Origin of the sequence: Coprococcus sp. AF38-1 (assembly GCF_003603945.1) — a bacterium.
In the GTDB taxonomy this organism is placed as follows: domain Bacteria; phylum Bacillota; class Clostridia; order Lachnospirales; family Lachnospiraceae; genus Coprococcus; species Coprococcus aceti.
Map to the genome: position 1 here is coordinate 1 of NZ_QVGO01000001.1, position 57,671 is coordinate 57,671.

Genomic DNA, 57,671 nt, shown 5'->3' on the forward strand with positions numbered 1-57,671 from the left:
AAGTACTAATAGGTCGAGGACTTATCCTTAGAGGTTTCTAAGAGATAAGCTTTGGAGATACGCAAGTGTGCATGATATCTGCAAGGTGCAGAATCTAAGGCATACACAGTAAAGAATAAAGTTTACTTTGAAACAGTCGTTGGTTGTTAGATGGGGTTAGGTTACTAGCTTTCTGTGTGAAATTCTGAAGGTACAAAATAAAAGTACCGAGAAAATTTAACGCTGCAACAGGTGTTAAATTTTTTCTGTATATAGGGGATTGGTCAAATGGTATGATAGGGGTCTCCAAAACCTTTGGTGGGAGTTCGATTCTCTCATCCCCTGCTAAAAAGCCTTGAAAACTCAGTGTTTCAAGGCTTTATTTATATTAGTGGGAAGAAAAATGGCAACCTATGAAAAAAGGAGAATGAACCACATTAATATAAAGGCAGTTCAATATATTTTATAGTGACTTTGGTGGAAAAATATGTAAAATATTATAATATAAAGTAAAGAGAAGAAGGGATTAATATGTATTACAATGATGTGCTTGATCTGATAGGGAATACTCCGCTTATGTGTCTGAAAAAGTCGACAGGATACAATATATTTGCCAAGGCGGAATTCCTTAATCCTGGTGGAAGTATTAAAGACAGGATCGCAAAAAACATGCTGGAGGTTGCAGAGAGTGAGGGAAAACTCAAGCCTGGAATGACTATTATAGAGCCTACGAGCGGTAATACCGGAATAGGGCTTGCACTCTGTGGTGTTCAGAAAGGTTATAAAGTGATAATTGTGATGCCAGAGAATATGAGTGAGGAGCGAAAGAAGGTTATCAGGGCATTTGGTGCTGAGCTGGTACTTACGGATCCGGTTCTAAGCATCGGTGGTGCTGTTGATAAGGCAAATGAGATAGCAGAATCTGATCCAGAGAAGTATTTCATGCCGCAGCAGTTTGTCAATCAGGCAAATCCAGATGCGCATTATCGCACAACAGCAGTTGAGATGTGTGAACAGCTTGGTCAGAAGATAGACATATATGTGTCTGGTGTTGGAAGTGGGGGTACTCTCCAAGGTATAGCTAAATATCTGTTGGAGAAAAATCCAGATACGAAGATTGTTGCCGTTGAGCCTAAGGGAGTGTCAGCGCTACATGGAGATGGCCCGGGAATCCATCAGATACAGGGAATAGGCGATGGATTTATACCGGATGTCCTGGATACATCACTGGTAACAGATGTGGTGGAAGTGGCGGATAATGATGCCATTGAGATGGCGAGACGACTTGCCAAAGAACAGGGACTTCTTGTAGGTACGTCATCCGGTGCAAATGTATGGGCGGCTATGAAGATGGCAGAAAAATATGGGAAAGATAAAATTATAGCCACTGTGATGGCGGACAGAGCTGAAAGATATTTCAGTGTAGGTTTATTATAAAATAGGAAATAAATTTATTTAGGGACATTTTCAAGAGATGCTATGTATGGTACAGTGGAAATGTCTCTATTTTATTGATTTAAATGTGTTATTTGAAAGAACGCAAAATATAAACCATGTAAGTATAAAGGAGAAAAAGAGATGGATATAAATGGGAAGATGACGGGAAAAAATGTGGTTAGCGAGGCACTTGCTGCATCGAGGGAATACGAAACTCAGAATGAAATAGATAAGAATGAGCGGCCGTTGTTTCATGTGACTCCGCCTGTCGGTTGGATGAATGATCCGAATGGATTTTCTGTGTATAATGGTAAGGTGCATTTGTTTTACCAGTATCATCCGTACAGTACGGAATGGGGACCTATGCATTGGGGGCATCAGGTCAGTGACGATTTGATAAGATGGGAGCAGCTTCCTGTGGCGATTGCACCTGATACGATATATGATGCCGAGGGCTGTTTCTCAGGTACGGCCATTGAAAAAGATGGAGAGCATGTCCTGATATATACCAGTGTTATGAAAAATCCCGACGGTGATGGGGTATTGCAGAACCAGAGCATAGCGGTTGGTGATGGCGTTACATATAAAAAAATACAGAATAACCCGGTGGTGACTGGAGATATGCTGCCGGAGGGATTGAGCAGAGTGGATTTCAGAGATCCGAAGGCATGGCTTGAGGATGGCAGATACTATATGGCTGCAGGCTGTGTGGATCAGGATAATAAGGGGCTTGTGGTATTACTTTCGAGCGCTGATATGGAAAGCTGGACATTTGAGAGTATCCTTGCACGGAATGAAGGTGATCTGGGCGGCGTATGGGAATGCCCTGATTTCTTCAAATTAGACGATCATCATGTACTTCTCGTATCGCCTACGGGAATGAAAGCAGAGGGATATGAATTCCACAATGGAAATAATTCTATCTATTTTGTTGGAGAATTTGATAAAGGTGAGAAGAAATTTGACGGTGGAGAGCCATTATCACTTGATTATGGAACAGATTTCTACGCGCCTCAGACTACACTTTTGCCGGATGGCAGAAGGATAATGATAGCGTGGATGCAGTCGTGGCATAATCTGTGGATACCCGGTGGACAGAAGTGGCAGGGAATGATGACGATTCCGAGGGAGATATCTCTGAAAAATGGACGCTTGATACAGAAGCCAGTGAGAGAGATAGAGAAGTATCATGCTAATATGGTCAGGTACTCAGATGAAGTAGTGAGTGGACGGCGTAGTCTGGAAGGTATAAGTGGAAGAAGTCTGGATGTGACATTTGTAATCACTGGAAACAAATACAGCAGATTTACCGTGAATCTGGCAAAGGGAAGCGGATATTATACTCGATTTATATATGACAGAGGAAATAATATAATAGAGATGGACAGGACATTTGCCGGATTTGAGAAAGATGTGGTGTGTATCAGAAGGGCCTGCGTGAAATCAGCAGAATGTTACGGGGATGTCAAGGAAAAGGTTGATGAACAGCAGGAGGCTCAAGATAGTATAAAGCTCAGATTTATACTGGACAGGAATTCGATAGAGCTGTTTGTAAATGATGGAGCTATGACAATGAGCACGGCGATATATACACCTATTGAAGCGGATGGAATAGAGCTGTTATGTGAGGGACAGGCAGTCGTGGATGTGGAGAAGTATGATATCATTTAACAAAAGATGATCTTGCTCAATTGTTTAGTTGTTGCACTGCCAGGCATCAGTCTGGCGGTTCTCCAGGTTTCAGGTGCCTCCGTTCCAACATTGAGATGACAAGGAAAGTTGTCAAAAGTTATTGACAACTTTCCTTGTCATTTGTTATACTCCATTGTAAAGAAAATGACAACTATAGTTGTCATTTTGCATATATAATATATATAGCTTGAATTTGGAATGGGATTTTAGTGGTAAGAATTAAAATGGAGTTATGAGGATATGAGGAAAAAGAATGATATGAATAAAGAAAGTGACGTGGATAAAGGTAATAATAAATCTTCCGGTGAAACACTAAAAGCTATGTTTGAAGGCAATAGCATTGGAGAACCAGCGGACAAATTAAAGACGCAGGTCAAGGGGTATTCCGTGACAATGATCACAGAGAGAATGTTAAAGAAGAACAAGCTGGGGGATGTTATTGCTGAGATCTGTGATATGACTGAGCTTGAGCGCGAAATCCGCCAAGGTCTGGAAAATGGACTCCCTGTGTATGGTTTCTTCAGAAACAAGCAGATGTGGAGCTGCTTTATCTTTGATAAAGAAGATATTGCCAGGAGTGAGTTGACGCCTGAACCTGAAAGTGGCAAGGATGTACTCAGTATATACAAGCTTAGAAAGTATTACATTCATCCTGAGGTGGAGGATCTGGCAGATGACATGATGGAGGTTGCCCACAGCAATGTGTATCAGAATGTGATAGATGTATTTGGAGATGGGAAGAGTGATGGATTCTTTTTGAGGGATAAAATATATGTGTGTAAGCGTGATAAATCCACTGGCGCACCGTTTGGAATTCTAATTGGTGTTGCACTTGGTATAGTGTATGGAATGCTGTTTGACAATTTGGCGCTTGGAATTTCCATTGGATTCTGTTTTGGAATAAGCTTTTCCATGATATGGGGGACATCCACACATAAGTATGCAGAGCATGGGCTGGCAGACAGAGCAGAAGCTGAAGATGCAGACAATGTAATAAAAGGATTGGGCTCTGATGGAGAGGACGGCATAAACAGATAATGGACCTGATTATGATGACAATACAGATTAACAAGCTGGAGGTGATATAGATGCCGCTGTACAACAGGCTGAAGGAATATCGGGCGAAGCTGGGAGTAAACCAGCAGGAGATGGGAGCGTTGGTGCAGACCTCGAGGCAGACGATAAGTCAGATAGAGAGGGGCGACTACAGCCCATCGGTGACACTGGCACTGAAGATCGCAAAGGTGTGTGGTGTCAGCGTGGAGGATATATTCCAATACGAGGATGATAAGGAATGATTCCTGACATATGGATAAGGTCGTGTTAATTCATAGAATGAAAAGAGGATATGAGATGAAGGATACTGATAAAAAAGTGAACAAGAAAAGTAATCTGAAGATATATATAATATTTGCGGTCATGATCCTGGCAAGTCTGCTGGGAGGTTTCCTGGCGGGAAGGCTTGCCGCGGTGAACAAGGACACATTGGATGGAATCAACTGGGATCATATATGGTGGATAACAGCTGATACGCTGCCTATAGTATATGGTGTGCTCATGCTGGCGACGTTTGTGGTGTCATTTGTCATGTATGGGAAGATAAAGAGGATGATCAGAGGCTGGGACGGAGAGAACGAGGATGTGATAGTGGATATAGAGAGTCGGATCACGACTGCCTCATATCTCCCGTGTGTCATCGTGTTCGTTGGACTTGTGTTGTTTCCGGTGTGTATATACGCTGTGGACAGGACGTACAGTGATGGGCGTGGCACATTCCTGACAGTGCTGTCTGAGCTCGTATTTCTGATATCTATGGCACTGTATTGTGTGGTTGAAAAGCTTGTTATCGATGAAGAGAAGAAGCTTAATCCGGAGAAAAGCGGAAATATATTCGATATGCATTTTCGCCGTGACTGGGAGAACACATCGGACGAGGCTGAGCTTATTATGATAGCCAAATCCTCCAAGAAGGGATTTATGACTGGAATTAAGGCAGGATTTGTCATGTGGATACTTACGTTTATGAGTATGTTTGCATTTGACACAGGCGTGATGCCAATAGTGGCTGTTGGACTTGTGTTGATTGTAATGTATGTGGCTTATTGCAGAGAGTTTGTGAGACTACAGAAATAAAATAAATATATGTGATATAATGGCGGATGGCTGTGTGACAATTGCAGGGCATTCGCCTTTTATTGTATGACACGGTCCTGAGATTTTTCATTGCCATACATATATATAAATGACCAGAAGGCAGAAAAATATAAAAAAATAGAGATGTAGGAATAGAGCTGTACTATTTTGGACAATAATATCTATGCGATGGGATGAATTTTAATCGAAAGGAGTATTGCTATGATATTAAAGGAAAAAGAGAGAACAGTTATCCAGGATCTTCAGACACAGGAGAAGTCCTGTGTGGAGAAATATGGAAGATATGCGGAGCAGGCGAAGGATCCTGAGCTTAAGAATCTGTTCCAGACTATACAGAAGGAAGAGCAGAAGCACTATGATTCACTTACCCAGGTGCTTGACGGACAGGTTCCACAGTGTGACTGCAATGACAGCGATGGAAAAGATTATGAGCCAAAGCAGACATACAAGATGATGGACGATTCCGAGGATAAGAAGAATGATGAGTTCCTTGCAACAGACTGCATCGGAACGGAGAAGCTTGTGTCAGGCGAGTACAATGGAGATATATTTGCATTTGGCGAGAGCGCGGTGAGAAAGCTTCTGGCGGATATACAGATCGAGGAGCAGAATCATGCGGAGATGCTCTACAAGTATAAGGTCGCAAATGGAATGGTGTAGGGAAAAGCTTACACAAGGGAGCATAAATTGTAAGGAGGATATGTATCACATGTGGTATATATCCTCTTTTTTGTTGCAATGATTCGTTAAAGCAGCTAGTGAAAACTCTTTGTTTTGAATTGAGGTTTTATGCGGGGATGTATTCACAAAACGGATGACAAAATGTAGAATGTTATTATACATTTTGGAAAAAAGATAGCTAAATTTTAATAGGATGTATATAGGCAGGGATAACATTTTCAGAGAGGAGAATGTGACGTGAAAAGAAAATTTTACAGTGTACTGTATGTAGCAATATTTGCATTGCTGATGTCCGGGTGCAGTATGTCAGAAATTGCGGATGGCAGCAGGTCCGCGGTAAAGGGATATGAGAAGGAGACTGTAGAAGATACCTCAGAATCAGAGAATACCACAGCTGCGGAGAAAAAAGATAACGCCGGCAACACGTCACCTGAAAGCAGTGCGGCAGCATCTGAGAATATTGCAGATCAGCAGGCTTCGAGCATGGAGATTGCTGATATTCCCATATATTCGGGAGAGGCATATTATGAGATAAATGGCAATGTGCCTTATTTCAGTGAGGATGAGATGGTGACGGAGGCATTTGAGAATTACAGCGATCTGGACTTTCTTGGAAGATGTGGAGTTGCCTATGCCAATATCTGTAAGGAGATTATGCCAACGGAGGAGCGCGGCGAGATAGGTATGATAAAGCCTTCAGGGTGGCATACAGTTAAATACAATGATCGTATAGACGGCAATTATCTGTATAATCGCTGCCATCTGATCGGATATCAGCTTGCCGGGGAGAATGCAAATGAAAAGAATCTGATAACTGGAACCAGATATCTGAATGTCACTGGCATGCTGCCATTTGAAAATGAGGTAGCTGATTATGTGGAAAGTACTGGAAATCATGTGCTTTATAGGGTTACACCTGTATACGATGGAGGCAATCTGGTTGCGTCCGGAGTGCAGATGGAGGCGGAGTCCGTGGAGGATAAAGGCGCAGGAGTAAGTTTCAATGTGTATGTGTACAATGTACAGCCAGGCGTGATAATCGACTATGCTACAGGGGACAGCGAAGCGGATCCGGATTATGTGGTACTGGGAGAGAATGCCAGCACTAAAGTATCAGAGGAAAAAGGAGATGATGACCAGACAGCAGAAGCTGGAATGATCGGAGAAACTCAGGATACGGAGTCAGATATTGGCAGTGATACATCGGAGATCCAGAAAGAGTCTGCGGATGAGGATACATACATAGTCAACACCAACACCGGTAAGTTTCATAAGCCATCATGCAAGAGTGTGAAACAGATGAAGGAAGCGAATAAATCTGAGAGAACGACCACAAGGGACGAGCTTATATCTGAGGGATATGAACCTTGTAAGAACTGCAATCCGTAGTTGGACTTTGCTTGGGATTCTGATACACTCAGAACAAATTAGGAGAGAGCTTCATCGGATAGTGACCGCAGTTAAGAAAGATGGAGAGGTAGGTCTTGAGTATATGAAGAGTGTGGAGATAGAGAAAAGAATAAGACAAGAGAGCAGAGAAGAAGAGATAAAAACTAATTAGACAATCACTTGATATCGTATTGTATATCAGGTGGTTGTTTTTTATAAGGGTAAAGCGCATATTTTATCAAAAATTTGATATGGCTGAAAAATTATCAAAACAGCACTTGACAACAGGGGGATTATATATAAAATATAACAGTGTAATATAACACTGTTATATTTGCGCGTGCCTGATGTTTGGTATGGCACTTGCATTTGGAATCTGTTTCGGTCAGAAGCGAGGCATATTAAACGGGAGAGGAGTCTTTATGACAGAAAAAGCAGAAAATACAAGACAAAACATACTGAATACGGCACTGAAGCATTTCCTTGAGTACGGATTTGCAGGGACATCGCTCAGAAGCATTGTGAAAGATGCCGGACTTACAACAGGTGCATTCTATAAATATTATCCTACAAAGGAGGCTCTTTTTGATGCGCTGATAGATCCGTATGTGGAGGAGCTATATGGGATATATGACAGCGTTCTTGAGGAGTTTCAGAGCCTGCCACCGGAGAAGCAGACTGAGAACATGGCAAGCGCATCTGGGAACGGAATGGATCAGATGGTGAATTACGTGTATGACCATTATGATAATTTCAAACTTTTACTGCGGTGCAGTGACAATGAGAAGTATGGAGATATGATACATAATCTGGTAGGCCGTGAGATGAGATCTTCAAAGCAGTATGTGGATGAGATGCACAGAGCCGGTATAAATGTGCCGGACATAAGCGACAGCCTTTGTCATATGATATATAGTGGTTTTTTTTCGGCGATATTCCAGATCATAGAACACGACATGGATCGCGAGACTGCGATAGAGAATGTGGGCAAGCTCAAGAAATTCTACACTGGAGGTTGGGAGAGACTATGGAAGGTGCAGTTTCCGGAGTAGTCAGTAGTTATGCGGCAAGGTAAAATACCGAACCGCATAATTTTAAACTATGAGGTTAGACGAAACTAATGCGAATAAGCGAAAACGAACAAGTTTTTGCTCAAGATATAAGGAGGAGAAAAAGTGGAAGAAAAAAAGAAATCAGCGGTGAGCTGGATCCTCACATGGGCGGGGCAGAAGAAGTCATCCTATGTGTGGAGCGTCATTTTGGCGGTTATCAATGTAGTATTCAAGATAGTTCCGTATTTCATCATTGCGGACGTGGTCAGGATGTTCCTTGACGGGGATAAGGATCTCAGGGAATATATGTTGAAGGCTCTTATCATAGCGGGCTCGTTTATACTTGCTGAGCTTTGCCATAGCGTATCAACGGCATGTTCCCACAAGGCAACATTCAACGTGCTTGCAAATATCAGAAAGTCATGCTGCGACAAGCTTGCAAGGGTGCCGCTTGGATACGTGAAGGATACGCCATCGGGTTCGTTCAAGAACATTATGGTGGAGAGAATAGACAGCATAGAGACGACTCTGGCACATGTTGTGCCTGAGTTTACATCCAACCTGCTGGCGCCTATCATTGTCATCGTGTATTTTTTCATGGTTGACTGGAGACTTGCGTTGTTCTCATTTATCCCGATAGTCGTTGGATTTGTAACGTACATGGGCATGATGATCGATTTCCAGGAGAACTACAGCAGGACAGTTGAGAAGACCAAGGCGCTGAACGACGCAGCAGTGGAGTACATAGATGGAATTGAGGTCATCAAGGCATTTGGCAAGACAGAGAGCTCATATGCCAAGTTCACAAAGGCGGCAAAGGAGAACGCAGACTCGTATATCAACTGGATGAAGAAGTGCTCATTCTTCCAAGCAGCCATGTTCGTCATCACACCGTACACACTTGCAACGGTCCTTCCGATAGGTGCGCACTATGTGTCAAATGGTTCGCTCACCACAGCGGATTTCGTTGTGTGTATCATCCTCTCACTTGGAATAGTCGGTCCGCTGCTCACAATCGGTTCATACACCGATGATCTGGGCAAGCTGTCGACAGTCATCGGAGAGGTTACAGGAATCCTGGAGCAGCCTGAACTCGTAAGACCTGAGCACACAAAGGCACAGCCGAAGGACAATGGAATAAAGGTTACAGATATCACATTTGGCTATCACGACAAGGAGATACTCCACGGCGTGAGCATGGATATAAAGGCGGGAACGGTAAATGCGATAGTCGGTCCGTCGGGAAGCGGAAAGTCTACAATAGCCAAGCTGATAGCTTCACTGTGGGATGTGAACAGCGGATGCATAGAGATCGGAGGCGTGGACATAAAGGATATCGCGCTGACGGATTTCAACGACAGGCTTGCGTATGTGTCACAGGATAATTACCTGTTCAACGAGACAGTCAGGGACAACATAAGACAGGGAAGACCGGATGCAACGGACGCCGAGGCCTTCGAGGTAGCCAGAAAGAGTGGTTGCTACGACTTCATCATGAACCTTGAGAACGGATTTGACACCGTGGTCGGCGGTGCAGGTGGACATTTGTCGGGCGGTGAGAGACAGAGGATATCCATCGCCAGGGCGATGCTGAAGGACGCGCCGATAGTTATACTGGACGAGGCAACAGCCTACACCGATCCGGAGAATGAGGCCATACTTCAGAGCTCTATCGCCAAGCTTGTGGCGGGTAAGACGCTGATAGTCATAGCCCACAGACTTTCCACCATCAAGGATGCGGATCAGATATTTGTGGTAAATGCAGGAAATGTGGAGGCTCATGGAACACATGAGGAGCTTCTTAGCAAATGCACACTTTACAGGGATATGTGGCAGGCGCACATCTCGGTCAAGGATACGGCAGGCGATGAAAAGGAGGGCGAGTAATATGTTTGGAGTATTAAAAAAGTTCTTCCTGTTCTCAGGTAAGGAAAACAGCCGCAAGTTCAAGCGTTCAATAGCGATAAGCCTGATAGACGCACTGGCATCGGCACTGAAGATCCCGGCTATAATGTGTGTCCTCATGGGCGTTATAGGAGGAAAAGACCTTGGAAAATATATACTTGGTTCAATAGCCATCATGGCGGTATCGATCGTAGTTGGAATACTGTGCAAGATGTCGTCGACCGTGCTGCAGACAGAGGGTGGCTACACCACAGCGGCATTCAAGCGTATAGAGATGGCGGAGCACCTCAGATATGTGCCGATGGGATATTTCAATTCCAACAGTATAGGCGAGATCGCATCCGTCACGACAAATACCATGGAGAATCTGGGAGATGTGGCTACGAGAGTTGTCATGCTCACGACCCAGGGACTCCTCGAGACATCCATGATCATACTCATGATCATGCTCTGCGACTGGAGGATCGCGCTGGTATCATTTGCAGGAGTTGCCATATTCCTTGTGATAAATACTGTGATGCAGAATGCCGGAAAGCAGGCATCTTCAGCCAAGGTTGACTGTGACACTGAACTCATAAATCAGATCATGGAGTACATACAGGGCATATCAGAGGTCAAGTCCTACAACCTCATCGGCAAGCAGACGAAGAGACTCAATGCGGCAAATGAAGCCTGCGTCAGGGCAAATGTAAAGATGGAGCTTGTCTATGTCCCATATCATTTTCTCCAAAGCATTGTGACAAAGCTTACAGGGGTAGCGATAATAGGACTTTCGGCTTACTTTTATATAAATGGCAGCATGAGCGTTCTGTATGCTGTGGGTATGTCGATCGCGGCATTCATGCTCTACGGGGGCCTTGAGACCATGGGAACATTTTCATCACTGATACATGTAGTCAGTGTGTGCGTAGACAAGGCAAATGTAGTGCTCGGACTTGACACAATGGATATAGATGGAAAGGAACTCAATCCTGAAAATCACGATATAGAGGTTAAGAATATAGAGTTCTCTTACGACAAGAGAAAGATAATAGACGGAATCTCACTCACCATACCGGAGAAGACAACGACGGCGATCGTCGGACCATCTGGCGGTGGAAAGACAACCCTGTGCAATCTGATCGCCAGATTCTGGGATGTGGATTCGGGTGAGATAACCTTGGGCGGAACAAATGTTAAGGATTACAGCATGAACAGTCTCATGAACAACTTCTCATTTGTATTCCAGAATGTATATCTCTTTGCTGATACCATAGAGAACAACATCAAGTTCGGAAGGCCGGAGGCAACCCATGAAGAGGTTGTGGAGGCTGCAAAGAAGGCGTGCTGCCATGACTTCATCAGCAAGCTTCCTGACGGTTACAACACTGTGATCGGTGAGGGCGGTGCAACCCTCTCAGGCGGTGAGAAGCAGAGAATATCCATAGCCCGCGCCATCATGAAGGATTCACCTATCATCATCCTTGACGAGGCGACTGCAAATGTCGATCCTGAGAACGAGAAGGAGCTTACTCTTGCAGTGGATGCCCTGACAAAGGAGAAGACGATCATCATGATCGCCCATAGACTCAAGACCGTAAGACATGCGGATCAGATAGTAGTGGTGGATCAGGGAAGAATAGCCCAGAAGGGAACCCACGAAGAACTCATGAAGCAGGACGGAATCTACAGGAGATTTGTGGATTCGAGAGAACTGGCAGTTAGCTGGAAGATATAAGTGAAATGTATCCTGTGAAACACAGAAGACAGGTGTCAGATAATCGACACCTGTCTTTTGCTTTGGGATATTAGTTATCAGTTCGCAGCCTACTCAAAATCGTCCTCATCATAATCGCAGTCGCAGTTACAGCCGCCATCGCTGCAGTTGCCGTTGTATGAGCCAAATGTCTGGCTCTTTCTAGGAGAGCAGAGCATTCCGAGCACAAGCCCTGTGAGGAATGTGCAGATAGCGAAAAGCACGGCCTCTCTTGTTGAGTAGTCTTTATCCTTTACGACAACAGTGAATTTGTTCCATCCGTCTTTGATAGTTTTCATTGGTTTCATTGAAATCCCTCCTGATCATATTATATTGATAAATCCTGAATCAGGGAAAATCCCCCATCTGTAATGAATTTCCCTGAACAGTTAATTACATGATACATCAACATCACACATCAGTCCACCCCTGGGCAGGAGACTTAAGAACAAAATGAGATTTGTGGAAGTCAATCAGCCCATCAGTCTTCATCCTGCCAAGTTCAGTAGACAGTCCACTGCGGTCCACGGACAAAAAGTCAGCGAGCTGCTGTCTGGAAAATGGTATATCAAATTCGTTGCTGCCATGTCTGTGCATCTCCGATGACAGGTAGGAGAGCAACTTATCCCTGGTTGTTTTCTGGCTCATGTGCTTTGATTTTTCGCCGAGCCTCAGGTTCTTGCCGGCGAGATCGCACAGGAGATTTCTTATCATCTGATTATGTCTGCCACATGTTACCGGGCAGGTGGTGAGCATTTTTTGAACATTCAGAAACAATACAGAACTTGCAGCTTCAGCATATACGCTGACGTCGAGTACGGAGCCAGGGGTACAGGCATATGATTCCGCAAACGTGTGTCCGGGCAGGATGGCAGACATGACGCTTTGACCACCCCAGTAATCCTCCTGGATGACTATCGCTTTGCCTGTAAGCAGCAATCCTATATATTCTGTTGTGTTGCCAGCCATGAGAATACACTCATTTTTTTGGTATTTTTTGATGATTGCACCCAGACAGTCCAGTACGGAGTCAACGTCATCAGCGGTGATACTGGAAAAAAGACTGGATTTCAATAATGTGTCCATGTATTTGTTCATATTACCTCTTAGTGGGGACGCTTCTTTTGTCACAAGGAATATCCCTGAAAAGTATAACATTTTTATGTTGAAAATTCAACATACACAAATGCTCTGACTGAATATAATGACGTTAAAAGCAGGAAAAAGATTGGAGGAAATATATATGATAAGAAGAGTTATACAGATAGACGAGGACAAGTGTAATGGATGTGGAGCCTGTGCAAATGCGTGCCATGAGGGTGCTATAGGCATGGTAAACGGCAAAGCAAAGCTGCTCAGAGACGATTATTGTGATGGACTTGGCGACTGCCTGCCGTCGTGTCCTACAGGAGCCATAACATTTGTGGAGAGAGAGGCGGCTGCGTATGATGAGGCGGCAGTCATGGCAAACAAACAGGCAAGATTCGATGCAGAAAAATCCAAAAATATGGTTGGCTCAGGAGTGATGCATGGAAAAAGTCCGGCACACTCCGGTTGCCCTGGTTCTATGGCGAGAAGCATATTCAGGAGACCGGCAGCAGCTTCAGGTGAAGCAGTACAGGCAAGCTCATATGAACAGGCAGCAGTAGAATGCGTACAGAGTACAACTGATAAAACAGTCAATCAGCAGGCGGGTGACATATATAATTATGAGCGCCCGAGCCAGCTCACACAGTGGCCGGTGCAGATCAAACTTGCCCCGGTAAATGCGCCATACTTTGATGGTGCAAAGTTGCTTATAGCGGCGGACTGTACAGCCTATGCCTATGCATCGTTCCACGAGAAATTCATAAAGGGACATGTGACTCTGATTGGCTGTCCGAAACTTGACAGTGTCGATTATTCAGAGAAACTTACAGAGATTATCAGGCGAAATGACATACAAAGTGTTACAATAGTCCGTATGGAGGTTCCTTGTTGTGGAGGACTGGAGATGTCTGCGAAGAAGGCACTTCAGGACAGCGGCAAGTTTATCCCATGGCAGGTTGCAACAATATCAATAGATGGAAGAATTCTTGACTGACATTCTCTTCACAGCACCATGAAAGGTAAAGACAATGGAAGATAAAATAAGAATTACAACTGAGACAGGCAGTCGTCTGGTCGGTGCTCTGATAGGGCTGGTGAGAGCCACTGATGGGATGATGCATGTGACTGATGATACAAATAACATAATAATAGAAGGTTTGCACATGTCTGATATTGCTCTTGGCATCTCTGATGCAGACATGAAGGCGATGATCGCAAGGGTGCATGCTGATAAGCATACAATTGTCCCTGACTGCAGTGTATGCGGTGCACCATGTGGCAGGACTGCAGATTATGATTGGGAGAGCGTGTACAGAGAAGAACGGACAGAGCACGAGGAAGGCAATAGTGATGGCAATGTGGCAGAGCCTTCTGTCATATCGGACGTGCGGATAGACATACTTTCCATACTTCAGAAGATATCCCACAGAGTGATCTCCGGGGAGATCAACGCAGATGGCGAGGTGAACTTCAGTGTGTGCAGGGCAGTATTTGCACTGGGGGAGAACTGGAGTGACGGCGAGCTTGAGAGAGTAGAGAGTGAGCTTGAAGATTTGTCAACCAACAACAGTATGTAACAATGGCACACAAAAATGTAATACTTGAAAATAACAAGGCTTGGCGCATCACAGATGGAATGAAAGTGGTGCGCTTGTTAAAATTAATAAGAAAATACTTCATACTACAGGTATAAAGCCATTGCAAATACAATTATTCGGGAGTACAATAGTCGGACGCATCAAATTAAATGATGAAAGAGATAATAACAGGAAAAGGTAACAAAAATGGGAAGTGCTGCTACGGGCTTTGTAAAAAATAATAAAAAGGTGACATGGAAAGAATTTGCCAGAATGCTTGCTGTGCTTGCTGTGCCTATTGCGATGCAGAATCTGCTGGCGACCACCGCCAGTATGGTTGATACCATCATGATAGGAAGTGAGGGCGAGATCGCCGTTGCGGCGGTTGGCGTGTGTGCACAGATAGGATCACTTTTGTTTTCAACATATTGGGGATTTGTCAGCTGCTCCCTTCTGTTCATGTCTCAATACTGGGGTGCCAAGGATCCGGAGGGAATGAACAAAGCATTTGGTCTGGCGATCATATGTGCGGGAATATTTGGAATAGCATTTGCGGTGGTGACTGTGGTTGCACCGGGGTGGATACTTGGAATATATACAGATAAAGTAGAGATCATAGCACTTGCGAAGCCATATATGAGAATAGTTGGATGGTCTTATCCGCTTCAGGTATTTGCCGCAATAATTACAGCACTCCTTAAGTCAACGGAGAGGGTGAAGGTGCCACTGGTGTGCTCGGTCATCTCACTTTTACTCAACTTTTGTATAAATTTTGTGTTGATCTACGGTAGATTTGGTGCTCCCAAGATGGGAGTTGCTGGTGCGGCTATAGGTACACTGGTGTCTGGTATCGTGAACATAGCGCTGCTCATTCTGTATCTTGCAAAGAGCAGGCATGAGATAAAGTTCAGTGCGCGAAAGGCATTTGATATTGATATGGGATTTGTGAAGTCCTATGCGTCCAAGGCATTCCCGATCGTATGCAACGAGATCCTCTATGGCGTGGGCCAGATGATAATCAACGTTGTCATGGGACATCAGAGTGATTCCGCCATAGCCGCCATGGCTGCATTCCGTGTATGTGAAGGGTTTGTATATGCATTCTTTGGTGGTCTGGCAAATGCGTCCAGCGTTGCCGTGGGAAATGAAGTTGGCGCGGGTAATCTGGACAGGGGACTTTCCTATGCCAAGAGAGCTGCACTGGTATGTCCTGCCATCACATTCACAATTGTGCTCATCACGATGCTGCTGCACAATCCGCTGTTCGGATTGTTTGGACTCGGGGCTGAGGCGATGATGTACACAAAGTATATGCTTATAATATATCTGTTCTTCGGAGCAGTCAGAACATGCTGCTATATACAGAACGAGTGCTTCCGTGCAGGCGGTGAGGCCATCGTTGGAACAGTTATGGAGATCAGTGGACTGATGTTGTTTTCGGTCCCGGCTACATGGGTAGCAGGAATGGTGCTCAAGCTGCCATTCCTCGCAGTGTTCTCATTTGTTTACACGGATGAACTTCTGAGATTTGTCATACTCACGCCGTATCTACTGAAGGGAAGGTGGATCAAACCTATGACGGGACCTGGTCGCGCGGCACTTGATGAGTTCAGGGGCAGGATGAAGCGAAATAAGCATAGAGCGCGATAATCTATGGGGACGGAGAGGTCAGGTACCTCCGTCCCCTGTTTTGAAAAAGGAGAAAATAATATGCTGCAAATAAAAAATCTCACAAAGAGATACGGAGATAAGTTGGCGGTGGACAATCTAAGCCTACATATAATGCCGGGGGAGATATATGGTTTCATCGGACACAACGGAGCAGGTAAGACAACCACTATAAAGGCGTGTACAGGGATCCTGAATTTTGAGGAGGGAGATATCCTTATAGATGGTGTGTCCATAAAGGAAAAACCGCTGGAATGCAAGAAACAGATGGCATATATTCCTGACAATCCAGATATGTATGATTTTATGACCGGAATCGGATATTTGAATTTTATAGCAGATATATTTGACGTGCCGGAGGAAGTCAGGGACGAGCTCATAGACAAATATGCTGACGCATTTGAGATAAAAGACAACCTCGGACAGCTGGTATCCGAGTATTCTCATGGTATGAAACAGAAACTGGCAATCATATCGGCATGGATACATGAGCCGAAACTTGTCATCATGGATGAACCGTTTGTCGGACTCGATCCAAAGGCTTCCCATATACTCAAGCAGATGATGAGAAAAATGTGTGATGACGGAGGGGCGATATTCTTCTCCACACATGTATTGGAAGTCGCAGAAAAGCTGTGCGATAAAGTGGCGATCATCAAATGCGGACGACTGGTGAAGGCGGGAATAATGGAGCAGGTGAAGGGAGACGAGTCACTTGAATCCGTGTTCCTTGATCTGGAGGGTGAGTCATGATAAGGATATTGATGAAGAAACAGCTTAAGATGCTGTTCAGTGGATTTTTCGTTGACCGGAAGACTGGAAAGTCCAGATCCAAAGGTGCTGTAGTTCTGGGTATCATCAGTTATGTGGCAGTGCTGCAGGGCTGTATGGGAGCCATGTTCGGAATGGAGGCATATTCGGTGTGTGAGCCACTTTGTTCTGCGGGGCTTGATTGGATGTACATGGCGATGATGTCTATGATGGCGTTGACCATCGGTATATTAGGAAGTGTGTTCAATACATATGCGAGCTTGTATCAGGCAAAAGACAATGACCTGATGCTGTCACTGCCCATCCCGGTCAGGGCTATATTATTTGCAAGACTGTCAGGGGTGTACATCATGGGTGCGATGTTCGCCGTGACCGCCATGGTTCCCGGTATCATAGTATATGGAATAGTAGCTCATCCCGGTGTGTGGCCGGTCGTGTCATCTATTATAGTGCTGGTTCTTCTGACATTTGTCATACTGGTGCTCTCATGTATACTTGGCTGGGTAGTGGGGAAGATAGGCAATAAGACCAGAAATAAGAGCTTTGTGACAGTTGTATTGTCACTGGCATTTATAGCCGCATATTATGCTGTATACATGAATGCAAATAAGCTGCTCTCAAAGATCCTGGCAAACAGCGGAGAATACAGTGCAAAGATAAAAGGTGCTGCATATCCGCTCTATTCAATTGGTCGTGCGGCTACAGGAGATGGACTGCAGCTGGCGTTGGTGGCAGCAGGCACATTGATCATCTCTCTTGCAGTGTGGCTGGTACTTGAGAGAACATTCATCGGAATCGTGACGACAAAAGCCGGACATACCAAAAGGAAGAATATAATAAAAGCTGCAAAGGCGCAGAGCCAGGATGCAGCACTTCTTCAGAAAGAGTTCAAAAGACTGGCAGCATCTGCCGTATATATGCTCAACTGTTCCCTGGGGACATTGATAATGATCGCTATGGCAGTGGTTTGTCTTGTTAAAGGACAGTATGTAGTAGATATGATTACGAAAACTCCCGGACTACCGGATGGTGTACTTATAATTGGGGCGTGTATAGCCGTATGTGCCGCCGCGTCGATGAATGATCTGACTGCACCATCGATATCTCTGGAGGGAAAGAATCTTTGGATCGTGCGTTCGCTTCCAGTCACATCGTGGCAGATACTCAGGGCAAAACTGAGGATGCATGTGATACTTACCCTGATTCCGGCGCTGATCCTTGATATAGTGATGCTTGTTTTTGTGACACCATCACTTGTAGATGGCGTGATGATGTTACTGATACCATGTCTTTATGTGTGCCTGACTGCATACATAGGGCTTGCAGTCAATCTCAAGATGCCAAAGCTTGACTGGACGTCGGAAGCATCAGTCGTGAAGCAGAGCATGGGTGTACTTGTTGCTATTTTATCGAATTTTGTATATATTATTGTACTTGTGGTGGGATATTTGTTATTCGGAGGTTTTACCGGAGCGACAATGTATCTAGCAATAAGCACTGCATTGACGGCAGCCGCTGCAGTTTTGTTTAGAATATGGCTGAAGAGACGTGGGGTGCAGGTGTTTGAGGCGCTCTAGTGGTCTGCGATGATGAATCCAGGGCTGTGCTCTGCATGGAAGCTGGAGACTGCGGTTGTAAGACAGTGTAGATTATAGATAGCAGAATAAATTATAGATAGAGTTATAGATAGAAAGAAGTTTCAGGATTAAATATGGCAGAAATAAAGAACTCGGAATTAGATATGAGTAGTCAGCAGAAAGCTGAACTGGACAAAGAGAAAAGAAAAGAAGAGAAGAAAGAGGCAAAAAGAGCAAAAAGGCAGCACTACAGGGAACTGAATGAGCCGCCAAAGCTCACCGTTCTCGAGGAGGTGGGAAATGCTGTTACCCACGGAATAGGAGCAGGGCTTGCCATAGCCGGACTTGTCCTTCTTCTCCTGAAGTCAGACACAGGACTCAAAGTGATGGCATCGTGTTTTTATGGAATATCACTGATATTGATGTTTCTCATGAGCTGTCTGTATCATTCATACAAATCCGGTCTGGCAGTCAAGCGGCTCTGGAGAAGATTTGACTATTCCTCGATATATCTGCTGATAGGCGGAACATTTGCTCCACTGTACCTTGTGTACTGGGGAAATGTGCTTGGAATAGTGTTGTTCTGTGTGCAGTGGGCACTTATTATAGCGGGGATCACCATCATATGTGTGTTCGGCCCGGGCAGGTTCAGACCGATACACTATACGCTGTACTTCGTCATCGGATGGAGCGCTATCATGTTCATTCCGGGCTGGTTCAGAAATGACAAGCCGCTTCTGGGATGGATCGTGGGCGGAGGTGTTGTCTATACGCTTGGCATGATTCCATTTGTGAAGGACACCAAGGGGGCGCACTTTATCTGGCATATCTTTGTGATGCTGGGGGCCGCGCTGCATTGGTTTGGGATGTACCTTTATGTGTATTGATGACGGACGCCATTTTCAAGCGTATAAGGCCATGATATATGCGTGCAATCACATTTGCCTAGCCTCACTTTACTTTGCTTCCATATGCACTCGGCTCTGACCGCAATAAGGGCGCTGCGGTCGCCACCTCGGCAGGAAGCAGTAAAGAGAGGCAGTCTGCATTATCGATTGCACACATAATATCATGGCCTTTTTATATCGCCTGAAAATGGCTGGTTATGAATCACGCTAATCTTCCTTCGTTTCAGCTTGCTTATATTTGCACTGCGCTCTGCGCACGATAAGGGCGTTTGTGTGCGCCGCTCCGGCAATAAGAGCTGAAGTTCAGTCGATTACGCTATCGATTCAGAATACAGGCACACGGCTTATTATAATATCTGGAGAGCAGTTTTTCTGTTACCGATAGAAGTTTATTGCTTATATTGGATTCGATTTACGAGTAATTATATTTGCGGTTGATTGCAGCCATAAAGAATGGTATCTTTTAGGCAGATATAAACATGATGAGTAAATATTATAATACGAGGAGGAAATTCTATGGACAGAGTAGAGAAAATGCTTGGCAGAATGAAAGCTGGTAAGTTATATAAATGTGTGGACTGGGATCCGGAGGGGAAGGCGAAGGATCTGGTTGATAAGTTCAACGGTGCTCCGAGGTCTGAGACAATGACAAGAACAGGCGAGTATCTTGGAAAATTATTCGCACACATGGGAAAGGAGTGTTACATAGAGCCGCCATTTTACTGCGACTATGGAACAAATATACATGTGGGAGACTATTTCTATGCAAATACAGGGCTGATAGTTCTGGATCAGTGTGACGTCATCATTGGAGATCATGCATTTCTGGGACCAAGGGTCAATATATACTGCGCATGTCATCCGATAGATGCGATGATCAGAAATGCCGGTGTGGAGCTTGGCAAGCCGGTCACAATAGGCGATAATGTATGGATCGGCGGAAATACGGTCATCAATCCGGGTGTGACCATAGGTTCAAATGTTGTCATAGGCTCAGGGGCGGTTGTCACAAAGGATATTCCGGATGGTGTGATAGCTGCTGGAAATCCATGTAAAGTCATGAGACCGATAACAGAAAAAGATAAGCAATATTGGCTTGAACAGGTAAAGGAATTTGAGACAGACACAGGCGAGCAGGTGCTGTAGTGGGGACGCTTCTTTTGTCACAAGGAGTGTCCCCTGGATTGGATTTATATGACAGAGGGACACTCCTTGTGACAAAAGAAGCGTCCCTGGAGAGGACATATGGTAAATTACAGATTTACTTTCAGCTATGATGGCACACGTTATCACGGCTGGGAGAGCAAGACAAATGCGGATACAGTGGAGGGGCGAATAGAGACGGTCCTAACCAGGATGGTCGATGCAAAGGTCGATATCCATGGTGCAGGCAGGACTGATGCGGGAGTACATGCCAGAGCCATGGTGGCGAACGGAAGGCTAGAAACAGATAAGACTCCGGAAGAGATAAAAGATTATCTGAACAGATATCTGCCTGCGGATATCTGCGCGCTTGATGTTGCTGTGGCCGGGGACAGGTTTCATGCAAGGCTGAATGCAACCGGTAAAGTCTACGAATACACGCTGTATGTAGGTGCTGAGAAACCTGTATTTGATAGAAATTATGTGTGGTGTGTGCCACAGGGCAGTATACTTGATGTGGATGTGATGAAAAAGGCTGCATCGTATTTTGTCGGAAAGCATGATTTCAGATCTTTTTGTGGCAACAATAAGATGAAGAAATCCACGGTCAGAACTATATACGATGTGGATATAGTCAAGGAGGGAGACTACGTCCACATGAGATTCCATGGAAATGGCTTTTTGCAGAACATGGTGAGGATACTGACCGGAACACTGGTAGATGTTGGATATGGGAATATGAGTGCGGAGCATATTCCTGAGATCATAGCCGGGATGGACAGGCAGCTGGCGGGGCCTACGGCGCCTCCACATGGACTTTGCCTGATGAAGGTGGAATATGACTGAGTACAATTAAGAAAATGGGGTTAAAACAGATGATAAAGAAGCTTGGAACAAAGTACAGGATAAAATGTATTATTGGAGCAGTGATATTTGCAGCAATCGGAATCTCCGGTGTTGCTGCAGCAATGGGGGTAGATGAAGGATCGATATGGATAGGGCTTGGATCCGCGATGTTCCTCGCATTTGCGGCATGGTTTGTATCCCTGGCAATAAGGCAGAGCAACATAAGAGACGTACTGGATTACTGCAAGAAGAAGCCAAATCCTGAATATGAGATGGAGAGGATAGAGCAGTTTTACAGATCAGGTGCTGCAGTGAATGGCCTCAGATTAAATAACGAGTTCTTCATGTATATCAAGGGTGACACGGTGAATTTTGCCGAGACCAGGGAGCTTATGTGGGTATATAAGCTCATAACCCAGAACAAAGTGTACGGAATCAAGGCGGGTAAGTCTTACCAGATCGAGGTCAGGCTGAATGATGGCAGCGGAATGGCGCTTCCGATGAGGAAGGAGAAGGACTGTGATGACATCCTTGCATACATAGAAAGCATGGTTCCATACATAATAATAGGATACAACGATGAGATAAATAAGATATATAACCACAATCAGAAGGAACTGGAGAAAATGGTGGATGAGAGAAGACACCAGTACTTCCAGCAGGTTCCAATGAGATAGATAATGGCATGAGGTATATCTGTACAAAAAGGATGGTGGCATATGGGTATGGCGGATATTGACAGGCACAGCGGAATGGAGAAGCTGCGGGATATGCCTCAGGGAAGTCCGGAGGATGTGAAAATGCTCGGCCTGTTCATGGATGTGGGAGCCATGATGATCCGGAATGGCTCGGAGGTGAAGAGAGTGGAGGATACACTCAGACGAATGGGAGCTGCTTATGGAGCAGAGCGTATGGACGTATTTGCTATTACATCCACTCTGGTATGTACCATGAACATGCCGGATGGATCGGTGTGCTCCATGACCAGAGGAACCAGGGATGGGACAAAGACGGACTTCTGGAAGCTGGAGCGGATAAATGCCCTGAGCAGAGAGTATTGCAGACAGCCACTAGCCACTGAGGACCTGAAAGAACGAATTGAAGAGATAGAGCAGGCATCAGCGCCGAGATTCCGGGTGTGCGTGGGAAGCGTGCTGGCGGCGGGAGCGCTTGCGGTATTCTTCGGCGGAACCATACTTGATGGAGCTATGGCGGCGGCATTTGCTGTGGGGATATGGCTGATGCAGATATATTTCGCCCCGATATGTACCAACAACATACTGTTTAATTTTCTGAGTTCATTTGTCACGGGCGTACTGATCGGACTGGCAGGGCACGTGCTTCCAATACATGAGGACAAGGTCATGATAGGAGATATCATGCTGCTGATCCCGGGGCTTGCGCTGACAAATGCAGTGAAGGACATGTTTGTAGGGGATACCATAACGGGAAGTCTGAGGCTGGTTGAGTCGCTGCTCTGGGCGGCGGCGATAGCGTGCGGATTTGCACTGGCGGTATTTATCACGATTTAGGAGGTGCAGACAAGTGCAGCAAACGATCATACAGGTTGTCACAGCTCTATTAGGTTCGCTGGGATTTGCTTTTATGTTCAATCTAGGAAAGAGAAATGTGATACCGGCGGCGGTCAATGGAATGTGCACATGGATAGTATACATTCTGGTCAGAAATATCATAGATGACGTATTTATCCCATCTCTTGCGGCAAGCCTGTGGGCTGCCATATATGCTGAGATAGCGGCAAGGATCATGAAAGCACCGGCAAATCAGTATCTCATAGTCGGACTTATCCCGCTTCTGCCGGGGGCTCCGCTCTATTACACACTGAGCGCGGCATTTGATTCAGACTGGAAGGCCGCAAGCGCATATGGCAATTCCACAATGCTGTTCGTGCTTGGGATTGCGGTGGGAATAAGCGCAGTCTGTGGATGTGATGACATAATAAGGAGGCTTAAGAACAAAAAGACGGAAAGCTTGAGTAAACACATATAAGGTGTTATGATACAGGTTAAGTGTTATATTAAGGAGATCGAGGGTTATGCTTGAGAAGTATGGAAAAAAGCTGTTTATATTGCTTGGATGTGATGTAGTATATTTTATATTGTGGGTTATACCGGCCATAAGGATACCTGCTTCATCTGCGATTTTTACCGGACTTGGGCTTATGACCATGACGGCACTCAGCTTTGTTGAGGTTGAGGATGATACATTTGACAGGGTGACAGGTGATGAGAAGTGGTTTAAGATAGCCTTTCTGGTGGGAGCGGCACTCACGCTTGTGGGGATCATACTCCTGCTGATGTTTTTCAAATTCTAAATATAATGTGGATTACAGATCCCTTCCGTATGATTAGGTACATCATACGGAAGGGATTTTTTCGTCTTAAGAATATCTTAAAGTTCCCGGCAATTGTTTCTTAATGTACACCCATTTTACAATACATTATGAGCAGAGACATTTCTGAAGTTTAATGTGAAGGGAGGCAGAAAATGTCAGGAAATTCGTGGCGGAAAACTGCGCTGGTCATGTCTGTACTTGCCGTATGTGGCATATGTGGCTGTGAGAACAGGTCGAGCGGTGATGAGGACAGGACAGAATACATATATGGTGATTCCATTGAGGAGGATCATGGCGGAGGACTACTCGGTATAAGGCTTGGCGTTCCTGATAGCTGTGATCTAACATTTGATACCGGTCATTCAAAGCTTTCGGAGATAAGTCTTTTGGATGATGACATACAGGTTGCAAATGTGGACAGGGCGTATACTGTAAGCTTTGACAGGATGAGGATGGATACGTCGAGGATACAGGACATGGTGGAGAGTGTATTTGACAAAGACCAGGGAATATATTGCCGTGATGACGGCGACGAGAATATGACGAAGGAGGAGATACAGAAGGAGATAGACCTCATAGAGGTGTACAGGCAGCAGGCGCTGGAAGAAGGGCAGCAGGATGTTGCGGAGATATATGAGAGTGACATAGCAGAGACGAAGAAGCGGATGAAGGAAGCCCCCGATTCGTATACGCCGGTCAGAGAATATACGACAAATAAGATATACATAGGCCAGCATGACGGTGAACAGTACAGCCTGTGGATATCCGGGGATGACACAGCAGATGCATCTGGCAGGGTAAGCATAGTATATGAGCCGGCGGGTGATCAGGAGCAGAAATATCTTGCAGATGTGGAAGATGCAGTGATGACGGAGACCGCCGGGCAAAACTATTTTGGCGGCGATATTGAAGACCAGGAAAATAAATGTGGGATAGATGAAAATACAGCAGAGCATGAAGCTCAGGCATTTCTGGATAGGATGGGAATATCCGGAATGGCAAAATGCGGAAGTCAGGCTGTGGTGAGGTCGTGGCTGGACAGCGGATTTGAAATTATAAAAGCTGAAAAGAATGGGTACATGTTCGAATTTGGAATACAGATCGGCGGAGTGGATACTGCCTATATAGACCCGACAGGAGTGGATAACCTGAAGAATAAAAATGGTTACGTCATGTACGAAGGTGACAGGATATCCGTATGTGTGGATGACAGCGGAGTGTTTAATGTGAGAGCAATCTTAAGTACGGATACGGATTCATTTGTCAGGGAAAAGGTGGATCTCCTAAGCTGGGAAGATATGGTGAATAAGGCTGACGATAGCATAGCGGAATATTATGAAAAATATCCTACCGACTATTCAGAGGTGCGGTTTAACAATGTGAAATTTATGTATGTTCCCTGTATACAGGATGGAGAAAATCTTGTGTACATACCGGCATGGGTACTGACCCAGTCTGAAAATAATGACATCTCAGAGGAGCATGGCGCATACGATAATATAGTGCAGCTTGTGTACATAAACGCAGTGGATGGAAGCTGTGTAGATATAATTGAGACTGCAAAATGTCTTGAGACATGGTACGGAACAGACCCGGAGACTGGGGCAGGAACAAAAACCATATCAAAATAAATGTGCTGATATGGTCAGGTGAAATGTCTAATATATGAATATTTGCGAAATGACAAGGAGGAAGATAATCATGGGAAAGAGAGCGACAAGAATAGCAGCATGTGTGCTGGCAGGAGTGATGGCGATGCAGATGACAGGATGTGGAAATAAAAAGGTTGATTATACATTGGATGGAGAGTCGGGTTCGGCAAGTGGATACAGTGATGATGGCAGTAACGATGCGGGTGGCAGCCTTGCAAAGAGTCTGGGAATCCCGGAGAAGTGTGATGAGACATTTGATGTGGGCAATTCGGGCTTGTCAGAGATAAGCTGTTCCGGTTCGATAGATATTCCTGATACGGATTCCATGAAGAGGGTATATTACAGCACTATGAAGCTTGATGCTGCACAGATACAGAGCATTGTCGAGGGACTCCTGGACAAGTCCCAGGGCATATATATCCGCAAGGATGGAGTGCAGACCAAGGATGAGCTGAAGAGTATGATAGAGAGTACAGAGAAGTTCAAGAAGGAGGCTCAGGGTCAGGGGGATGATTCGTCGGATGCCTGGTATGATACCCAGATAGAGACATACAAGAAGCAGATGGCAGATGCACCGGATTCACTTCCTTTGCTGGAGAATTATGATGACCCGTATTCATCGTATACAGGCAAATATGGAGACAAGGAATATACGGTGAGTATATCACAGTATGGCGGTGAGGATGACAATACAGACGCAGGTGTGTATATATCATTTTACAAATCCGAGAGTGAGGAGAACAAGCTTTTGGATGGTGTGAGCGGCGCAACATACACCTATGTGACGGGCATCAGCAATGCCACAGACATAGATCTGACCAATGTCACAAATGAGAGCAAACTCACGGAGAACGATGCCATATCCCAAGCGATGAATTTCCTCTCAAAGATGGGGATAGACGGTATGGAGAGTACAAAGACAGAGCCGCTTGCCAGAATATGGTCGGATGACAATGGCGAGGTAAAGCAGACCAAGGTGAGTGGATACTCGGTAACGCTCAGCAGGTCTATATACGGAGCAAAGGAGAGAGAGGGCGAATTATATAACGTTGACAATCTCCAGACACAGAATGGCTATATGTTTGAGCCTGGTGACAGTGTAACATTAAATATTGATGATGATGGAGTTGTAGATATGTTTGCCCAGCTTTACACAGATCCTTCATCCCTGCAGGCGGAGGATGTGGAACTCATGAGCTGGAACGACATGATCGCAAAGGCAAATGAGGGCATTGCAACATATTATGAGAAATACCAGACCAGATATGGCAAGGTTCAGTTCAACAACGTGGCACTCAGATACATGGCGACAGCAGATGACGATGGAAAGCTCTGCTACATTCCTGCATGGATATTTACACAGAGCGAGGAGCTCCGGGGACAGGACACGGTAGGGGAGATATCCCAGATTGTATGTATAAATGCAATTGACGGAAGCTGCATTGACATAGTGGATAATGCCAAGAATATGAAGTTGTGGGAGACGTATTAAATGGATTATTACATCTAAATCTATCAAAAATTACATTTGCATCTATTATCACAAATTAGGGTATATAATATGTTTTGGTGTTAGCTTGTGTAATTTATGTGCAGATGATATTATGAATGATAGGAGAAGTTGTGAGATTTGTTTATAATACATTTATCTTGGATAGGGCAGAATATGCAAAAATCTGCAGAGAAATAAATACGAATTATAGTAAATACGAAGGAAAAACATACGCAGTACATATTTCGTATGGAATAGATAATAAACCATATTGGTATTATTTTGAGAATCATGGATATGATAACTATAATATATATATGAGAATAGAAATGTAAGGGGGCGTAGTTATGGAAGAATTAAGAAAACTGCTCAACAATATAGATGATTCTTATTTTGAGTTTGTCTCGGCTATGGAGCATTATGCTCAGAAGAATGCAGAAAGATTAGAAATGCTCACTGCTTATATCAAAAGAAATCCAGGCGTAAAATCCGCAGATGTTATAAAGTTTGTTTCGGATCAGCCGGATTTTGCAGATGATGCCGCTTACATGAGGGTATGCTAGATATTGTAGTTATAAGAAAGTAATAAAAATACAGACAGTCAATTGTTTTTTGAGGTCACTTCATTCACAATTGTGCTGTCTGTATTTTTATTTGAAAGTATCAGTTTTAAGCTGACTAATTCTACAGGTGAAGGACTCTGTCCTTGATCTCCTGTGTACGTCCCTGATTCCAGAACTGGGTTCCGATATAACCGCAGGTACGTCTTGCAACGAAGAGAGTGTTCTGGTCGCGGTTGCCGCAGTTAGGGCACTCCCACACCAACTTGCCATAATCGTCTGTCACGATCTTAATCTCGCCGTCATAGCCACATTTCTCACAGTAGTCGCTCTTGGTGTTGAGCTCTGCATAGAGAATGTTGTCGTATATGAACTTCATGACTTCAAGGACTGCGTCTATGTTATTCTGGAGGTTTGGAACCTCAACATAGCTGATGGCGCCGCCCGGTGACAGCTTCTGGAATTCTGACTCAAACTTCAGCTTGCTGAAGGCGTCTATGTGCTCGGTTACATGTACGTGATAGCTGTTGGTTATGTAATTCTTGTCTGTTACGCCCGGGATGATGCCGAAACGCTTCTGCAGATTCTTGGCAAATTTATAAGTAGTGGACTCCATAGGTGTTCCGTATACGGAATAGCTGATATTCTCAGCGGCCTTCCACTCAGCACATTTGTCGTTGAGCTTCTGCATTACAGCGAGCGCAAATTTCTTGCCTTCCTCGGATGTATGTGTTTTGCCGATCATACGGACACACATTTCGCAGAGACCGGCATAGCCAAGGGAAATAGTTGAGTAGCCGCCGAAGAGCAGCTTGTCAATCTTCTCGCCTTTCTTAAGTCTTGCCAGCGCACCGTGCTGCCACAGTATAGGAGCGACATCTGATATGGTTCCGAGCAGTCTTTCATGTCTGCATCTGAGTGCCTTGTGACAAAGCTCAAGACGCTCGTCCAGGATCTTCCAGAATTTGTCCATGTCGCCGTATGATGAACATGCCACATCAACAAGATTGATGGTCACGACACCCTGGTTAAAACGTCCGTAATATTTGCGGGATCCATCAGGATTCCTGATGCCGTCCTCCTTTGTAGGAAATGATCTGCAGCCCATGCATGGATATACGTCGCCGTCCTTCATCTCTCTCATGACTTTGGCGGAGATGTAGTCAGGAACCATACGTTTTGCGGTGCATTTGGCGGCAAGCTCAGTCAGATACCAGTATTTGGAATCTGTGGTGATGTTGTCCTCGTCCAGAACATATATGAGCTTAGGAAATGCCGGAGTGATCCAGATTCCCTTCTCGTTCTTAACTCCTTTGATCCTCTGATTCAGGACCTCCTCTATGATGAGTGCCAGGTCATCCCTTGTCTGTCCCTCAGGAACCTCATCCAGGTACATGAACATGGTGACAAATGGTGCCTGTCCGTTACATGTCATCAGGGTGATGAGCTGGTACTGTATAGTCTGTATTCCACTTTTGACCTCGTTCAGAAGTCTCTTCTCTGTTATCTTGTCGATAATGGCATCATCAAGGGATTCGCCACAGTCCTTGCGCTCCTCGATGACCTGTGCACGGAGCTTCTTCCTGCTAACATCCACAAATGGTGCCAGATGAGACAGGGTAAACGTCTGCCCGCCGTACTGGTTGCTGGCAACCTGTGCCACGATCTGCGTGGTGACGTTGCATGCCGTGAAGAAGCTGTGCGGCTTCTCGATCATGGTCTCACTGATCACTGTTCCGTTCTGTAGCATATCCTCAAGGTTGATGAGGTCACAGTTGTGCTCCTTCTGAGCGTAGTAGTCAGAATCATGGAAATGTATGATTCCGGCCTCATGTGCCTCAACTATATCCTCAGGCAGAAGCATTCTCTTGGTCAGATCTTTTGATACCTCACCGGCCATGTAGTCACGCTGTGTCGAGTTGATCACCGGATTCTTGTTGGAGTTTTCCTGATTGACTTCCTCGTTCATATGGTCTATGAGCGCAAGGATTCCGTTGTCCGTGGTGTTGGACTTACGTGCGAGCTCTCTCTTGTAACGGTAACGCACATATTTCTGTGCAACCTCATATCCTCTCATCTCCATGATACCGGTCTCGACCATATCCTGAATGTCCTCCACGTGAACTGCGTGGGACATTGATTCTATCTGTTTCTCCAGGTTGTCCGCGATGGCGTGAACCTGATATTCGTTGAGCTGGTGGAGTTTGTCAACCTCATTGTTGGCAGCTTTGATGGCATTCTCGATCTTTGACAGGTCAAATGTCACCTCTTCTCCATTCCTTTTGATTACGTGTACGTGTGTTTTAGCTTCCTCTGACACAGCAATAGCCTCCCTCTTCCAATTCAATGGTAAATTTATTCGTAATATTCCAATCATTCAAGTTAACTTAAATCAGGCCAATCAGGTCTGGTTCGACGTAATATAGTAGATGCGGCTGCCTGTGCCGCATGGAATTATTTATAAAGAAAAAATATGCAATAATTATTGTGAACACAATATATTTGGTGGAAATAATGTGAAGCACCCACTAGATATTGTGCTCTGTTATTATAGTCATCACAAATGATATTGTAAAGATGAAAAATGTGCTTTTACACAATAAAAATCCCGTGAGGCGCATAAACCTTGACAAATTTTGAGAAAAAATTTTTGAGGGCTTCCAAAGCCTTGACAAGCAACCATAAAAAGTGATACACACTTATATGAATACAATTTCTAACAGGTATTAATACAAATATCAAGGAGATAAAAAAATGCAGGAATTAAAGCCAATCAAAGAAGGTAAGGTACGTGAGATTTATGACAATGGAGACAGCCTGATCATGGTAGCTACAGACCGTATAAGCTGCTTCGATGTCATCCTCGACAATGTAATTTCCAAGAAGGGAACAGTTCTGACACAGATGTCAAAGTTCTGGTTTGACATGACACAGGATATTCTTCCTAACCACATGATCTCAGTTGATGTAAAGGATATGCCTGAGTTCTTCCAGCAGGAGAAGTTCGATGGCAACAGCATGATGTGCAGAAAGCTTGAGATGCTTCCGATCGAGTGTATCGTTCGTGGATACATCACAGGAAGCGGTTGGGCAAGCTACAAGGAGAATGGCACAGTATGTGGAATCAAGCTCCCAGAGGGATTAAAGGAGTCTGATAAGCTTCCTGAGCCTATCTACACACCATCAACAAAGGCCGAGATTGGCGATCACGATGAGAATATATCATATGAGCAGAGCATTGCTCACCTTGAGAAGTACTTCCCTGGCAAGGGCGAGGAGTACGCTTCAAAGCTCAAGGAGTACACCATCACACTTTACAAGAAGTGTGCAGAGTACGCACTTACAAGAGGAATCATCATTGCAGATACAAAGTTTGAGTTTGGTCTCGATGAGAATGGCAATATCGTTCTCGGCGATGAGATGCTTACACCTGACAGCTCAAGATTCTGGCCAGCAGATGTATATGAGCCAGGTCATGGCCAGCCATCATTTGACAAGCAGTTCGCACGTGACTGGCTGAAGGCTAATCCTGACAAGGGCTGGAAGCTTCCAGAGGATGTCGCTCAGAAGACTATTGACATCTACCTTGAGGGCTATGAGAAGCTTACTGGCAAGCCACTTGGAAAGTAAATCCTACACTATATAGCATCAGACTGTTATATTATTAAGAATAAGACTTCCGGCGTAATGATGTGCCCGGGAGTCTTATTTTTGTGTTTTTACGCTTCCCAGGCTGTGCTCTTTAAACGGTATTTTGAAACTGCGCTGCACTAGAAGTACAAGAGGTTCTGAATCCTGGTAAAACGGTACGCAGGAAATGAAGTATATTGATTAAAATGGCATTAAATGATAAAGTAAAAAATAAAAGTTATATACGGCAATTTTATAAACTAAATTTGTGAGACACTTATAAAACCAAGGACAGTTTTGGATTTAGATCTAAAAAATTTCTCTGCGCAAAATGGAAATTTTATTATTAGAATGGGGACCTCACTGGATAACGGATACAGTTATCCAACTCCGATATACTATTGTGATTTTTTTCTATATCCTGTGGCTTTTCTATATTATATGACGTTTTTACCACTTATAGTTGTTGGGGTATATCTTATTTATAATAGTAAAAAGCCGCGCATTAATGAGTGGATATATTTGGCGTTGGGAATGTCTGGGATTATATTGAGTCATGTATTGACCTGCGAGATAGTAGTCGTAAATCTTATTATTTTATGTATAGTTTTATTAAAAATAACATTAAAAAAAGAAAGAATTATGGCATTCATAAAAGCTGCCATAATGTGCTTAGTACTTACAATTTGGTATTTGCTTCCATTTATTGATTACTTCGTAAGCCAGGAAACCATAGTACAGGCTGGGGATTTAAGACTTTTAGATAATAGCTCACAAGAAATAATAGACATATTTCAGCTGTTTGCTCCTGGAAATGAAGGTTGGAAGTGCATCACTTTAGGTGCAGCTTTAATTTTATCTTTGGGGCTTACATTATATTGCCTATATAAATACTCTTCCAAAGAAGGTAATGAAAAAGCAATTTTTTGTATAAAAATCTTCAGTGCGTTTGGTATTGTAAACACATTATTCATATGTAAATTTTTCCCATGGGGTAGTATCCAGCAAATTCTGGGAATAGATGGATTAGGGTATCAGGTTGGAAGTATTCAGTTTTCATGGAGATTTGATTTCAGATTATCATAAAAACAAAGGAGATGCATATTTAACAATAAAAAACGATAGCACAATAGATGATGCGATTGTTCAAGTGCCTATTTTTAATTATAAGTATTATACGGTATTTGATAAAAATAATAAGAAATTAGATTTGGTTGGTTCTGTAAATAATTGTGTGACATTCAAGGTACCACCAAGATATAATGGAACATTAACTATAGGATTTAGAGAGCCGATAAGTTGGAGAATTTCAGAAATAATTTCAGCTATAGGTTTTATAGTTGTATTATTTATTGGTATAAAATTACTCGTTGCGAAGAGAAGAAAGAATATTAGATAAGGAGAATGTGTGATGATTAGTTTAATAGTTCCTTGTTATAATGAGCAAGAATCACTACCGATTTTTTATGATGAAGTAACAAAGGTAGTAAGAAATATGGGGGTAGAATATGAGCTATTGCTCGTAAATGATGGTTCAAAAGATAAAACATTGGAAATAATGAGGGAGCTTTCTGCAAAAGATGAACATGTTAAGTACCATTCTTTCTCAAGAAATTTTGGCAAAGAGGCTGCAATGTATGCGGGCTTTTGTAATGCAAAGGGGGATTATGTAGCTGTTATGGATGCTGATATGCAGGATCCACCATCATTGTTACCACAGATGTTAAAAATTCTGGAATCCGGAGAATACGACTCAGTAGCTACAAGGCGGGCTGATCGTAAAGGCGAGCCAAAAATCAGAAGCTGGTTTGCCCGTAAGTTTTATCAGATCATTAATAAAATATCAGATGCCGATATTGTAGACGGAGCAAGAGACTTCCGTCTTATGAAGCGCGAAATGGTCGATGCCATAGTGGAAATGGGCGAGTATAATAGATTTTCAAAAGGCATATTTGGGTGGATCGGTTTCAATACATATTGGCTGCCGTATGAGAATATTGAAAGAGTTGCCGGTGAGACTAGCTGGAGTTTTTGGAAACTGCTGAAATATGCAATAGATGGCATTATTAATTTTTCACAAGCTCCTCTTTCAGTGGCCTCTTGGTTTGGAATGGCAATGACTTTTGTGGGCTTTTTAAGCCTTATTTTGGTGATAGTCAGAAGATTGGTATTCGGAGATCCTGTTGCCGGATGGGCATCTATAATATGTGTAATCATATTTATAGGTGGAATACAGCTTTTCTGTTTAGGAATAATGGGGCAGTATATAGCTAAGATGTACTTGGAAACAAAAAAGAGACCACATTATATAATATCTGAAACGAATGACAAGAATTCAAAGAAGGTTAATTAGCAATGAAAAAAAAGGATATTTTTGATAAAATATTTGAACTTCCGGGGCTAAGAGTATTTGAACCACTATATAGTAAGTATAAAGAAGTGATTTTATATTTAGTATTTGGAGGATTAAGTTTTATAGTAAGCATTTGTACTTATGCACTATTTAATGTGTATTTGGGTATCAATGAGTTGATAGCGAATATTTTATCGTGGATAATTACTGTATTATTTGCTTTTTTGACAAATCGTATATGGGTTTTTGATTCTCCTACAAGTGGTGTGCAAGACTTTCTGAAGCAGATGGCAGCCTTTTTTGGTGGACGAATAATTACATTGGTAGTAGAAGAAGTAATTCTATTAGTATTTATATCTATACTTGGTTTTGATAGTATGGTAGTTAAGATCGTTGCACAGATTATCGTTATATTACTTAATTACATCATAAGTAAGTTGATTATATTTAAGAAAGACTAAACAAGATGAAAGCCAAATGTAAGGAGGAATTCATACATGAAGAATATGCTGCGTGTGGCGGCCGTTACGCCGAAGGTTCATATCGGAAGTGTCAGCGGAAATGTCAGAGAGATAATGGATATATATGAAGAGTATAAGGATGCTGCGGATGTCATAGTGACGCCAGAGTTGTCTATCACGGGATATACCTGTGCGGATCTGTTTGAGAACAGAAAGCTCATAGATGGCGCGAGAAGAGGTCTTCTTCAGCTTGCCATGGCGACTTGTACCGGTCAGTCGGCACTGGTGGTCGGTCTGCCATTTGAGGTGGACGGGGAGCTGTTCAACTGTGCGGCGTTCCTGCAGGGCGGAAGAGTCATGGCCATCGTGCCGAAGACTTACCTTCCAAACTATGGCGAGTTCTACGAGAAGAGATGGTTCTCAGCCAGAAAGTATGATGCGGTGATGGTAAATCTCATGGATCCGGAAGATGATGGAGATGAGCTTGAATATGATGGCAGCAGGGCTGTTGGCAGTGAAGTGCTGTTTGGCAATAATGTGATGATAGATATGGGCAGCGTAGACCAGAGAGTAAAGCTTGGTATAGAGATATGTGAGGATGCCTGGACGCCTGTGTCACCGGGAAGACTTCTCGCCATGGCGGGAGCAGAGGTCATACTCAATCTTTCCGCGTCAAATGAGGTCATCGGAAAGGCTGCATACAGGCACAAGCTGATAGGAAGTGTGTCGTCGGACTGCCTGTGCGGATATGTGTATGTGTCGGCGGGAATGTACGAGTCCACATCGGATCTGGTATTTTCAGGACACAATCTGATGTACGAGAACGGCAAGCTCCTCGGCGAGGTAAAGCCATTTGAGGAAGGAGTGCTGATAAGGGATATAAGTCTCACCAAGATCAGACACGACAGGATAGCAAACAAGTCATTTGCCGACTGCAAGCGTGATTTCGCATTCAGAAAGTATGAGACGGTGGTGTGCGATACCCCACTCATGGACAAAGGAAATGTGCTCATGAAGGTGAAGATGACACCATTTGTCCCATCGGGAAATAAGCTTGAGAGGTGCATGGCGATATTCAAGATGCAGGTTGCCGGACTTCAGAGAAGGATAGAGGCCACCCATTGCAAATGTGTGGTCGTGGGAGTGTCAGGCGGACTTGATTCCACACTGGCTCTGCTGGTTTCGGCACAGGCGGTGAAGAATGCGGGACTTCCATCCACAACTGTCGTGGGAATCACCATGCCGGGATTTGGAACGACAAATAGGACGAAGAACAACTCCACGGAACTCATGAGACTGCTCGGCTGTGACAGCAGAGAGATAAGCATAGCTGCATCGGTGAGACAGCATTTTGCCGATATTGGACAGGATGAGAGCGTGCATGACATAACTTACGAGAACTGTCAGGCGAGGGAGAGAACACAGATACTCATGGATGTCGCCAACAAGGAGGGTGGATTCGTGGTTGGAACCGGAGATCTCTCGGAGCTGGCACTTGGCTGGTGCACCTTCAACGGCGACCATATGAGCATGTATGCTGTGAATACAAGTATACCAAAGACGCTGGTGCGCTCACTTGTGAACGAAGTCGGACACTTCATGGAGATTGACGGATTTGCGGGCATCGCGCCGATCATAGACGATATTATAGACACACCGGTCAGCCCGGAGCTGTTGCCACCGAACCCGGACGGAACCATCGCGCAGAAGACGGAGGACACCGTGGGATCATACATCCTGCACGATTTCTTCTTATATTATACACTGCGATATGGAATGTCCCCTGAGGAGGTAAATGAGCTGTGCAAGGAGGCTGTAAGACAGAGTGACGAGTACAATTTCTCAGACAGCGAGATCGACAAATGGCAGAAGGTATTCTACACGAGATTCTTCCGCCAGCAGTTCAAGAGGAACTGTATGCCGGATGGCGTGAAGGTCGGAACCGTATCGGTCAGCCCGAGAGGAGATCTGAGACTGCCGTCTGAGATAGAATTTGAGGACTTTTTGTAGACATTTGCCTGGGATAGTTATTAATATGGCAGAATCATAATAGCATACCAATCAGGGGTCGCTCCCGCTTAACTCAGCCTGCAACGGTACTAAGGTGCCGCCTGTTGCGCCACCTAAGGACCGGCGGCATCGTATTCCCCTGATTTGGTAGTGCTATTATGATTCTGCCACAATATAGCATACAAAGACAAATGTCTACAAAAGTCGTGTATATATTTTATATGAATAATATAATTTAGGAGGACAAAGAAATGCCATTTATAGATTCAAAGGTTACAGTGAAGATGAGCGATGACCAGAAGGAGACTCTCAAGAGCAGTCTCGGTCAGGCGATAACAACGATGAACAAGACGGAGAGCTACCTTATGGTCGGCATCAACGATGGATACGACCTGTTCATGGGCGGAAAGAAACTTGATAAGGGTGCATATGTGGAAGTCAGCGTATTCGGTGATGTGACTCCTAAGGCATGTGATGCCATGACAGGAAAGATCTGCGATATATTTGCAGATGTACTTGGAATCCCGGGAAATGCGGTGTACGTGACTTACCACGGCGTACATGACTGGGGCTGGAACGGCGGTAATTTCTGATGTGGGAGATAGAAGTCCTTGACGCTCTCCAGAATATACATACCCCATGGCTTGACAAGATCATGGTGGCGATCACATCCCTTGGAAATGCGGGAATACTGTGGATAGTGCTGGCGGCTGTGCTGCTGATCATTCCAAAGACGAGGAAGGCAGGGCTGTGCATGGCCATCGCACTTATCCTTGATCTTCTCATAACCAACTGCCTGTTAAAGAATCTTGTCGCCAGGACAAGACCATATGATGTGGCGAATTTTACAGATCTGATAGTGAAGAAACCAAAGGATTATTCCTTCCCATCGGGGCACACGGCGGCATCATTTGCGGCTGTCACGGCGTTGTTCATGAGGAAAGAGAAGCTTTTGGGCAGTATAGCATGTGTTGTGGCTGTGTTTATTGCTTTTTCAAGGATGTATCTGTATGTACATTTTCCGACGGATATTCTGGGTGGTATAGTGGTAGGAGTGGCATCCGGAGTGGCAGCAGGATTTATACTTAGAGCGATTGATAAGAAGCTTGCAGCCAGGGCGGCAGGTACAGATATAGAAAATCAGTGAAAACCAGATTGTGAGGATAAAGATTTCCATGAGCAACATGATTTGGCGAGTCGTTGGTTTGGAGAAATACAATCATGAGTGGTAGACAGTTTTGAAGACATTGACTTTGGAGATTCAGGAATATCTTGAAAAAGAGCGGAAATTAAATATTAGATCTCTATAAAATGAGGCATATGGACTAAGAAGCTGTTCATATGCCTCATTTTTAATATGACATTAAATACTTTAAATACACAGAAATTTCACAAATAAAACGCCTCTGTATACTATTGACATTAAAAAATAGAAGTATTAATATTTATGCAACTTGCGTCAAATCACACATAGCTGACGATCAGATATCGCATATCATAAATCAAATTCCTGATTTTGTGCATCTGAGGATTCTGTCAGCATTTCAAACTGAAACAAGGAGGAAATAGAATGATCAAAACATTGCTTGGTCAGGTGGGCGAGTACAAGAAGGACTCGATACTTACACCTGTTTTTACGGCGGCAGAGGGCTTTATGGAGATCCTCATTCCATTTGTGACCGCCAAGATAATCGATGAGGGAATCAACGGACAGGACATGAGCAAGGTGTATATGTATGGCGGACTCATGCTTGTGTTGGCTTTCCTGAGCCTTTTCTTTGGAGTGATGGCGGGCAAATTTGCTGCCAGCGCATCGACAGGATTTGCCTGCAACCTGAGGGAGGGCATGTACAGGAATGTGCAGGAGTTTTCATTTACCAACATTGACAAGTTCAGCACCGCCAGTCTTATAACACGTATGACGACGGATGTGACAAATGTACAGAACGCGTACCAGATGCTCATACGAATAGCGGTCCGTGCGCCACTCATGCTCATTTGCAGTATGATAATGTGCTTTACAATCAACGTGGAGCTGTCACTTGTATTTGTGGCAGCACTTGTGGTTCTTGCATTTGGATTGTTCTTCATCATATTCAAGGTAACCCCTATATTTGACGAGGTATTCAGAAACTATGATAACCTGAATGCCAGTGTTCAGGAAAATGTATCAGCGATAAGAGTTGTAAAGGCATTTGTCAGGGAAGAATATGAGGATAAGAAGTTTGGCAAGGCTGCTGAGGTGCTTGCGGAGCTGTCCATAAAGGCAGAGAGCCTGCTGGCTTTCAACAATCCTATCATGATGTTTGTCATCTTTACATGTATGATGCTCCTGTCGTGGATCGGAGCACACTTCATAGTCGGTGGTAGCATGACAACTGGAAATCTTACATCACTTTTCAGCTATGTCATGAGCATGATGATGTCGCTGATGATGCTGTCCATGGTATTTGTCATGATCTCCATGAGTATGGCAAGTATGAGACGAATATCTGAGGTCCTTGAGGAGACACCTACCATGACCAATCCTGATGAGCCGATCATGGAGGTCCCTGATGGAAGAATAGATTTCAACCATGTGGACTTCGTGTATAAGGCCGGAAGTGCGGAGGATACACTGAAAGATATAGATATTCACATAAAATCCGGTGAGACGGTCGGCGTGATAGGTGGAACCGGATGTGGTAAGTCGACATTTGTCAATCTGATAAGCAGACTGTATGATGTGAAACCGGACGGTGGTTCGGTCTGTGTCGGAGGACATGACGTGCGTGATTACGATATGGAGGTCATCCGAAATGAAGTGGCGGTTGTGCTCCAGAAGAATGTGCTGTTTTCGGGTACGATACTTGATAACCTGAGATGGGGCAAGGCGGATGCCACGGAGAATGAGTGCCGTGAGGTGTGCGAGCTTGCCTGTGCGGATGAGTTCATAGACAGGATGCCGGATAGATATAACACCTGGATCGAGCAGGGCGGAAGCAACGTGTCTGGTGGTCAGAAGCAGAGACTCTGTATTGCCAGAGCGCTGCTCAAGAGCCCGAAGGTACTCATTCTCGATGATTCCACAAGCGCAGTTGACACCGCTACGGATGCGAAGATCAGGCAGGCATTTGCAACCAAGATACCGAACACCACCAAGATCATCATATCCCAGAGAATATCAAGTGTGCAGGATGCTGACAGGATCATAGTTCTGGATAACGGAATGGTCAGCGGCTTCGACACACATGAGAATCTGTTAAAGAACAACACGATATATAAGGAGATCTACGACGTACAGATGTCTGGCGGCGGTGATTTCGATGAGAAGATGAATTAATTATGAAGGAAAGGAGGCAGTGTAATGACAGGAAATACAGAGAAATACAGTGAAAATAAGATGGATGATAAAGTGGATGCAGGGCTGAAGAGACCTGGAAAGGATCAGGGCAAAAATCCCATGAAGGCACTTGGAAGATTGCTCAGATATGTCCTCAAGGAATACAAGCTGGCATGTATTACGGTTGTGGTCAGCATACTTATATCGGCGCTTGCGATACTGAGTATATCGATGTTCATGCAGAAACTTATCGATGTATATATTGAACCGATGATGAAACAGAGCTCACCTGATTATGGTCCCCTGGCCCACAGGATGCTGGGGCTTGGACTTATACTTGTGCTGGGAATAATCTGCGCATACGCATACAACAGGATCATGGTAAATGTGACTCAGGGAACCATGAAGAGACTCAGGGTTGAACTTTTTGAACGTATGGAATCCCTTCCGATATCTTTCTTTGACACACATGCACACGGAGATATCATGTCGGTGTACACCAATGATGTTGACACACTCCGTCAGGTCATAAGCCAGAGTATGCCGCAGCTTATAAACTCAAGCATCACATTTATCTCAACACTCATTGCGATGATAGTTCTTGATATACCGCTCACGGTGCTGTCAGTCGTCATGGTGCTTATCATGATAAAGGCGACGTCGAGCTTGGGTGCGAAGTCGGGAAGATACTTCATGAAGCAGCAGCAGGATCTTGGAAAGGTCAACGGCTATATAGAGGAAATGATGAGCGGTCAGAAGGTTGTCAAGGTGTTCTGCCACGAGGAAAAGACATATGATGATTTCTGCAAGTTGAATAGATCTCTTCAGGACAGCGCCTACAAGGCAAATATGATAGCCAACATTACCATGCCGGTGAATGCGAACCTTGGAAACATAAGCTATGTTCTCTGCGCTGTACTTGGAGGTGTACTTGCAGTAAATGGATGGTCAGGTCTTACCATAGGAACGCTTGTGGCATTCCTGACGCTTAACAAGAGTTTTACGATGCCGGTTACACAGATAAGCCAGCAGATCAACGCCATAGTCATGGCGGCTGCCGGAGCTGACAGGGTATTTACCATGACGGATGAGAAGCCAGAGGAGGACGAGGGCTATGTTGAGCTGGTAAATGCAAAGAAGGATGCAGATGGCAATCTCACGGAGACCGAGGAGAGGACCGGACTCTGGGCTTGGAGACACAGGCATGAGACTGGCGAGGTCACATACAGGGAGCTCACAGGCGAGGTTGAATTTGAGAATGTTGACTTCGGTTACAATCCAGATAAGATTGTTCTTCACGACATCAATATGTATGCAAAGCCCGGGCAGAAGATAGCATTTGTCGGAAGTACAGGTGCGGGCAAGACGACCATAACCAATCTGATAAACAGGTTCTACGATATACAGGACGGCAAGATAAGGTATGACAATATCAACATAGGCAAGATCAGAAAGCCGGATCTCAGACGAAGCCTTGGAATAGTGCTTCAGGATACACATCTGTTCACAGGAACAGTCATGGACAACATAAGATATGGCAAGCTGGATGCCACGGATGGGGAGTGCATCAAGGCTGCAAAGCTTGCAAATGCTCACGATTTCATAAAGCGACTTCCTGACGGTTATAACACAATCCTTACTGGCGATGGTTCAAACCTCAGTCAAGGACAGAGACAGCTTCTTGCGATTGCAAGGGCAGCGGTTGCGGATCCACCGGCATTGATCCTTGATGAGGCTACATCATCCATCGATACGAGAACTGAGGCCATGGTATCAAGGGGAATGGATGCCCTCATGGAGGGAAGAACGTCATTTGTCATAGCCCACAGACTTTCCACGGTCAAGGATGCGGACTGTATCATGGTCATGGAGCAGGGACGCATCATAGAGAGAGGCACCCACGATCAGCTCATAGATATGAAGGGCAGATATTATCAGCTGTACACTGGCAAGAAGGCCGTGGCTGGGCAGGCGTAAATTGAATTGTTTGTAAAAAACAGAAAATTACTTGCAATTTAAAAATGTTTGTGCTACCATAGGGGCAATTAATGGTAGTCGCAGTTAAGCTCAACGAGATGAAAGTTTCGTTGGGCTTTTTATTTTCGTAAGGAGGAAATTATTATGCCACAAAACAAATTACAGGAATTCGTATTCACAACAATCATGGCCATGTTCATGGTCTACGGAATGATCTGCTACAATGTAGCATTAAGCACAGGAGGTTTCACCAATCAGACATTTGTCATGGCACTTCATGAGATGCCGATCATGTGGCCGATAGCTATTGTGCTTGAGCTTTTCGTGGTTGGAAAGCTTGCACCAATGCTTGCGTTCAAGATCGTGAGACCGACTGACAGACCACAGGTGATAACCTTCATGATATCATTCTACATCTGCATAATGATGTGTCCAATCATGAGCCTTATAGCAACTGTTTTGTTCAAGGATTCACCAAGTGTTGGTACATTTATCCAGACATGGGGAATGAATCTCCCTGTTGCACTGCTCTGGCAGCTCTGCTATTGCGGACCGCTTGTGAGATTGATATTTAGAACTATATTTAAGAGACAGCTTGCGGGTTCTGGCTGTGTAGAGCCATCCAAAGAACCTCAGCCAGAGTCATAATTCTCCGTTTTGGAGAGTTTTGCCTAAAGTATAGACAAAGGCTGGGCGAGGTGTTACAATCCGTTCAAAGCATAGGTTTCAAGTCGAAGGTTTCTATGAGTCCGAACGTAAGAAACGGACCATTCCAACGTATCTATAATTTGCGAATTTCTCATGCTTTTATATCACATTTTTCATAAGAGCAGGAATAATATTCTGGCTGATTTTTTGAAGAAGAATAAGGCGGAGATTTTACGTATGAATATATTTGAATATGATCAGGAAAAGCATATGAGGCAGACATATGAAGAAACGAGGGGCTGTGTATGAGTGAGGAATACATAACGCTGGATGGATTGTGTCAGCAGCTTTCAATATCGAGGGCAACGGGGCGGAACTGGCTCAGACTTGGGAAAATTGAATCACAGGGCATAGATCCGGCCGGTCAGATGTATTTCACAGAGGAGTACGTAAGTAATCTGAAACAGTCACTGGAAACTGGCGAACGAAGGTCGCTCAGAAGCCGGCGGAATAAGCGGTATGTGTCCGGCAAAGGATTGTATGACAGATATGTGTCAGACATTTGCGAGAGTACAGACACAGTAAAAAGTCTGGTGGATAAGCTGGAGAGGCAGAATATATGTGTGACTGAGATGGTCATGAGAACTCTGCTGGCGGATTGTGCACTCAAGCTGCTGGTAAGCAGTGGTGAGATTACTGTTGACAGAGAAATATTCCCTGCATATATAGATGGAAGCTTGACAATTGGTGTATGGAGTGCGCTGATCGATGATATAATTCAGGACAAAAAAGCAGCATTATCATGGGCAAATAATAACAAAAATCTTATGGACACCAATTACTATTATCAAAAGGGGGAGGACGTACTTGGACTTCTCTATATGTCTATAAGAGATGCAGGCAGCCGGAAGGCGGCTGGTTCATATTATACGCCGACAAAGGTAGTAAGAACGCTGATAAGTGATGTGACCGGTGATATGGGAAGCAGAATATCTGAGGGTGGTAAGCGATTATTCGATCCATGTTGCGGAACCGGTAATTTCCTTATACAGCTTCCGGATGATATAGAACTAAATAATATATATGCGTGCGATATAGATGAACTCAGTGTACAGCTTGCGAGGTTCAATCTGGCACTTGGGAGATTGTCCGGAAGAAGACATGTCAATGTGGACGAAGCGATCCGGACAATATATGAGCACATAGAGCGCAGAGACTTCATTTCAGAATACAGGAATGATTCAGAATGTGGTGGGGATGATAAGAAGCTCTTGGCTGATCCGGGATATGATATCATCATCGGTAACCCGCCGTGGGGATATACATTTGACAGGGAGACACGGACATTACTCAGGAAAGCATACAGAACTGCAGCCGGAAGGGGCGTGGAGTCGTCTGATGTGTTCGTGGAGTGTGCGCTGAAGCTGTTGACAGATGAAGGAGTTCTTGCATTTGTGCTGCCGGAGGCATTGTTAGATGTACATAATCATAAGACGATCAGGGAGATCATAGCCGAATCGGCAAATGTGAGCCGGGTGAGTTTCCTTGGCGATGCATTCTATGGTGTGCAATGTCCATCGTTGGTGCTGCAGCTTGAAAAGAGTTTTGATCCTGGACATAGCAAAGGTGCGGTGATCGAGAGAGACGGCAGAGAGTTTGTTGTAGGAACGGACAGGCCGCTTGGCAGTGAGAATTTTATGCTTAGGCTCACTGATGATGAGTACAGGCTGCTTTGCAGAATAGAAAATACAGATAACTGTGAATTTCTGCGTGGACAGGCAGATTTTGCACTGGGAATAGTGACCGGGGATAATGCGAAATATGTGTCTACAGAATGCGGAGAGGGAATGGAGGCAGTGATAACCGGAGCAGATGTATACAGATACAGATGCGGAAAAACGGAAAAATATATGTATCCGGAACTTACCCTGTATCAGCAGGCGGCGCCGCTGGAGCTTTACCGGGCTCCGGAGAAACTGATCTACAGGTTTATCAACAGACAGCTTGTATTTGCATATGACGACAGGCAGAGGCTTACGTTGAACAGTTGCAATGTGGTCATTCCACATATACCGGGACTTGATATGAGATATATCATGGCGATACTCAATTCAAGGGTGGCGCAGTACATATATGAGAAGCGGTACAACGCAGTGAAGGTTCTGAGATCCCATATAGAGAATATTCCTGTTCCAGTCGCAGACGAGGAGACACAGAGACGCATAATCTCAAAGGCAGAAGAGCTTATGGCAGAAGAACTTATCACAGAAAGTTCTGTGAATTCAGAAATGCAGACGTACAAGACAGGTAAAGACCATTTGCAGCGATACAGATTGTATGAAGAGATAGATGACATTGTTAGGAAGCTGTACTCAGTTACCGATGAAGAGTACGAGTTCATAAAGCAGTCTTTATCCGGTGACAAATATATGTTATAAAAATAATATACTTTAATTAATCAGGAAGAGGAAGAGACTATGAATAATATACTGCTTATAAACGATATGGCTGGTTATGGCAAGGTTGCACTGTCAGCCATGATACCGATCATGTCCAACATGAAATTTCAGGTGTACAACCTGCCGACAGCCATTGTGTCAAACACACTGGACTACGGTAAATTCGATATTCTTGAGACCACCGGCTATATGAAGAACAGCATGAGAGTGTGGGGTGAGCTTGGATTTACATTTGACACCATAGCAACCGGATTTCTTGTATCGGAGGAACAGACCAGGCTTGTGGCTGAGTTCTGTGAGAAGAAGAAAGACCAGGGTGCGTTTATATTTGTCGATCCGATCATGGGCGATGACGGAATCCTGTACAACGGTGTTACGGAGAATACGGTTGGCTATATGAGACAGATGTGCAAAGTGGCGGATCTCATAGTGCCAAACTGCACAGAAGCAGCATTTCTTGCCAGCAAATACACTGACAAGAGGATACTGACCATGGCGGAGGCCGAAGATCTGGCACATACGCTTCACGGATATGGAGCAAAGACCGTAGTTATTACCAGCGTGAATATAGATGGACAGACAAGCACTCTCCTGTTGGATGGCGAGACAGACAAAATGAACGTGTTCCCATATACAGAGATTCCTGTGAGATTTCCGGGAACCGGTGATATATTCTCTGCTGTGCTTATCGGAAAGTACAGAGGCGGACACAGCATAGAAGACAGTGTGCAGTCAGCCATGAAAGTGGTGGAGAAGCTTATAGCCTTGAACAAGGACAATGTTGACAAGTACAAGGGAATCCCTCTTGAACAGTACATAGAGGTGATAACGGAATGAGCAGACCGCAGATCAAGATAACACTCATAGACCGCAAAGGCCCTCATGGCTGCCACAGGGGGCATAAGATAGGTGACAGCTACGATTTTGATACTGAGCGAGGGCAGCTCTGTCCCATGGCCATGCATGTGGCATTTCCATATGTGGATATTCTTAGATATGGTGGAACCATCCCGGGAAATGAGTCGGGAACTGCAGTGTTCTGTTGTCCTGATGTGGACACGATCAATGTGTTCAGGATAGAGGTTGTCCAGCCTGAGCAGGATAAGAATTGACAAATAAACGGCAAAGAGACAGCTAAAGAAGCGGTGTATCGGAAGAAAAAAACTCCCTTATATAATATAATACATGGTAAGTAAGACAGATGTATTTATCAAGTATGGGAGGTGGCACATATGGCAGGATGCAGAGCGCATTACAATATATATGCATGGATAATTGCTGTGGTTATGTGTGTCTCATTTCTTGGAGTATGCGGACTTTATAACGTGAATGTCAGGAATTACTCCGCCCACTCAATATCATCACTGGGTGAGAGTCGGGGAATAGACGCCGGGAACAACGATGTGCTCATGGTTGACAGTTCTGCGGGGCTTGTGATCCAGACAAGAAACATACGGACTGGAAATTCAGAAGAATCCATAGACGATACATGGATGCTGTCGGCGGTTCTTGCGGCATTGCTGTTGAGTCTGATATTCTGTGTATGTGCATCTGCAGGCAGATATCCCGAGATGACAAACAGCCGCAGATGGATACTCCTGGAATATATACACAGGTCAGACGGGAAGAAACGCACCTTCATTGGGAATTAAATGTAATAGAGATTACCAGTGAAGGAGAGATAATTATGGCAATGGATATATTGGCTTATACATTTGGGGTTATAGCACTCGTAGCAGCAATCAAATGCTTTGTGGACGAAAACTGGGGTGAGAAGATGCACCGTGAATCAGAGGATATCACGGCTCCAGATGCAAAGGATATGATTCAGGATAATAAAGCGGCTTAGATAGTAAGCAGTTTAACCAGACAACAAAATAGAGAGAAATTAATGATCCCACAGATATTACTATGGATATCTGTGGGATCATTTTTATTTTTTCATCCGGTTAAGCTCCGGTATTACGGTTAACAGCATTGTGAAAAAGCATGCGCTTCCTCCGAGTATATTTGATATAGGTTCAGCCATGAATACGCCATTTGTTCCGAGATGGAAAGCATACGGCAGCAGGTATGTAAGAGGGACTACGATGATCGCCTTTCTGAGCAGAGAGAAGAAAATCGCCTGCTTTTTCTTGTTCAGCGATTTGAAAGTAGTCTGGCCGATATACTGAAGCAGCATAAATGCAAATGCAGCGAAATATATTTTGAGAGCCGGGATGGAGTCACTTATAAGTGAACTGTCTGAGCTGAATACAGATATAAGTGCTCCCGGAGCAATCAGGATGATTCCCCATGCTATGACCATATATATCACTGCAAGCAGAGACATGATGGCTATGGATTTTTTGACATGATCGGGCTTTTTGGCTCCATAATTGTAGCTGATGACTGGGGAAGCACCTTCGGCTATTGACCAGATAGGAGTTTCGACGATCTGTCTGACGCTTGACACGATGGTCATGACTGACACATAGACATCGCCTCCAGTACGTGACAGGACACTGTTACAGCATATTGATACAAGGCTGTTTGTGAGCTGCATCACAAATCCAGCGGTTCCCAGACTGACAATATCCTTTGCATATGTCACACACTCCCTGAATTGTCCCAATGAAAGCAGCTTTACCTGCAATTCGGCTTTGTTCTTCAGAAAGTAGAGGACAAAAGCGGCAGACATGATCTGCGATATCACGGTGGCTATGGCCGCACCTCTGACGCCGAGATGTAGGACAAATATAAATACGGGATCGAGAATACAGTTGGCGGCAGCACCGACGGCCACTGTCAGCATACCTGTTACAGAATATCCCTGTGCATTGATGAATGGGTTCATGCCTGTTGATACCATGGATGGCAGAGTGCCAAGCAGATATATCATCATATATGGGTACGCATATGTGAGTGCGCTTTCCGATGCTCCGAACAGGACCAACAGCGGTCTTGCAAATATCATACCGACAGCCATGAGAATAATGGCAGCACCACATAACATAGTGAAGGCTGTATTCATTATGGTATCTGCGGTTTTATCATCCCCCATCCCTCTTCTGATTGAGAACAGAGGGGAACCGCCACTGCCAAACAGATTGCTGAAGGCAGTGATTATGATGGTGATCGGGAAACAGAGACCGACTCCGCCGAGAGCAGCGGTGCCCACATCAGGTATTCTTGCTATGTAGATCCGGTCGATCACGTTGTACAGCAGACTTATGAGCTGAGCCACTAGCATAGGCATGGCCACACCGAGTATATTTTGAGTTATCTTTCCATTTTCAAAGTTTACTCTTTTCATAGATTTCATTCCTTACAAAATGCATTGAATAGTTTACTTTCATATAATAGAACTGCAGTTAAAAATAATCAATAGACGTATATGGGGGTGTGTTATAGATATGAAACTACCTTCTCAATCATATTTTGTTTAAAATGATTAAAAAATAATTAATATTTAACTAAATTAAGTTTGACTATTAGGTAGAGCTTAACTAATATGAAAACAGAAATGTATAATGTATATAGAACAAATGGAATGACAGGAGACAATATTATGAAGATCAAGCCAAATGATGTTATGATCAGGTATACAGGACGTATTGACTGGACAGATGCGGAGAAGCCGGTGTGGGTATATCCTTGTACATCTGCGGAGATGAAATTTACGGGCAATACTCTTAAGATAAAGGTGTCCAACAGAAACAATTACTGGAACAATTATCTGGGCTGTATAATTGACCAGTCACAGAGAAGTTATTTTTTGAACAAAGAAGGGATCACGGAACTGGATATAGCGGTTCCGGATAACGATACAAATGAACATTGTGTGCTGTTCTTCAAGAGACAGGATGCATGCCATGAGGTAACAATATTTGAGTATGAGATTGGAGATGGTGAGAGACTTCTTCCTTTGAAACCGCTGTCAGGCAGGCGAATAGAGGTGTATGGAGATTCGGTGTCAGCGGGCGAGGTATCGGAGGCTGTCGACTGCGTTGGAAAGGAAGACCCGGTACACAATGGCGGTTATTCAAACAGCTGGTATTCGTATGCGTGGATTACTGCAAGAAAGCTGAAAGCACAGATTCATGACATAGCCCAGGGAGGGATAGCTCTCATGGACAGGATAGGATGGTTCCAAGAGCCGAATCAGATTGGCATGGAAAGTGTGTGGGATAAGATTCACTACAATCCTACATTTGGTCCGGTGACACAGTGGGATTTCTCCCAGTACACACCTCAGGTTGTTATAGTTGCTATAGGACAGAATGACAACCATCCGTATGATTTTATGAAAAATGACTATAACGGCAGGCAGGCGGAAACGTGGCGTGACCATTACATGAAATTCCTGGGAAAACTCAGGAAGACATATCCGGATGCACACATAATCTGCTGTACCACACTTCTCTGTCACGATTGTTCATGGGACAAGGCTATAGATGAAGTGGTTGACACTATGAATGATAAAATGATAACTCATTATGTATATGGAAGAAACGGATGCGGCACGCCAGGACATTTGAGGATACCGGAGGCGTGTGAGATGGCAACGGAGCTGGCCGAATATATAGAAGGTCTCGAAATTGAGGGGTGGAATTAAATTATATCCTAACTTAGAGGTAATATAGGATTATTAATGAGCTGATGTTCAAATGGGGAGGTTAAACCATGGAAAATTATGATCTTGAAAGAATAAAATCAGTTATACAGCGCGCCCAGAGTGGACAGGAACTTACAATAGGGTTCCTTGGCGGTTCGATAACGCAGGGAAGTTTGGCGACGGAGCATGAAAATACTTATGCATACAGGGTATACAAGTGGTGGTGTGATACATTTCCACAGGCAAAGTTCAATTATGTGAATGGCGGAATAGGCGGCACAGACTCATACTATGGTGTGTCCAGGGCTGTGACTGATGTGCTCATGTACCAGCCGGACTTTGTGGTTGTGGATTTCAGTGTAAATGATGTGGATAACATATACTGTGAAGAGACCTTTGAAGGTGTGCTGAGAACACTGCTTTGCTGGTCATCAAGACCGGCGGTGGTGGTGCTCAATAACGTTTTCTACGACACGGGTGTAAGCACCCAGGATATCCACAACAGACTTGCAGATCACTATGGAGTGCCACATGTGAGCGTGCACGACACCATATACAGGCGGATGAAGGCGGGAGAATATAACAGGATCGACATAACCCCGGATGGACTTCATCCAAATGACAAGGGACATGGCCTGGTAGCCGGTGAGATAACAAAGTTTCTTGAGAGAATTATGGATGATCTCATACAAGATGAGAATTTGGCTGGTGACTCAAATACGGATACCGCAGATGCTGGCGCGGACACAGAGAATGATATCCAGGACGAATCAGCCTGCTCATGTGTACTTCCTACCCCTGTTACCGCAAATGCTTATGAGTATGCAAAGAGGCTTACCATACGCGAGATATGTCCTAAGCTTTCAGGGTTCAGGGCTGATACTCATGAGAAGATGGGACACCTTGATCATTTCAAGAATGGATGGACAGGTGTACATGCCGGTGATAGCATAACATTTGAACTTGAGGGCAGCTGCATAGGAATACAGTACAGAAAGACAATATCAAGACCTGCTGTCAGGGCTCAGGCTGTGCTTGATGGGGACGTCGAGCACCCGGTTTTATTGGATGGCAATTTTGATGAGGACTGGGGTGACTGTCTGTATATAGAGCCTGTGCTTCATCATGGTGAGAAGAAGAAACACACACTTGAGATAACGGTTCTTGATGATGAGAGTGTGGGTACAACACCATTCTATCTTATGTCCATAATAGTTGCATGATAAGTATGTGATTAAGAGAATGACAATGTTCAGATTGGCATAGATATTTGAAGAATTAAATTAAAATAAATAATATTGTGTATTGCAATATTGGGGATAGAGGACTATTATTAGCTCAGATGTACAAAGAGGTACTGCATAATCTTGCAGTGCCTCTATTTTTTTATGATGGATTTTATATCCGTACAGATTTTTGAGGAGGATGATATTATGACACCGATGAACAATGCAGATTATCTTATCAGATTGCAGCACGCAGATGAACTTGACGCTATGAAGACAGCAAAAAAGGCAAGCGGACTCACATACGAGGCGCTGGCAGAGAAAATAGGTGTGAATAAAGTATGGCTCGCATCAGCATTTGAGGGACAGCAGTATGTGCCTGAAGAATATTGCGATAAGCTTGCAGAAGCACTGGGAATAGATAAGTCAGCCACGGCATTTCTTGCAGAGCACCCATATAAAGGCAACACGGATCCTATTCTCTACAGACTTCATGAGGTCATTGATACATATGGTCCTGCCATTAAGGACATAATCCATGAGCAGGGCGGAAATGCCATCATGAGTGCCATCGATTTTGGCCTTGACGTGGATGTGACTGAGGATGCCGAGGGCAACCACAGAGTCATCATCAAGTTTGACGGAAAACTCCTGCCATACGCCAAGAAGGGTCAGTATCCTTGGTAGAGTTGATGTGTTGACATTACAATTGTTGTAAGGTTTAATATCATGTGTGGACGGAGGTAACGGACGCCCTCCGTCCACATCAACATGAAAGACGAGGACATACATAATGGAGAAGAACCTTACGACCGGAAGTGTGCCAAAGACGATGGCGTATTTTGCACTGCCTTATCTATTATCTTATTTTCTACAGACTCTATACGGGATGGCGGATCTGTTCATCATAGGGCAGTTCTGTGGCAATGATGCCGGGGCCACCACAGCGGTGGCAAATGGCTCCCAGGTCATGCACATGCTCACAGTTATTCTGGTGGGACTTGCCATGGGAACCACAGTTGTCATAGGAAAAGCAGTGGGGGCGAAGAAGCTTCAGGATGCACAGGCGGCCATCGGAAATACAGTCACCATCTTCATGATAATATCAGTATTGCTTACAGTAATGCTGCTCATTTTTATAAATCCAATAGTTGCAGTTATGGATACACCCAAGGAGGCTGTAAAAGGAATCACCGATTACCTGATAGTCTGCTTTATAGGAATTCCATTTGTAACAGCATACAACGTGATAAGTTCCATATTCAGGGGACTCGGCGATTCCAAAAGTCCAATGTACTTCATCGCGGTTGCATGCGGCCTTAATATTGCACTTGATTATATATTTATAGGCGTCTGCGGCATGGGCCCTCTTGGCGCAGCACTTGGAACAACGCTGGCTCAGACGTTCAGTGTCATCATATCATTTGCCGCAATAAAGAGGATGAATACCGGGCTGAAGCTCACGAGAAATGACTTTGTTCCGAGAAAAAACGTGCTCGGCGAGATAGTGAAGATCGGTCTCCCAGTGGCTGTTCAGGACGGATGCATACAGATCGCTTTCATCGTGATAACAGTCATAGCCAACAACCGTGGTGTGAATGATGCCGCGGCAGTTGGAGTTGTGGAGAAGATGATAAGCTTTATATTCATAGTGCCATCCTCCATGCTGGCAACTGTATCCGCGCTTGCCGCCCAGAATATTGGCGCAGGAAAGCATGACAGGGCGGAGCAGATACTAAGGTATGCACTGGGGATCATAGTGGTATACGGAGCCATAGCTATTGCGGTAGTTGAAATATTTGCACCGGAACTTGTGGGACTCTTTAGTAAGAACAAAGTAGTTGTAGCGATGGGAGTTCAGTATATCAGCAGTTATATAGTGGACTGCGTATTTGCAGGAATCCACTTCAGTTTCACCGGATATTTCTGTGCCTATGGCAAATCCTATATAGGGTTTATTCACAATATGATAGCCATAGTATGTGCAAGAATTCCGGGATCATATCTGGCATCTGTCAAATATCCTGACACCCTGTTCCCAATGGGATTTGCGGCGCCGGTGGGATCATTTATATCCATAGTGATATGCGTGGGAGCATTTGTGTGGATGAAGAGGCGCGGTACGCTGTATAAGGCCAACTTATAAGAGATATGTATTTGGTGATAGGAATGTTTATTGTGCGTTCATTTCGTAAAGGTATTATGATCGTTCGGATACAAGTGGCAGTTCATTGATCATCAGTCGTGCGGAATATCATGGAATCTACCGTCCAGCTCCTCGGTCTTGACCACGTTGATAAATGCGTGCTCATCGATCCCACGGATCATCGGTATGAGCTCACGCTTCGCTTCCGAGTTGATGACGGAGTAGATGAGGGTTTTCTCCTTCTCCTCGTAACATCCGACACCCTTGAACAGAGTAGCGTCATGGTGAGTCAGGTCGCTGATGGCGTGGTAGATCTCATTTGACTTGTCGGAGATGATGAACAACGTTTCTTTCTTATATCTCTTATACAGAAGCTGGATCACCTGCGTGCTGCAGAACTGGTAGATGATGGAGTACAGAGCCTTTGACCAGCCGAACAGTGCACCGGCGGCGATCAGCATCACGATGTTTCCGAGCAGTATGTAGTTCCACGCATCTATACCCTTCTGGTGGGACAGGAATATGCTGATGAAATCAGTTCCCCCGGTGCTGGTTCCAACGTTCAGGCACAGGCTGATGGCGAGTCCGTTGATGAGACCGCCGAACAGGCTTACAAGCATTATGTCGTCAGTGAATACATATGATGGCAGGATATCCACAAATATACTCGACAGAAGTATGACTATGATCGAATAGAGGGTGAATCTTTTGCCGATATATTTGTATGATATGTATGTGGGAAACAGATTCAGCCCAATGTTGAAAACTGCAAAAGGCACGCTTATGTGCAGAAATTTTATTCCAATGTTCTGGAGAAGCAAGGATGCTCCGGAGAACCCGCTTGGAAACAGCCCTGCGGTCTTGGCAAAGCATCGGAGATTCCATGCGTATAGTATAGATGCAAATACGACGATGAACAGGCGAAATACCTGATAAAATCTTGGGTGTTTTAACTCTAGAGATTGAAACATAGCGGTACCTCCTTTGTAAGTGTCACTGTAAAATGCGGTTAATTTTCAAATGGGCGAACCCTCAAAGTCACGCCTAAATCCTTGCATATCTGGCGGCATAGCTCGATCTTATCCTCGGGCATGACCTTGTCAACAACTGTCATGACAACGTGTGGCACGTACCTTTTGGCAAGAACGGCAAAATCCTTGATGGCCGCGTAGGACTGAATCCCATAGCGTGATCTGGTCAGCTCAAGAAATTCATTTTCATCAGGGGCGTTCAGGGATATTGATACAGTGTCGAATCTGCCCTCAAGCTCTGGTGTGACATCTCTCCCATATATAAGATTGGCAAGTCCGATGGTGTTGAGACGGACTTTGAGATTGGGATATGTGTTTTTCAGTGAATCGATCACCGCGCATACGTCTTCCAGTCTCTCAAGAGGCTCGCCAAATCCGCAAAATACAAGTTCATTTATGACACTCAGGTCATACTTTGAGAAAAGTTCCAGAACCTCTTCTATGGAAGGCTCGCCATCCTTCAGCCAGAGAGTATTGTTCTCCTGCTGCTTTTTTGTCTGCCTCAGGCAGAACACGCAGCTGCAGGGACATTGGTTAGTCATATTCACGTATATATTTTTACCGGTGAGGTCCCCGCTCTCTGCTATGTCGAGGTAGCCCTCCTCACCAACTTTTCCGGTCACAGTGTATAAAACCATAGTTGAATCTCCAATCGTTTAAGTTATTCCTCAGTCAGATCCTTCATGTACATCTCAAAGCACAATCCCCAGTTCTCCGGAACATTGTTCTCAACGCAGTAGCTTATGCACTTTGATACATATGAAGCGGCCTTTTTCACGGACTCATAGACGCTGTGTCCGTTCAGATACATACCCGCAATGATGGCTGCGATCACATCTCCAGTGCCGCTCCTGTCGCCGCCGATCCTGTCAACCATGACCATCTGGAAATCCTCATCCTTGTTGTAGATGAAGTTGGCTATCTGAGTCTTATTGAAATGTATTCCTGTCACAACGATATGTTCCGGTCCCTGCTCCGCCAGGGTCATGCACATTTGCCTTAGCTCGTTCACGGTCACAGTGTGCTCCGGATATGGAAGATCAAGGAGGGTGCAAAGCTCCGTCAGATTAGGAGTGATAATGTCGGCATATTTTACAAGCTCCTTCATCTTGCTGCACATAGACGCGGTATAGGTTGGGTACAGCTTGCCGTAGTCACCCATGACGGGATCGACGATAACAAAATTCTTCTCGTTTTTAAAGTATTTGATAAAGTCGATAACTATATCAACCTGTTCCTCAGAGCCGAGAAATCCTGTGGATATGGCATCGAACTGCAGATCCATATCTTTGTAGGTCTGGATGTAATCCCGCATTTTGGGTGTGTAGTCATCAAAGTAAAATATAGGAAACTGTGTATGTGTAGATAGTATTGCTGTTGGCACAGTGACAGCCTGGATCTTCATGGCGGACACTATCGGTGCCATGACAGCGATGGAACATCTTCCGAATCCTGTAACATCATTTATTAGAGCGATTTTTTTCTGCATCTTAGTTCTCCAAATTCAATAAATATAGTAGATTTTATCATCAAATACAGGTGTGTTCAATATTTGAATTCCGTCAGATCAAGTGAAATTTATGTGCAAAAGGGAGAGAATATGTAAAATTTCCGCATTGCCCCATATCTTGATAAGTAGTAAAATATAGGCAAATTTTGTATGGCTGGTGTTCAGGAGGAATGAGTATGAATGAAGTCGTTTTGAAGATATATGTCTTTTCGTCAATTATAATAGCCGCCATGGATATTATACTGGCGATGAAATCCATAAAAAAGAATAAGACGACGGGAAGGTTTCTGGGGCTTGCCTGCATAGGAGCAGCTATAGTTGATATCAGTTATCTTATCAGCATTATAAGCGATTCGTATATGGCCATGTCCGTCATGTCGAGTATATATTTTGTAAGCATTGATTATATGCTGGTATGTCTGCTCATATTTACTGTTTATTTTACAAACGGACGTTTTTCAAAGTATGGAAAGGCGGCGATAGGCTTATGCTTTTTTTACTGTCTGTATGAGCTTGTAATATTTGCCATAAACCCATTCAAAAATATAGCGATAGGGTATGTCAGAAGGGACACCGTCATAGCAAAATACAGCTATGATATGAAGCCGCTGTATGATATGCATCTGGTTTTTTCATATGCGCTGGTGGGTGTGGTACTCATACTCCTTGTAAAGAAGCTTTGCACGATTCCGCATGAATATCGTTTGCAGTACAGCAGTGTCATTCTGGGACTCTCTGTGCTCGTTGGGATAAATGCAGTATTTCTCTATGTTCCGGGTGCTGAGGTGTACAAGCTCCTGGATTATTCCATCTGCGGCTACAGTCTTACATCATATATTCTGTACTGGAGCTGCTTTAATTATTCAACCCACGGAATGCTCAACAAACTAAAGACGAATATATTCGAGAATATAGGTCAGGGAATAGTTTTGTTTGATTATGACAATCATTTGATCCTGCACAATGACAGAGCGGATGATTTTCTTGGAAAGGAGTTCCTCTGCAGATGTGAGAATCTTCAGCAGTTTCTTGAGACGTACGATCTGTCCGTTGATCTTGCAGCTGATGATGACAGTTTTTCTCTGCAGTGTTATATAAAAGGTGATGATGGAGACAGACCTTTAAGGTGTGATATCAGAAGGCTTGACAACAAGGAAGGCCGCAGACTTGGTCAGATGTTTGTATTTTCTGATATATCTCTGGAGACGGATATGCTTACAGGATTTCAGAAATGGGATAGCTTTCAGAGACTTGCCATGGAAGAGGTGGACCATTTTACGTTTCCGGTTGGAGTGGCAATATGCGATATCAACGGATTGTCTGTGATCAACAGCACCCTGGGTAATCAGGCGGGTGACCAGAGGATAAATGCACTTGCGGGCATCATGAGAAAGAACTTTCCAGAGAGAACATATTATGTCAGGGGTATTGATGCGCACCTGATAGCACTTTGCAGTCACAGCAGTGAGGAAGAGATGGCGGCATGTGTCGAAAAGGTCAAAGAACAGTATGATGGAAGTATACAGTATGCAGTGGGGGTGGCTGCGGATGAGGGACAGAGCATCGTCGCTGCAATCACTGATGCGGCAACAGCCATGAAGACAAAAAAGCTTGTGGACAGTGAATCATCGCACTCAGATATGCTGACATCGCTTATAAGGGCTCTTGAGGAGTGCGACAGCGATACGGAACAGCATGTGCGTCGTACACAGGAGCTGGGGGCTGAGCTTGGCAGACGAATAGAGCTGTCAGATAGCCAGCAGAGCAAGCTGGCGCTGCTCTGTCTGCTCCATGACATAGGAAAGGTAGGAGTTCCTATGGAGATACTTAACAAACCGGGAAAACTCACGGATGAGGAATGGAAGATCATGCGTTCCCACGTTGAGAAGGGTTATGAGATCGCCATGAGCAACACAGAACTCAGACAGATCGCGGAGGAGATAAGGCATCATCATGAGAGATGGGATGGAAATGGATATCCGGATGGACTGAGCCGTGAAAGCATACCGGTTCTGTCACGTGTGATCGCGGTGGTCGATGCATTTGACGCAATGATCAATGACAGACCTTACAGAAAGGGCATGCCGATATCAAAAGCGATAGAAGAATTAAAGAGCTGCGCGGGCAGCCAGTTTGATCCATATATAGTTTCGGAGTTTATAAGGCTTGTATCAGAGAAGTATGCAGATTCGCTGGCAGCTGACTCAAAGCAAGGGGCTGCTGATGGTGGTGTCGGTGCAGATGGTAATGGAGAGAATGTTGGTGATCGAACTGCCCCAGGAGATGGTCTGGCGGACGCTGATGGTGATGGCGCCAGCACAGACGACGAACAGACAGAGATCCGGATTATGGCGCGCAGACAGATGGTGGATTCTACTGAATATGGCAAGGATGCGTTTCGTGTACATACAGTCAAATATAGCAGATATCTGGTGGATGAAAACTGGAGGATCATATCTGTAGACGATAATTTTGAGGAGCTTACGGGTTACAGCAAGGAGGACATAGAGAATAATATCATAACCCAGATCGACCTTATACCGGACGAGGATAAAACAGAATATCTCTGTCAGGTAAATGCGAATCTGGCAAAGAGCACATTTGTATTTCAGGAACACAAGATACACCGGAAGGATGG

General features: G+C 44.5%; 54 protein-coding genes and 1 tRNA gene (1 of these 55 running past the window's edge). 48 read left to right on the forward strand and 7 right to left on the reverse strand.

All coding sequences use genetic code 11. The features are described from left to right. Positions 1–253 precede the first annotated feature (253 nt). The 11 genes from DW025_RS00005 to DW025_RS00060 all read left to right on the forward strand — a co-directional run bounded on the left by DW025_RS00005 (position 254) and on the right by DW025_RS00060 (position 12,006). Positions 254–324: transfer RNA gene (locus DW025_RS00005), tRNA-Trp, on the forward strand. 186 nt (positions 325–510) lie between these two features. Beyond that, on the forward strand, positions 511–1,416 hold the full coding sequence (gene cysK / locus DW025_RS00010; RefSeq protein WP_119998031.1) for a cysteine synthase A: 906 nt from the start codon (positions 511–513) through the stop codon (positions 1,414–1,416). Between the two features lie 141 nt (positions 1,417–1,557). Further along, positions 1,558–3,087, forward strand: a complete 1,530-nt coding sequence (locus DW025_RS00015; RefSeq protein ID WP_119998033.1) for a glycoside hydrolase family 32 protein — start codon at positions 1,558–1,560, stop codon at positions 3,085–3,087. A 261-nt stretch (positions 3,088–3,348) separates the two neighbouring features. Next, positions 3,349–4,146, forward strand: coding sequence for a hypothetical protein (locus tag DW025_RS00020; RefSeq protein ID WP_243104843.1), 798 nt, complete (start codon positions 3,349–3,351; stop codon positions 4,144–4,146). 50 nt (positions 4,147–4,196) lie between these two features. Then, a complete protein-coding gene (locus DW025_RS00025; protein ID WP_055147626.1) occupies positions 4,197–4,406 on the forward strand; it encodes a helix-turn-helix transcriptional regulator in 210 nt (69 codons plus the stop codon). A 55-nt stretch (positions 4,407–4,461) separates the two neighbouring features. Then, a complete protein-coding gene (locus DW025_RS00030; protein ID WP_119998035.1) occupies positions 4,462–5,241 on the forward strand; it encodes a DUF3169 family protein in 780 nt (259 codons plus the stop codon). Positions 5,242–5,463: 222 nt separating this feature from the next. Beyond that, a complete protein-coding gene (locus tag DW025_RS00035) occupies positions 5,464–5,922 on the forward strand; it encodes a ferritin-like domain-containing protein (RefSeq protein ID WP_119998037.1) in 459 nt (152 codons plus the stop codon). 258 nt (positions 5,923–6,180) lie between these two features. Next, entirely contained in the window at positions 6,181–7,332 is a 1,152-nt protein-coding gene (locus DW025_RS00040; RefSeq protein WP_243104845.1) for a DNA/RNA non-specific endonuclease, read from the forward strand. Between the two features lie 422 nt (positions 7,333–7,754). After that, positions 7,755–8,384 (forward strand): TetR/AcrR family transcriptional regulator, encoded by a 630-nt coding sequence (locus DW025_RS00050; protein ID WP_117551030.1) that lies wholly within the window; start codon positions 7,755–7,757, stop codon positions 8,382–8,384. Between the two features lie 123 nt (positions 8,385–8,507). After that, positions 8,508–10,271, forward strand: a complete 1,764-nt coding sequence (locus tag DW025_RS00055) for an ABC transporter ATP-binding protein (RefSeq protein WP_119998041.1) — start codon at positions 8,508–8,510, stop codon at positions 10,269–10,271. Between the two features lies 1 nt (position 10,272). Beyond that, positions 10,273–12,006: an ABC transporter ATP-binding protein gene (locus DW025_RS00060; protein ID WP_119998043.1), complete on the forward strand. Its 1,734-nt coding sequence runs from the start codon at positions 10,273–10,275 to the stop codon at positions 12,004–12,006. Between the two features lie 89 nt (positions 12,007–12,095). Here DW025_RS00060 and DW025_RS00065 read toward each other — a convergent pair whose 3' ends face one another. Further along, positions 12,096–12,332, reverse strand: coding sequence for a hypothetical protein (locus DW025_RS00065; RefSeq protein ID WP_015533578.1), 237 nt, complete (start codon positions 12,330–12,332; stop codon positions 12,096–12,098). 103 nt (positions 12,333–12,435) lie between these two features. Next, entirely contained in the window at positions 12,436–13,122 is a 687-nt protein-coding gene (locus DW025_RS00070) for a Crp/Fnr family transcriptional regulator (protein ID WP_119998045.1), read from the reverse strand. Between the two features lie 145 nt (positions 13,123–13,267). On the opposite strand from DW025_RS00070, the gene DW025_RS00075 reads away from it, so the two are divergent. The 16 genes from DW025_RS00075 (at position 13,268) to DW025_RS00150 (ending at position 27,666) form a co-directional block, all read left to right on the forward strand. Continuing rightward, a complete protein-coding gene (locus DW025_RS00075) occupies positions 13,268–14,107 on the forward strand; it encodes an ATP-binding protein (RefSeq protein ID WP_119998047.1) in 840 nt (279 codons plus the stop codon). A 34-nt stretch (positions 14,108–14,141) separates the two neighbouring features. After that, a complete protein-coding gene (locus tag DW025_RS00080) occupies positions 14,142–14,690 on the forward strand; it encodes a hypothetical protein (protein ID WP_119998049.1) in 549 nt (182 codons plus the stop codon). A gap of 207 nt (positions 14,691–14,897) precedes the next feature. After that, complete coding sequence (locus DW025_RS00085) at positions 14,898–16,340, forward strand: MATE family efflux transporter (protein ID WP_117551019.1); 1,443 nt, start codon at positions 14,898–14,900, stop codon at positions 16,338–16,340. 60 nt (positions 16,341–16,400) lie between these two features. Continuing rightward, complete coding sequence (locus tag DW025_RS00090; RefSeq protein ID WP_117551017.1) at positions 16,401–17,111, forward strand: ABC transporter ATP-binding protein; 711 nt, start codon at positions 16,401–16,403, stop codon at positions 17,109–17,111. Then, positions 17,108–18,706 carry a putative ABC transporter permease subunit gene (locus DW025_RS00095; RefSeq protein WP_118758536.1) on the forward strand — a complete coding sequence of 533 codons (1,599 nt, stop codon included), beginning with the start codon at positions 17,108–17,110 and terminating at the stop codon, positions 18,704–18,706. The genes DW025_RS00090 and DW025_RS00095 overlap by 4 nt, the downstream gene beginning before the upstream one ends. 134 nt (positions 18,707–18,840) lie before the next feature. Beyond that, positions 18,841–19,593, forward strand: a complete 753-nt coding sequence (gene trhA, locus DW025_RS00100) for a PAQR family membrane homeostasis protein TrhA (RefSeq protein WP_117551013.1) — start codon at positions 18,841–18,843, stop codon at positions 19,591–19,593. Positions 19,594–20,130: 537 nt separating this feature from the next. After that, positions 20,131–20,760 carry a sugar O-acetyltransferase gene (locus DW025_RS00105; RefSeq protein ID WP_117551011.1) on the forward strand — a complete coding sequence of 210 codons (630 nt, stop codon included), beginning with the start codon at positions 20,131–20,133 and terminating at the stop codon, positions 20,758–20,760. A gap of 99 nt (positions 20,761–20,859) precedes the next feature. Next, positions 20,860–21,603, forward strand: a complete 744-nt coding sequence (truA, locus tag DW025_RS00110) for a tRNA pseudouridine(38-40) synthase TruA (RefSeq protein ID WP_118758535.1) — start codon at positions 20,860–20,862, stop codon at positions 21,601–21,603. A 29-nt stretch (positions 21,604–21,632) separates the two neighbouring features. After that, positions 21,633–22,280 carry a DUF6709 family protein gene (locus DW025_RS00115; protein WP_117551062.1) on the forward strand — a complete coding sequence of 216 codons (648 nt, stop codon included), beginning with the start codon at positions 21,633–21,635 and terminating at the stop codon, positions 22,278–22,280. Between the two features lie 42 nt (positions 22,281–22,322). Further along, entirely contained in the window at positions 22,323–23,135 is an 813-nt protein-coding gene (locus DW025_RS00120; RefSeq protein ID WP_118758533.1) for a threonine/serine exporter family protein, read from the forward strand. A gap of 13 nt (positions 23,136–23,148) precedes the next feature. Further along, entirely contained in the window at positions 23,149–23,613 is a 465-nt protein-coding gene (locus DW025_RS00125; protein ID WP_055222929.1) for a threonine/serine exporter family protein, read from the forward strand. 46 nt (positions 23,614–23,659) lie between these two features. Continuing rightward, entirely contained in the window at positions 23,660–23,938 is a 279-nt protein-coding gene (locus tag DW025_RS00130) for a hypothetical protein (protein WP_015533590.1), read from the forward strand. A 173-nt stretch (positions 23,939–24,111) separates the two neighbouring features. After that, on the forward strand, positions 24,112–25,590 hold the full coding sequence (locus DW025_RS00135) for a DUF6034 family protein (protein ID WP_117551005.1): 1,479 nt from the start codon (positions 24,112–24,114) through the stop codon (positions 25,588–25,590). Between the two features lie 70 nt (positions 25,591–25,660). After that, entirely contained in the window at positions 25,661–27,103 is a 1,443-nt protein-coding gene (locus DW025_RS00140; RefSeq protein WP_117551003.1) for a DUF6034 family protein, read from the forward strand. 116 nt (positions 27,104–27,219) lie between these two features. Then, positions 27,220–27,438, forward strand: a complete 219-nt coding sequence (locus DW025_RS00145) for a hypothetical protein (RefSeq protein WP_118649791.1) — start codon at positions 27,220–27,222, stop codon at positions 27,436–27,438. A gap of 12 nt (positions 27,439–27,450) precedes the next feature. Further along, positions 27,451–27,666, forward strand: coding sequence for a hypothetical protein (locus tag DW025_RS00150; RefSeq protein ID WP_117551001.1), 216 nt, complete (start codon positions 27,451–27,453; stop codon positions 27,664–27,666). Positions 27,667–27,787: 121 nt separating this feature from the next. Here DW025_RS00150 and nrdD read toward each other — a convergent pair whose 3' ends face one another. Further along, positions 27,788–29,983 (reverse strand): anaerobic ribonucleoside-triphosphate reductase, encoded by a 2,196-nt coding sequence (nrdD, locus tag DW025_RS00155; protein WP_022216859.1) that lies wholly within the window; start codon positions 29,981–29,983, stop codon positions 27,788–27,790. A gap of 434 nt (positions 29,984–30,417) precedes the next feature. Here nrdD and DW025_RS00160 point away from each other — a divergent pair, with 434 nt between their 5' ends. The 16 genes from DW025_RS00160 (at position 30,418) to DW025_RS14705 (ending at position 46,372) form a co-directional block, all read left to right on the forward strand. Beyond that, the gene (locus DW025_RS00160) at positions 30,418–31,293 is read left to right on the forward strand and encodes a phosphoribosylaminoimidazolesuccinocarboxamide synthase (protein WP_004850368.1); all 876 of its coding nucleotides are present in this window, start codon (positions 30,418–30,420) and stop codon (positions 31,291–31,293) included. 297 nt (positions 31,294–31,590) lie between these two features. Then, complete coding sequence (locus DW025_RS00165) at positions 31,591–32,379, forward strand: hypothetical protein (RefSeq protein WP_119998051.1); 789 nt, start codon at positions 31,591–31,593, stop codon at positions 32,377–32,379. After that, a complete protein-coding gene (locus tag DW025_RS00170) occupies positions 32,360–32,692 on the forward strand; it encodes a hypothetical protein (protein WP_117550997.1) in 333 nt (110 codons plus the stop codon). The genes DW025_RS00165 and DW025_RS00170 overlap by 20 nt, the downstream gene beginning before the upstream one ends. Positions 32,693–32,704: 12 nt before the next feature. Further along, entirely contained in the window at positions 32,705–33,646 is a 942-nt protein-coding gene (locus DW025_RS00175) for a glycosyltransferase family 2 protein (protein WP_117550995.1), read from the forward strand. Positions 33,647–33,648: 2 nt separating this feature from the next. After that, a complete protein-coding gene (locus DW025_RS00180; RefSeq protein ID WP_119998053.1) occupies positions 33,649–34,107 on the forward strand; it encodes a GtrA family protein in 459 nt (152 codons plus the stop codon). 36 nt (positions 34,108–34,143) lie between these two features. Further along, positions 34,144–36,117: an NAD(+) synthase gene (locus tag DW025_RS00185; RefSeq protein ID WP_119998055.1), complete on the forward strand. Its 1,974-nt coding sequence runs from the start codon at positions 34,144–34,146 to the stop codon at positions 36,115–36,117. A gap of 251 nt (positions 36,118–36,368) precedes the next feature. Then, a complete protein-coding gene (locus tag DW025_RS00190) occupies positions 36,369–36,710 on the forward strand; it encodes a phenylpyruvate tautomerase MIF-related protein (RefSeq protein ID WP_015533597.1) in 342 nt (113 codons plus the stop codon). Further along, positions 36,710–37,264 carry a phosphatase PAP2 family protein gene (locus tag DW025_RS00195; protein ID WP_199669326.1) on the forward strand — a complete coding sequence of 185 codons (555 nt, stop codon included), beginning with the start codon at positions 36,710–36,712 and terminating at the stop codon, positions 37,262–37,264. Before DW025_RS00190 ends, DW025_RS00195 begins: the two co-directional genes overlap by 1 nt. Positions 37,265–37,687: 423 nt before the next feature. Further along, positions 37,688–39,439, forward strand: coding sequence for an ABC transporter ATP-binding protein (locus DW025_RS00200; RefSeq protein ID WP_119998057.1), 1,752 nt, complete (start codon positions 37,688–37,690; stop codon positions 39,437–39,439). A gap of 60 nt (positions 39,440–39,499) precedes the next feature. After that, positions 39,500–41,416 (forward strand): ABC transporter ATP-binding protein, encoded by a 1,917-nt coding sequence (locus DW025_RS00205; protein ID WP_207666792.1) that lies wholly within the window; start codon positions 39,500–39,502, stop codon positions 41,414–41,416. 144 nt (positions 41,417–41,560) lie between these two features. Further along, on the forward strand, positions 41,561–42,064 hold the full coding sequence (locus tag DW025_RS00210) for a DUF2798 domain-containing protein (RefSeq protein ID WP_117550981.1): 504 nt from the start codon (positions 41,561–41,563) through the stop codon (positions 42,062–42,064). A gap of 305 nt (positions 42,065–42,369) precedes the next feature. After that, positions 42,370–44,502, forward strand: a complete 2,133-nt coding sequence (locus DW025_RS00215; protein ID WP_119998060.1) for a TaqI-like C-terminal specificity domain-containing protein — start codon at positions 42,370–42,372, stop codon at positions 44,500–44,502. A 39-nt stretch (positions 44,503–44,541) separates the two neighbouring features. After that, a complete protein-coding gene (locus DW025_RS00220) occupies positions 44,542–45,360 on the forward strand; it encodes a pyridoxamine kinase (protein WP_119998062.1) in 819 nt (272 codons plus the stop codon). After that, positions 45,357–45,635, forward strand: a complete 279-nt coding sequence (locus tag DW025_RS00225; RefSeq protein ID WP_119998064.1) for a TIGR04076 family protein — start codon at positions 45,357–45,359, stop codon at positions 45,633–45,635. Before DW025_RS00220 ends, DW025_RS00225 begins: the two co-directional genes overlap by 4 nt. A gap of 120 nt (positions 45,636–45,755) precedes the next feature. Continuing rightward, complete coding sequence (locus tag DW025_RS00230) at positions 45,756–46,175, forward strand: hypothetical protein (RefSeq protein WP_119998066.1); 420 nt, start codon at positions 45,756–45,758, stop codon at positions 46,173–46,175. 35 nt (positions 46,176–46,210) lie between these two features. Beyond that, positions 46,211–46,372, forward strand: a complete 162-nt coding sequence (locus DW025_RS14705; protein ID WP_165854718.1) for a hypothetical protein — start codon at positions 46,211–46,213, stop codon at positions 46,370–46,372. A gap of 84 nt (positions 46,373–46,456) precedes the next feature. Here the strand turns inward: DW025_RS14705 and DW025_RS00235 are convergent, their stop codons facing one another. Continuing rightward, on the reverse strand, positions 46,457–47,818 hold the full coding sequence (locus DW025_RS00235; RefSeq protein WP_119998068.1) for an MATE family efflux transporter: 1,362 nt from the start codon (positions 47,816–47,818) through the stop codon (positions 46,457–46,459). Between the two features lie 255 nt (positions 47,819–48,073). Between DW025_RS00235 and DW025_RS00240 the strand changes: the two genes are divergently transcribed. The 4 genes from DW025_RS00240 (at position 48,074) to DW025_RS00255 (ending at position 52,492) form a co-directional block, all read left to right on the forward strand. Continuing rightward, positions 48,074–49,120, forward strand: a complete 1,047-nt coding sequence (locus DW025_RS00240; RefSeq protein WP_119998070.1) for a GDSL-type esterase/lipase family protein — start codon at positions 48,074–48,076, stop codon at positions 49,118–49,120. 68 nt (positions 49,121–49,188) lie between these two features. Continuing rightward, entirely contained in the window at positions 49,189–50,343 is a 1,155-nt protein-coding gene (locus tag DW025_RS00245) for an SGNH/GDSL hydrolase family protein (protein ID WP_119998072.1), read from the forward strand. Between the two features lie 210 nt (positions 50,344–50,553). Beyond that, the gene (cynS, locus tag DW025_RS00250) at positions 50,554–51,033 is read left to right on the forward strand and encodes a cyanase (protein WP_119998578.1); all 480 of its coding nucleotides are present in this window, start codon (positions 50,554–50,556) and stop codon (positions 51,031–51,033) included. Between the two features lie 106 nt (positions 51,034–51,139). Continuing rightward, positions 51,140–52,492, forward strand: coding sequence for an MATE family efflux transporter (locus DW025_RS00255; RefSeq protein ID WP_119998074.1), 1,353 nt, complete (start codon positions 51,140–51,142; stop codon positions 52,490–52,492). A gap of 92 nt (positions 52,493–52,584) precedes the next feature. Here the strand turns inward: DW025_RS00255 and DW025_RS00260 are convergent, their stop codons facing one another. Genes DW025_RS00260 through DW025_RS00270 form a run of 3 tightly spaced genes read right to left on the reverse strand, consistent with a single transcriptional unit; the run spans position 52,585 to position 55,012 of the window. Next, positions 52,585–53,463, reverse strand: coding sequence for a YitT family protein (locus DW025_RS00260; RefSeq protein WP_117550968.1), 879 nt, complete (start codon positions 53,461–53,463; stop codon positions 52,585–52,587). A gap of 38 nt (positions 53,464–53,501) precedes the next feature. After that, positions 53,502–54,161 carry a TatD family nuclease-associated radical SAM protein gene (locus DW025_RS00265; RefSeq protein ID WP_117550966.1) on the reverse strand — a complete coding sequence of 220 codons (660 nt, stop codon included), beginning with the start codon at positions 54,159–54,161 and terminating at the stop codon, positions 53,502–53,504. A gap of 23 nt (positions 54,162–54,184) precedes the next feature. Further along, complete coding sequence (locus DW025_RS00270) at positions 54,185–55,012, reverse strand: pyridoxamine kinase (protein WP_118017137.1); 828 nt, start codon at positions 55,010–55,012, stop codon at positions 54,185–54,187. 197 nt (positions 55,013–55,209) lie between these two features. On the opposite strand from DW025_RS00270, the gene DW025_RS00275 reads away from it, so the two are divergent. Further along, positions 55,210–57,671, forward strand: partial view of a diguanylate cyclase domain-containing protein gene (locus DW025_RS00275; RefSeq protein WP_118017139.1) — the 5' portion only. 658 nt of this gene lie beyond the right edge of the window; only the first 2,462 of its 3,120 coding nucleotides appear in the window; it begins with the start codon at positions 55,210–55,212; its stop codon lies off the right edge, out of view.

Bases quoted from the DNA above. Each gene is read 5' to 3' on its own strand.
- cysK (WP_119998031.1), top strand. From the start codon at position 511: ATGTATTACAATGATGTGCTTGATCTGATAGGGAATACTCCGCTTATG.
- DW025_RS00015 (WP_119998033.1), top strand. From the start codon at position 1,558: ATGGATATAAATGGGAAGATGACGGGAAAAAATGTGGTTAGCGAGGCA.
- DW025_RS00020 (WP_243104843.1), top strand. From the start codon at position 3,349: ATGAGGAAAAAGAATGATATGAATAAAGAAAGTGACGTGGATAAAGGT.
- DW025_RS00025 (WP_055147626.1), top strand. From the start codon at position 4,197: ATGCCGCTGTACAACAGGCTGAAGGAATATCGGGCGAAGCTGGGAGTA.
- DW025_RS00030 (WP_119998035.1), top strand. From the start codon at position 4,462: ATGAAGGATACTGATAAAAAAGTGAACAAGAAAAGTAATCTGAAGATA.
- DW025_RS00035 (WP_119998037.1), top strand. From the start codon at position 5,464: ATGATATTAAAGGAAAAAGAGAGAACAGTTATCCAGGATCTTCAGACA.
- DW025_RS00050 (WP_117551030.1), top strand. From the start codon at position 7,755: ATGACAGAAAAAGCAGAAAATACAAGACAAAACATACTGAATACGGCA.
- DW025_RS00060 (WP_119998043.1), top strand. From the start codon at position 10,273: ATGTTTGGAGTATTAAAAAAGTTCTTCCTGTTCTCAGGTAAGGAAAAC.
- DW025_RS00065 (WP_015533578.1), bottom strand. From the start codon at position 12,332: ATGAAACCAATGAAAACTATCAAAGACGGATGGAACAAATTCACTGTT.
- DW025_RS00070 (WP_119998045.1), bottom strand. From the start codon at position 13,122: ATGAACAAATACATGGACACATTATTGAAATCCAGTCTTTTTTCCAGT.
- DW025_RS00075 (WP_119998047.1), top strand. From the start codon at position 13,268: ATGATAAGAAGAGTTATACAGATAGACGAGGACAAGTGTAATGGATGT.
- DW025_RS00080 (WP_119998049.1), top strand. From the start codon at position 14,142: ATGGAAGATAAAATAAGAATTACAACTGAGACAGGCAGTCGTCTGGTC.
- DW025_RS00085 (WP_117551019.1), top strand. From the start codon at position 14,898: ATGGGAAGTGCTGCTACGGGCTTTGTAAAAAATAATAAAAAGGTGACA.
- DW025_RS00090 (WP_117551017.1), top strand. From the start codon at position 16,401: ATGCTGCAAATAAAAAATCTCACAAAGAGATACGGAGATAAGTTGGCG.
- DW025_RS00095 (WP_118758536.1), top strand. From the start codon at position 17,108: ATGATAAGGATATTGATGAAGAAACAGCTTAAGATGCTGTTCAGTGGA.
- trhA (WP_117551013.1), top strand. From the start codon at position 18,841: ATGGCAGAAATAAAGAACTCGGAATTAGATATGAGTAGTCAGCAGAAA.
- DW025_RS00105 (WP_117551011.1), top strand. From the start codon at position 20,131: ATGGACAGAGTAGAGAAAATGCTTGGCAGAATGAAAGCTGGTAAGTTA.
- truA (WP_118758535.1), top strand. From the start codon at position 20,860: ATGGTAAATTACAGATTTACTTTCAGCTATGATGGCACACGTTATCAC.
- DW025_RS00115 (WP_117551062.1), top strand. From the start codon at position 21,633: ATGATAAAGAAGCTTGGAACAAAGTACAGGATAAAATGTATTATTGGA.
- DW025_RS00120 (WP_118758533.1), top strand. From the start codon at position 22,323: ATGGGTATGGCGGATATTGACAGGCACAGCGGAATGGAGAAGCTGCGG.
- DW025_RS00130 (WP_015533590.1), top strand. From the start codon at position 23,660: ATGCTTGAGAAGTATGGAAAAAAGCTGTTTATATTGCTTGGATGTGAT.
- DW025_RS00135 (WP_117551005.1), top strand. From the start codon at position 24,112: ATGTCAGGAAATTCGTGGCGGAAAACTGCGCTGGTCATGTCTGTACTT.
- DW025_RS00140 (WP_117551003.1), top strand. From the start codon at position 25,661: ATGGGAAAGAGAGCGACAAGAATAGCAGCATGTGTGCTGGCAGGAGTG.
- DW025_RS00145 (WP_118649791.1), top strand. From the start codon at position 27,220: ATGATAGGAGAAGTTGTGAGATTTGTTTATAATACATTTATCTTGGAT.
- DW025_RS00150 (WP_117551001.1), top strand. From the start codon at position 27,451: ATGGAAGAATTAAGAAAACTGCTCAACAATATAGATGATTCTTATTTT.
- DW025_RS00160 (WP_004850368.1), top strand. From the start codon at position 30,418: ATGCAGGAATTAAAGCCAATCAAAGAAGGTAAGGTACGTGAGATTTAT.
- DW025_RS00175 (WP_117550995.1), top strand. From the start codon at position 32,705: ATGATTAGTTTAATAGTTCCTTGTTATAATGAGCAAGAATCACTACCG.
- DW025_RS00180 (WP_119998053.1), top strand. From the start codon at position 33,649: ATGAAAAAAAAGGATATTTTTGATAAAATATTTGAACTTCCGGGGCTA.
- DW025_RS00185 (WP_119998055.1), top strand. From the start codon at position 34,144: ATGAAGAATATGCTGCGTGTGGCGGCCGTTACGCCGAAGGTTCATATC.
- DW025_RS00190 (WP_015533597.1), top strand. From the start codon at position 36,369: ATGCCATTTATAGATTCAAAGGTTACAGTGAAGATGAGCGATGACCAG.
- DW025_RS00195 (WP_199669326.1), top strand. From the start codon at position 36,710: ATGTGGGAGATAGAAGTCCTTGACGCTCTCCAGAATATACATACCCCA.
- DW025_RS00200 (WP_119998057.1), top strand. From the start codon at position 37,688: ATGATCAAAACATTGCTTGGTCAGGTGGGCGAGTACAAGAAGGACTCG.
- DW025_RS00205 (WP_207666792.1), top strand. From the start codon at position 39,500: ATGGATGATAAAGTGGATGCAGGGCTGAAGAGACCTGGAAAGGATCAG.
- DW025_RS00210 (WP_117550981.1), top strand. From the start codon at position 41,561: ATGCCACAAAACAAATTACAGGAATTCGTATTCACAACAATCATGGCC.
- DW025_RS00215 (WP_119998060.1), top strand. From the start codon at position 42,370: ATGAGTGAGGAATACATAACGCTGGATGGATTGTGTCAGCAGCTTTCA.
- DW025_RS00220 (WP_119998062.1), top strand. From the start codon at position 44,542: ATGAATAATATACTGCTTATAAACGATATGGCTGGTTATGGCAAGGTT.
- DW025_RS00225 (WP_119998064.1), top strand. From the start codon at position 45,357: ATGAGCAGACCGCAGATCAAGATAACACTCATAGACCGCAAAGGCCCT.
- DW025_RS00230 (WP_119998066.1), top strand. From the start codon at position 45,756: ATGGCAGGATGCAGAGCGCATTACAATATATATGCATGGATAATTGCT.
- DW025_RS14705 (WP_165854718.1), top strand. From the start codon at position 46,211: ATGGCAATGGATATATTGGCTTATACATTTGGGGTTATAGCACTCGTA.
- DW025_RS00235 (WP_119998068.1), bottom strand. From the start codon at position 47,818: ATGAAAAGAGTAAACTTTGAAAATGGAAAGATAACTCAAAATATACTC.
- DW025_RS00240 (WP_119998070.1), top strand. From the start codon at position 48,074: ATGAAGATCAAGCCAAATGATGTTATGATCAGGTATACAGGACGTATT.
- DW025_RS00245 (WP_119998072.1), top strand. From the start codon at position 49,189: ATGGAAAATTATGATCTTGAAAGAATAAAATCAGTTATACAGCGCGCC.
- cynS (WP_119998578.1), top strand. From the start codon at position 50,554: ATGACACCGATGAACAATGCAGATTATCTTATCAGATTGCAGCACGCA.
- DW025_RS00255 (WP_119998074.1), top strand. From the start codon at position 51,140: ATGGAGAAGAACCTTACGACCGGAAGTGTGCCAAAGACGATGGCGTAT.
- DW025_RS00260 (WP_117550968.1), bottom strand. From the start codon at position 53,463: ATGTTTCAATCTCTAGAGTTAAAACACCCAAGATTTTATCAGGTATTT.
- DW025_RS00265 (WP_117550966.1), bottom strand. From the start codon at position 54,161: ATGGTTTTATACACTGTGACCGGAAAAGTTGGTGAGGAGGGCTACCTC.
- DW025_RS00270 (WP_118017137.1), bottom strand. From the start codon at position 55,012: ATGCAGAAAAAAATCGCTCTAATAAATGATGTTACAGGATTCGGAAGA.